The sequence below is a fragment of the Devosia sp. CN2-171 genome (assembly GCF_049354815.1).
In the GTDB taxonomy this organism is placed as follows: Bacteria; Pseudomonadota; Alphaproteobacteria; order Rhizobiales; family Devosiaceae; genus Devosia_A.
This window is the reverse complement of record NZ_CP186479.1, coordinates 4512731-4568326: the sequence shown is the minus strand read 5'-3', so window position 1 is coordinate 4568326 and position 55596 is coordinate 4512731. Positions and strand designations below refer to the sequence as shown.

The window sequence follows — 55596 nt, the reverse complement described above, 5'->3', positions numbered from 1 at the left end:
ACTGGAACACCCTGACAGCCAATGGCGGCGAGGAATCGATGTGCGGCTGGCTCAAGGACAAATACGGGCTCAGCTGGCAGATCGTGCCCAAGCAGTTGCCGGAGCTGTTGCGCTCCTCCGACCGCGCCGGTGCCGGCCGCGCTATGCAGGCGATGCTGCAGATGCGAAAGATCATCGTCGCCGACCTCGAGAAGGCCTTCGCCGCCAAATGAGCGAACTGACCGCCGACGCCGTCCTCGCCCGACTGCACGCACTGCAGTCGGACGAGGAATTGCAGAAATACCAGCGCTACTTCAAGTTCGGCAAAGGCGAGTACGCTCATGGCGACCGCTTCATCGGCGTTCGCATGGGCCATGTCTTCAACCTCGCCAAGGAAATGATCGCGCTTCCCCCGGCCGAGATCGAACGGCTGATGGAATCGGACATCCACGAAGCCCGCGCCGCCGCCATGAGCATCATGGCCAAGCAATATGCGGCAAAGAAAACCACGCCCGAACGGCGCCAGGAGCTGTACGACCTCTACCTGCGCCGCCACGACCGCATCAACAACTGGGACCTGGTCGATCTCGCCGCCTACTACGTGATCGGCCCGCACCTGGTGGATCGTCCGCGCGACATCCTCCATCGCCTCGCCAGGTCCGATAGCATGTGGGAGCGTCGCACCGCGATCCTCGGCACCTTCGCCTTCATTCGGCGCGGCGAGTACGGCGACACGTTCGCGATCGCCGAAGAGCTGATGAACGATCCCGAAGACCTGATCCACAAGGCGGCCGGCTGGATGCTGCGCTCGATCCCGGATCGCGCCGCACTCTCGGCCTTTCTCGACGCCCACGCCGCCCGGATGCCGCGCGTCATGCTGCGCAACGCCATCGAGCACTACAACCCGGAAGATCGGACGCGCTACCTTGCGATGGGCAAGAAGTCCGCTTAGTCGCCGCCGCCGTCGCCACCTCCACCATCGCCGTCGTCGTTGAACAGGCTGTCGGTGCTGGAACTGCCGCGCGCCCGGGTGAGCGCCCCGGCGTACCAACCTGCACCGATCAGGATCATCGTGGCGATGACCGGCCAATACGTGCCGAGGAACGCAAACACCGGCTCCCGGAATGACTTCTGAAAGTCCAGGAGCCAGTTCATGCTCAGCGCCTTGGCGGGGTCAGGTCCGGACGATCCGCCTTCGGTTCACCGTCTTCCCAGGCGATCGAGGTGTCGCCCTTGGGCTCGGCGTGGTCGAAGAGGCGATCCAGCCACAGTCGAAACATGCGGCCTGCCTCCTCGAACTGGTGGGGATCGAGCAGCGGACGATGCGGCGCAGGGTGCATGTGCGTAGCCATGCCCCTGAATCTGCGCTCCAATTCTAAACTTTTCCTGACGCTGGAGCCTCGCCTTAGCCCCTAACCGATTATCGCCTGCTTAAGTGCGCAATCGCACCGAGCGCGCCTTACTTGTAGAAGCCCTGCCGCAGATTGATGCCGTACTCCAGCCAGACTTTCATGGCGCAGAGCATGCCGGTCCAGCCCTCGGTATTGCCGATGCAGGACTTGAGGCCGGCCTCGGTCTCACGCCAGCCCTCTTCCGTGATGGTCACGAGCGTCCGTCCATCCTCGAGCGCTTCGAACGTCATCGTTACCGTCGTCTCGTACGCCCCCGCCCCGTCGCCGCCGTCGGCGGCGCCCCACTTGAGGACGATCCTGCTGTCGGCGACGACTTCGACGACATGGACGGGGAAAGCCCCGGGGAAATCGGCGAAATCCCAGGTCACCGTCGCGCCGGTCTCGAGGCGTCCCCGGGCGCCGGCGGTGGTGAAGTAGCCAGAGAGCTTCGCTGGGTCCGCAACCGCCTCGAACACCTCATGGATCGGCTTCGTGATCCGTCCCGATACGTTGAGCTTGAGTTCCATCACCGGTTCCTCCTTGCCTTTCCCTCGATTATGTTATAAAAATATAACATGTCAAGCGACGACGAAGAAGACAGGATTTTCAAGGCTTTGGGGAACAGGGTGCGCCGTCGCCTGCTTGATCGGCTGAGGGACAATCCGGCCACCACCGGCATGCTGTGCGACGCCTTTCCCGAGCTCGACCGCTGCACGGTGATGCAGCACCTGAAGGTGCTTGAGGATGCGGGGCTGATCGTCGTCCGGCGCAGCGGCCGCGAGCGCTGGAACCACCTGGACGCGCTGCCCATCCAGTCCCTGCACGAACGCTGGATCGGCAGCTATGCGGCTTACGCGGCACAGGGGCTGCTCAAGCTGAAGCGCGGACTTGAAACCGACCTTACCTAGACCTTGCCCCTGTCGCGGCGGCAGCATCTACGCTAAGACGGCTCGTCATCCTCAGCATCGCGTCACATGCCCACCACCTATGCCAGCCCGATTGCGGGCCTCCCGCCGCAGACCGCCCTCCACACCGGCCGCGCCGTCTTCACCGAGGCCTATGCCCTGATCCCGCGCGGGGTCATGCGGGATATCGTAACCAGCTACCTGCCGCACTGGAAGGATACCCGCGCCTGGGTCATTGCCCGGCCGATGACCGGCTTCTCCGAGACGTTCTCGCAGTACATCGTCGAGGTCTTTCCCGGCGGCGGCAGCGAGCGGCCGGAGCCCGATGCCGGCGCCGAAGGCGTGTTGTTCGTGGTCGAGGGCCTCGCCGCGGTCACCATCGCGGGCAAGGCACATGCGCTGAAGCCCGGCGGCTATGTCTACCTGCCCCCGGGCTGCAAATGGACGCTCGCCAACAAGTCTGACGCGCCTGTCCGCTTGCACTGGGTGCGCAAGCGCTACGAGGCTGTGGACGGCATCGACATCCCAGCCCCGTTCGTCGCCAACGAGCAGGACGAGCCGATCATCTGGATGCCCGACACCAAGAACACCTGGGGCACCACCCGCTTCGTCGATCCCACCGACGTGCGCCATGACATGCACGTCAACATCGTCACGCTCGAGCCCGGCGCCGTCATCCCGTTCGAGGAAACGCACGTCATGGAGCACGGCCTCTATGTGCTCGAGGGCAAGGCCGTCTACCGGCTCAACCGCGACTGGGTCGAGGTCGAGGCCGGCGACTTCATGTGGCTGCGCGCCTTCTGCCCGCAGGCCTGCTATGCCGGTCCGGACCGCTTCCGCTACCTGCTCTACAAGGACGTCAACCGGCACATGAAGCTGGGGCTGTAGCGGGCCGAGCCCGATCAAATAATCCAACAACAGTCTTGGCCTAGCGTCCATGCCGCGGAGATCTTCTCCGGGGAGTTGGACGCATGGCTGATCAACCTCTACCCGAGCCGCCGCAGCGGCGCCCCGGCATAGGAACCGGACCTGCTGTGGTCGCGCTGCTCACCCTCACAGCCTGCGGAGCGCAGGGCGCCGCCCCCAGGGTCGACATCGCCCACCCCAGGGCCCCGGTTGTCGTAGTCGTCGGCCCTATTCCGCCGGCTCAAGGATCGCCCTGATATGCGGCGGCACCACATCCGGCCCGTAGAGCCGGACCAGATGGTGCGCAAAGCCCCGCAGCACGTTGCCCTGAAGCACCCGATCCTCGTACTGCCGGGCCGAGGTCATGTGGATATATTCGAGGCTGCGGCGCGCCCGCTCCTCGCCCATACCCGACAATATTGCGTGGTTCTGCGGCGAGAGCGGCTCGTGCGCCAGCACGCAGAACGGAGCCACATTCACCCGCGTGATCGGCGAGACTTCGTGCAGGTGCGTCAGCAGCGCCGTCAGCCCGACAAAATCCCGGGCCGCAAGCTTGCCGCCGCACAGCAGCACCATGATGTAAACGGAGAATTCCGTCCCCGGCTCCGCTATCTCGAGGCCCCGCTCCAAAAGGTCCATCCCCTCGGCGAGCCGCCCACGCATCAGCCGCGCCTGCCCCAAGATGGCGAATGACGCCGCGAAGGCCGTGCTGCTCTCGAAGGCTTCGTCAGCCAGCCGCTCGGCCAGCTCGGCATGGTCCCGGGCGAGGAACAGCAAGAGCTTCGCCGCCGACAGCTTCAGCATCGCGTTGTCGGCGATGCCGGGCAGTGCACCCAGCGCAGCCGCCTCGATCTCGTCCTCGATGGGCAGCCGCTGATCGTCCGGCAGGATTTGACCGCCGGTTCCCATGATCACCTGCACGTAAAGGCTGAGACCCCACATGAGGCGCGTCTGCGGATCGTTCGGATTGGCCTCGAGCGCCGCTCGGACCTGGTCGGCGCTCTCAATCCAGCTGCGGGTATCAGCCGTCAGCAACCGCCCCGCATCGTGCATGGCGACGTAGATCGGCGGCGCTGCCGGCACCGGCGCATCGACCATGCTCAGGACGTGTTGGTGCCAGATGAGCGAGCGGAACTCCTGTACGGCGCCGGCGATGGCGTGCGCGACTTGCCCACGGTCGGAAACAACCAACCGCGACGAACCGATGACCTCGCCCTGCGCCCGACGCAGCACCAGCGCGCAATGCAGTTGCCCACCGCCGGGGAAGAGGCTGACCTCGACGCTGAATTGCGACTTCGCCCCGGGGCCCGCTGTCGGCGAATAGCGCTCGTCGAGCCTGATCCGCTGTCCCGGTGAGGTGGCCGCATCGAGCTGCTCCAGCAACGCGCCGACAAAGGCCTTCGCGACAGATTCCAGCGCACCGGCCCGGGCAAGTCCATGCACCGGCCCGACCACCACCAGCGCCTCGGCCGGCTGTGAGGGCTCGGCCACCCACACATAGCCTTCGCCGTAGCGCGTAGCGATGAAGCGCGGCGACCTGGCTGGGTCGCCCAGCTTGAGGCGCAGCCGGTTGATGACGAAATCGACGTTGCGATCCGAGGTATCCGAACCGATGCCCGACATCGAATCGAGAAGCGCGCTGCGGGACAACACCCGCCGCGGATGTGCCATCAACGCCGACAACACCGCCCGCTCGGCGCGGGTGAAAGTGAGTTCACCACCGCCGGCAATATCTCGCGCCGATATCAATGATTCTTCGAAGATCAGATCGCCGAACTGGAGATCCGCCATTACTGCCCCATCACTTTGGATGCAGCAACATAGGTAATGTTACGAGATCGGGCAACCGTGAGATACAGTGCCCGGATAGGTCCGGCGAGCCAGCGCCAGAACTACGCTCCTTGTGTCCCAATAGCGGCCCGCACTGCGATTAGGAACCCGTCGATTTCGTCCAAAGTAGTGTCGACCCGATCGTCGGGCGGCAGCCGGTTTGTCTCGACCACGAGGTATTGCCGACTTGCATCGACCTCGTCCAGCAACTCCAACAGCCGCTTCTCTGCCAGGTCATGCTCGTCGGAGCCAGCGGGGTGCGTCGCGAGCTGCGCCCTGAGATAGCTCATCCGCAGCTGCCACCCCTCGATGTAGCGGAGGTACGGATGGATGATTTCGGTGATTTCGTTTCGGACCAGGTGGTCGGCGAGGCCGGGCGGAACAGGATGAATCTGATTGTGCATTCTCAAACCTAAGTCACGAGCCCCACAACGTTTTCGTCGCCGCATGGTTCGGGCCCGGGCGCAGAAAATTGCTTGCAGCGACCGCCCGCGACGGCCATCGTCGTTCCAGCCTGCGTGACAGGGAGAACGCGATTCAGATGACACGATTGAGAATGCTGGCGGTCCTCGCCATCCTCGCTTCGCCTGCCGCCGCCGAAGACCTGACGCCGCAGACCTACCAAAACCTGCTCACCCCACTGCTTCAGGGCAGCACGGACGTCCTCGGCGCTCCCCTCGCCTACCCCTCAGGCACGCCCAATGTCACGGCCGCCACCGTCACTATCCCGCCCGGCGGTGAGACCGGCTGGCACGAGCACGAGGTGCCGCTCTTCGCCTATGTGCTCGAGGGGGAACTGACCGTCGACTACGGCACCAAGGGCAAGAAGGTCTACCGGGCCGGCGAGGCCGTGCTCGAAGCGGTGGGCTGGGCCCATAACGGCACCAATACCGGGACCGTCCCGATGAAGCTCGTCGCCGTCTACATGGGCGCCGACAGTGCCGCCAATACCGTCAAGGTCGACGCCCCATGATCGAGATCGTCATCGAGCCATTGACGCAGGAGGCCTATGCCCCGTTCGGGCAGGTGATCCAGATCGAGGGCGCACACCACTATCCGATCAACGGCGGCATGACCGAACGGTACCATGATCTCGCCAAGGTCGAACTCGGCGGCGTTCATGCTCGGCCGCTGGTCTCGATCGCGCGCGGCCAGCCCTACGCCTTGCCGCTGGCGTTGAAGATGGTGGAGCGCCACCCACTCGGCAGCCAGGCCTTCCACCCGCTGTCGCAGCGCCCCTTCCTGTCGATCGTCGCGCCCGACAAGGGCGGCACTCCCGGATTGCCCCGCGCCTTCCTCGCCGGACCGGGCCAGGGCATCAACATGGCCATGAACACCTGGCACGCCGTGCTCACGCCCCTGGGTGAAGTCTCAGACTTCCTGATCATCGACCGCGGCGGCGAGGGTAACAATCTCGAGGAATACTACTTCCCCGAGCCCTATCTGGTAGTCGAGCGCGGCTGAGATCTTTACTGCGCCCGTTGCTTTGCGTCGCAGCGTCGTTGCATTTCCTCCATAATCTGGTGCGCAACTATGGCCATCGAGGCTTGGAGGGTCGTCGCCATGCGTATGCTTGTGGCAATCGTGGTCGTGCTGATGTCGCTGGTCGGGCCTGCTTTCGCCGACAAAGTCACACTGAAGGGCGAAGTCACCTACCGCGAACGCATCGCGTTGCCGCCAGGCGGGTCGCTGACCGTGTCGCTGGTCGACCTCGCGACGCCCACCCAGCCGCGCGTTTCCGCCAAGGCGGCAATCTCCAGCCCCGGCCAGGTGCCCCTCACCTTCACGCTCAATTTCGACGAGAGCGTCATCCTGCCCGGTCACAGCTATGCCCTCGACGCCGAGATTACCGGCGACGATGGGGCGCTCTGGTTCCGTACTGCGACGCCCTATGCCGTCGATCCCCTGGCGCCGGCTGCCCCGATCCTGATCATCGTCAACCTTGCCCCCGCACCTGAAGAACCTCCGGCCGTGCCGGCCGATGTTCCAGCACAGCCCACCCCGTCCCCCCTGCTCGACGTTACCTGGCAGGCCCAGACCATTGCCGGCAAGCCGGTCGGCCGCGGCCTCGTTTCGTCGCTGAACATCGCCTCCGACATGCGCGCCGGTGGCCGGGGCGGCTGCAACTCCTGGTTCGCCCAGGCCGAGGTGAACGAGGAGCGCCTGCTGTTCAGCGCCGTGGCGGCGACCCGCATGGCCTGCCTCTCCGAGGACGCGACCGCCCAGGAGGACAGCTTCTTCGCGGCCCTCGCCGCCACCCGCTTCTGGCGGCTCGACGACGGGCACCTGACCCTACTCGACAGCGCCGGCGCGGAACTGGCGCTGCTCGAAAAGTCGCCGTTCTAGCGGTTGACGCGCCCGCCGGCTCCGCTCACCTTCGGTTCTGCCTGAACCGGAGACCCCGATGGATACGCCCGACCTCGTTTCCCGCCTGCTCGATGTGATCGAGGACGACCTGCTGCCGCTGACCCGGCGCGGCGTGGGAGGCGGCAACAAGCTGTTCGGCGCGGCGATCCTCAGGAAATCGGACCTGTCGCTGGTCGTGGGCGAGACCAATAACGAGACCGAGAACCCGCTCTGGCATGGCGAAATGCACGCCATCAAGCGCTTCTACGAGCTGCCGGCCGAGAGCCGCCCTGCCCCGCGCGATTGCCTGTTCCTCGCCACGCACGAGCCGTGTTCGCTCTGCCTCTCCGGCATCACCTGGAGCGGCTTCGATAATTTCTACTACCTGTTCAGCTACGAGGACACGCGGGATAGCTTTGGCATCCCGTACGACATCCGGATCCTGAAGGAAGTCTACGCCGTCCCCGACCCCGATCGCGGCTATGTCCCCGCCGACCGCCCGCTCTACAACCGCAAGAACGCGTTCTTCGAGGCGCACGACCTGCAGCGCATGATCGCGGGTATGGATCGTTCATCCAAGGAACGGCTCGTCGCCCGCGTCGACGACCTCAACGCCGCCTACAACGATCTGTCGGCGACGTACCAGGCGGACAAGGGAAAACGAGGAATACCGCTCAGCTAAAGCTGGACGACGCTCGCAGCGGCGAAGGCCAGCACCGCCAGAGCGGTGGCGAAGACCACGATCAGGAGGACTTGCGTCCCCGTCCCGATCGGCTTGGGCCGGCGGCCGGGTTCGGTGTTCATGGCTCAGCCGAGCCGTGCAGTCTCGGCGACGGGCACCGTTTCGACCGGCAGCGCCGATGCGGCGATGGTCAGCGTGGCCATCGACATTACGAACAGTGCAACGAGAGTGAGTTTGAGCATTTGTCCAGCGCCCCCAAGGCGTCAGTTGCAGCCAATGTGGCCGGTTCATCTTGAAGGCAACAATGCGGCGCGGCGCTTGAACGTTCCCGGAATTGCTCGTTTATCTGCCGTTCAGCTTCGAGGGTTACCGCCGGTCAGTCGAGCGGAGGAACCTCGCGGTTCGCCGGCCGCGGCATCGGCTGCAGCAATGGATCGCTGGAGACGGGAAGGCCGGGAAGCTGGCCCTCGGGCAGCACTTCCACCGGCTGGTCGGTCTCGACGAATTCGGGCTTGTCGCCCGGCTTCTTGTTCTCAGGGCGGAGCGGCTTCTTCCGATCGGTCATCGCGGGCCTCCTGCATCACACGCTGGATCAACGATGCCCCACAGCCTTCGTTCCGTTCCCCGACTGATCAACAGCGTTGAACGACGAGCCGGATGCCACCCGCGAATTAGTTGGCCGTCGTAGAACAATAGGCGTACGGTCACTGGGCGCACAAACGCGCCGCTTAGCGAAAGTAGCCCCTGAAATGCCAGTCGATCACCCCGGTCTTGCACCGGTGGCGGTTCGTCGCGCGCCGCCGCGCCTGCTCGTCCTTGCGCTCAGTTTTCTCGTGACGCTCGCCGTTCTGCTGGTCTTCTCGCCGTTCGTCGATCTGGGCAGGTTCCTGTCCTGACCGCGATCACAAGGGAGCCGACAGATGCTTGAAATGCGCTTCGCGGGCGGCCTTGCTCGTTTTTTCGGCCGAGCCCTCGCCCGGCCGCATCCGGCCAATTCCGACGCCTCGCCTTCGAGTGGGGCCGGCCTCGCCATGCTACCGAAGATGCCGGTGCCCGGCGTGAGCTGGACTCGCCACGTGCGCCCGTGGCGTCCCGTGCCGCCCACAGGGCGGCGATCTCATCTGCGGGTGGTGAAGTGAGAAACGAAACGACCGACGACGTCGAGCCGGCAGCGACCCTGCCGTTCGACTTCGAGACGCCGGCAGACCTCTATTTTCCGCTGTTCGTGGGTCGGCGAAGCGCGCTCGACTACCGGCGCTTCCCGTCGGCTGCGGCGGCGATCCTTTATGCCGCCGAGTCGCTGACGGCGCCGCAGCTTGCCGCCGCGACGCTCGAAATTGACGGCACCCGTTACGATGCCGGCACCATCCGGCAGCTTTACGCCTCGCCGGAGTTTCCGCTGGCGCGGGCTTAGTTAGCCCGCCGCGCGCTCGCTTTCGCGCTTCACCCGGCCGGCGTCCCTCTGCTTCTTATTCCAGCGCGTCTTATCCGCCTTCGGAGGCGTAGCCGGACCCGAGCCCGTGGGCTTCTCCCACCAGCCCGGCGCCGTCGGAGCTGCACCGCCGTTACGCGACACGTTGCTGCCGGCACCGGCACCACCACGTACCTGCTGGGCATTGCCATTGTCGTGACCACGACGGCCATCGACGATCGCCGCCTTCTTGGCGCCGGAGAAATGCCGGCCCGCATTGGCCTGCTTTCGCTGGCCATCGGGGCGCGGCGTCTGCGGGCGCTGGCCGCCGCGCGGCTGCTGCTTGGGGGCACGCTGGATCGGCTGCTTCAACACTTCGGACGCGGGAATGACTTCACCGCCATTGCCCTTGAGCTCGCCGGTGATCGGCAGTGTGCGGCGGATCAGCCGCTCGACATCGCGCAGCTTGCTCCGCTCGGTGCCGTCGCAAAGCGTGATCGCTTCACCCGACGCACCGTTACGGGCGGTACGGCCGATGCGGTGGACGTAGTTCTCGGGATCGTCGGGCAGTTCGTAGTTGATGACGTGCGTAATATTCTGCACGTCGATGCCGCGCGCCGCGATATCGGTGGCGACCAGCAGCCGAACCTGGCCCGAGGAGAAGCCCTTGAGGGCGGCCTGGCGGGCATTGTTAGACTTGTTGCCGTGGATGGCCGCGGCGTTGTGCCCGTCGGCCTCGAGGTTCTTCGTCACGCGGTCGGCACCATGCTTGGTGCGCGAGAAGATGATGACGCGGCTCAGCGCCGGATCCTCGAGCAGCTTGTTGAGCACGCCGCGCTTTTCTTTCGAGCCCGAAAGGATGACGCGCTGCTCGATCGTGCCGACGGTCTGCGCCGGCGGATTGGCTTCGACGCGCACCGGATCGTTCAACAGGCCCTTGGCGAGATCGGCGATCTCAGGCGCCATGGTGGCCGAGAACATCGCGGTCTGGCGACGCGGCCCGATGGCCCGTGCGATTTCCTTCACCGCATTGATGAAGCCCATGTCGAGCATGCGGTCGGCTTCGTCGAGGACCAGCCAGCGCGTCTCGTTGAGCTTGAGCTTGCGATCGTCCACCAGGTCCTTGAGGCGGCCGGGGGTCGCAATCACGACATCGACGCCACGGGCGATCTTCTGGATCTGGCTGCTGCGCGAGGCGCCGCCGAGAACCAGCACGGTCGAGAGCTTGGAGCCCGCGAGCTTGTGCAGCACTTCATCGATCTGCACCGCCAGTTCACGGGTGGGAGCGAGGATCAGCGCGCGGGTGGTCATCGGGTTGGGACGGCCGGTGAGCTCGCTGAGCCCCTGGAGGATCGGCAACCCAAAAGCCGCGGTCTTGCCCGAGCCGGTCTGGGCAATGCCCATGATGTCGCGGCGCTGCAGCTGCGGCGGGATGGCCTTGGCCTGGATCGGCGTCGGCGTATCGAACCCGGCTGCAGTCAGCGCGCTCAGAAGCTGCGCGGAAAGGCCGAGTTCAGAGAATGTATTTGTCAAAGCTATGCTTTCTGTGTCGCGCCCCGGGCCAATCGGTGCGCGTGTGCCGCCGGGGGCCCATGCTTGGGCTCGGCGTGATCAAAAAATGCAATGGCAGCTGGATTGCCGCACGGTTGCGCTGTCTCCCGGTGTGCCGCTATTCGCGGAGACATTCCGGGGCACTTCGCCGCTCACCGTCTTGGCCAGTAAGAAGAGAAGTCCATCGCCCGCTGAGGGGCGAATAGCGTGCATATGGGGGAAAACGACAGGTTTGGCAAGTGCGGGGCTGGTATGCGGAGTGGGTGTGGTGAACGGCGAGTGGGCGAAGGCGTACCCCGTTGCCACGCAATTGAACCAACACTCGGTGTCATCCCTGCGCAGGCAGGGATCCATTTCTCGGCTGGTGACCGGCGGCGAGCTGGGTCCCGGCTTTCGCCGGGATGACGGCCGGTGGGGTGGCGACGATGTGCCATCCATCCACCCAGGCGTGCTGATGCATCCGGCGGCCATTGGCCCCGGAGGATGTCAAAGAACAAGCGACGTGCCGGCGAGGCGTTTGCCCCTCGCGGTTAGTCCGCAATGTAAGTGAGGCTCACGCCTCGCCGGCCGATCGGGGTTTTGGGCGTATGGCACGAAGGCTCGGGCGCATCCCGTGCCGCATCGCGAGGAACCTGCCGGCTGCGAACGCCCGGAATCCACCGCAACGCCCCGCCTCTGCGGCTGCCTCATGCGTGGCAGCCTTGCCCCCTTGAGCCATCCCGCATCGGACGGCTCCCGCGTGCTAGCGGCGTCCCCGGCGAACCGGATCATGCCGTCGTGCTTTCGGCCTGGGCCGGCACGACTGCCAGCCCACCCAACCTCCACTGCACCAACCACTCGTCATGATCTCGCTTCGGTGCAGCGGACGAGCGGGCGAATCGCACGGGTCTGGCGTGAGGGGGATAAGTTTAGCAGCCCCACACGCCCTATCACTACCTACGTGAGCAAGGACCAATTGCCTGGAAACCACGACGCGCTACTATCGACCGCATGCGCAAGGTCACAGTTCACCAGTTCACGTTGCAAGCAGATGGAAGCGTGGTTCATACGCCCACCGGCACGCGCGTTTTCTTCCAAGACAAGCACGGCGGGCCGATTGCTCGCAGGCATATCGATTTTGATCGAACTGGCCACGCGTCTGGGAAGGTTTCCGGCCCTGATCCGACTGGATTTGTTAGAGAGGAAATCGAGCAGATGGCACATCGCTTCATTCGAAGACTTCGCGTCTGGCCACCCGCACCCTAACTATGGGCGTAGGTGCTAGATCCCCCCATACCAGTCATACCCGTGATCTTCCCAGTAGCCGCCCTGCCCCAGGCCGTATTGTGAGAACCCGTCCGTCAGCTCGATCGTGTGGACGTATTTCGGCTGCTTGTAGCCGAGCGCGCGTTCGATGCGGATGCGGACCGGGGCGCCGTTCGCCACCGGTAGCATGCCGCCGTTGAGGCCGAAGGCGGCGATCGTCTGCGGGTGGTAGGCGTCGATGAGGTCGGAGCTCTCGTAGTAAGCCTCCGGCGCCGAGAGGCCGCTGCCCATCTGGTCGTAGCAGTGATAGACGACGAACTTGGCCGCCGGCTTCACCTTGGCCTCGTCGAGCAGCCGCCCGAGCGGCACGCCGGTCCACTTGGCAATGCAGCTCCAGCCCTCGACACAATCGTGCCGCGTGATCTGCGTGCGCGTCGGCATGTTCTGCAACTCGGCGAGCGAATACTCCTGCGGCGTCTCGACGAGGCCGGTGATCTTGAGCTTGTAGGCGGCGAAGCCGGTCGCCTCGAGGTCGCGATATTCGGCGATGTTGCTGCGCGGATCAGTCGAGCCGTTCGGGCGCTGACCCTGCCGGATTTCGCTTTCCGAGAACTCCTTGGCCATCGCCTGCTCACCCACCAGGGCACGCTGCGCGGCATAGGTCAGCGAGTTGGCGCGCTCGAGGAAATCGCGCACCGGATCGTTGCGCTGCCCGAGGAAATCGAACTGGTCGCACCCGGCGAGCACCAGCGAGCCGGCAGAGGCGGCACCGAGCCCGATCAGGCGGCGGCGGTTGAGGATCAGCTTGCTCATTCCTGCTTCTCCCCCTTGCGTGCATCCGGCGTGGTGCCGGGGCTAGTGCGGTAGTACCCGGTGATCATCGACCGCAATTCGTTGATCGGCCCCGCCAGCACCACCATCACGATGTGGACGACGAAGAACAGCACCAGCAACAGCATGACGATGAAGTGGATGGTCCGCGCCGTCTGCCGGCCCCCGAACACTTCGACCAGCCAGGGCCAGCCGGCATTCATTGTCGGCGACATCGCAAGGCCGGTGAGAATGATCAGCGGGAGCAGCACGAAGAACACGCCGAAATAGGCGAGTTTCTGCAGCGGCGTGTAGGTCCGGCCATGATGGAACTTCAGCCGGACGTGATCCCAGATGTCTTTGGGCAGCTCGCGCAGGTCGCGCGGCTTGAGGATGACATCGCGCCACAGATGCCCGTTGAAGAGGCTCGATATCACCCAGATGGCGAGGGCGCCGACCAGCGTCCAGGCGAAAAAGAAATGCACTACGCGCCCGGTGGCGAGATCGCGGAAGGATGGGATGGTGGCCCAGCCCGGGAAGCCGACGAAGTTGGCATTGCCGCGCAGGTCGCTCATGCCAAGCACGCCGGTCGTATCGAACTTCTGGCCCAGCACGGTGGTGAAGCCCCGCGCACCGTCCGGCGTGTTCTCGGCCCCGATCCTGAGAACCGCGTTGTCGTATTCGAAGCCCGACTCCTGTCCGATGTAGAGCGCCGGATGCCCGTTCCATATCTGCAGACCCGAGAGCAGCAGGAAGAACATCGCGATCGCCCACACCCAGTGGGTGACGCGCGTCAGCACGGCTTGCCGGTAGATTAGCGGCCCCCTCTCCTTGGCCGGTTTCTCCAGCTCGGCTCTGTCCATCACGTCGGTCATCGCTTCCCCTGCATCTCGCCCCCGTCACTGCCGAAGCAACGGCAGTTCGGGGGGCGATTGGAGCCTATCACGGATAGTTTATTGCGCCGCCGGCGCCATGGCCCCGCCGGACATGGCATCGGTTCCCATCGGCTCGGACATCATCGCGTCCCCCATCAGCAGCTTTTCGACGGTGTGGCAGGCCTTTGTGCCCTCGTCCTTGGCCATGGCATCGGTGGCCATGGCGGCCTTCTCGAGGCACATCGCCATCATCTGGTCCGGCGTCATCATCATGGCGTCCGGCGCCATGGCGTCGCCCGCCATCGGCGTGGCCATTGCGTCTTCGGCAACGGCGACGGCGATACCGGCGGTCCCGAGGCTGAGCGCGACGGTCAGGGCAAAGAGTACGGATTTCATTTGAAGTTTCTCCCAATTGACCGCCGGATCGGCGGCTACAGGGAGGAATTCGGTCGGAGCGGTAGGATCGTTACCCGATCACGCCAACGTGAGACTTCCACAGCCGGCGCGACGCGGTGTAACGTTCGCCCACCTTCACGCGAACCTAGGCTCAATGAGCGAACCATCGGACATGGAAGCGCAGCTGCGCCCCCTGATGCTGAAGGCGCTCGACGGCGACGCCTTTGCATATCGGTCGCTGCTGGAAGAATTGCGCCGGCACCTGAAGATCTACTTCGCCCGCCGGCTGTCGCCCAGCCTCGCCGCCAATGGCGACGACCTGGTGCAGGAAACGCTGATGGCCATCCATACCCGCAAGGAGACCTACGATCGCAGCCAGCCCTTCACGGCGTGGCTGCACGCCATCGCGCGCTACAAGCTGATCGACCACTTCCGGCGCAGCAAGCTCCGCATGACCCTGCCGCTCGAGGACGACGCCGCGATCTTCGCCAGCGACGACAGCGAGGCGGTGTCGGCGCGCATGGACGTCGACACGGTGCTCGCCACCATCCCCGCCCGCCCGGCCGAACTGATCCGCCAGACCAAACTCGAGGGTGCTTCGGTCGCCGAGGCTGCGGCCCGCGCCGGCATGAGCGAGACCGCCGCCAAGGTCGCCATCCACCGCGGCCTCAAGTCGCTCGCCGCCCGCTTCGGAGGCAAGTCCGATGGCTGACGACTTGATCGACCGGCTCACCGCCGACCTCAAACCGACGCCGCGGACGACCCTGCCCCGGCGCCTGTTCGGCTGGGCCGCGATCGGCGCAATCGGAGCCGCCGCGCTGATGCTGGCCTGGCTCGGGTTGCGCCCCGACCTGATGGACGCGGCCGGAACGATGATGTTCTGGACCAAGTTCGCCTATACCTCGATCTTCGCCGCGCTCGGGGCGCTGGCCGCGCTCAACCTGTCCCGCCCCGGCGGCAGCATGCGGCGCCAGGTGATCGGTATCGCTCTACTTGTCGGGCTTACGGGCATCGCCGGCGTCGTGCAGATGCTCATGATGGGCCCCGAGCACATGCGGACGCTGGTGATGGGCGGCTCGGCCCTACTCTGCCCGTTCTATATCGTGGCCCTGTCGGCCCCGATCTATGCGCTGACGGTGTTCGCCATGCGCCGCGCCGCGCCGACCAATCCGACCCTCGCCGGCTTTGCCGCCGGCCTTTTCGCCGGCGGCACCGCGACCTGGATCTACGCCTTCCACTGCACCGAAAGCGGCATGCCGTTCATCACCATCTGGTACACGATCGGCGTACTGGCGGCCGCAGGGCTGGGTGCGGTAATTGGGCGGTGGGCGCTGCGGTGGCGGTGACCCCCTCTCCATCCTCCCCTGCGCACCGGGGGAGGGGGACCAGCGAAGCTGGTGGAGGGGGCGAAACTGGACTCGGTACTTGTGGCCGCCCCCTCCCCCGTCTTCGACAGGGGAGGATAAGGAGGGCTTACGCCTCGTCGCGTGCCGCCCAGTTGATGCCGCGGCGCAAAATCGTCGCCATGTGCGGGTTCGCGAACTCCTTGGCCTGGTGGCCCAGGGTCGAGTGGAACACCTTGCCGGCGCCGTAGAGCCGCTTCCACACCACCGGCATCACCACACCCTTGGTCCAGGCCGCATGCTGGCCGGAGAACGTCGTCGTCGCCAGCACTTCGACCGAGGGGTCCATGTGCATGTAGTACTGCTCGGACGTGTAGGGGAACGAGGCCGGGATGCCGGCCATGATCGGATCGTCCGGCTTCGTCACATCCACGGTATAGTCGATGATATTGCCCGGATGTGCGACCCACTGGCCGCCGACGACGAACTGGTAGTCCACCGCATCGCGGAACGCATCGCTCATCCCGCCATGGTGCCCGGCGAGGCCGACACCGCCCTCGATCGCCTTGACGAGATTGGCCAGCGGCTCCTTCTCGATCTTGCTCATCGTGTAGACGGGAATGATGAGGCTGAGTTCGTGAATGGCCGGATCGGCCAAGACGGCGAGATCGGTTTCAACGCGCACCGAATAGCCATCCTCATGCAGCCAGCGCCGGTAGATGGACGCGCACTCCTCGGGATCGTGCCCATTCCAGCCACCCCAGACAATCAAAGCACTGCGCATGTTCGACGACTCCCGCTCCCTAAAACGGGGCGGAGATTAGGGAGAAGCGCTCGGGCATGGAAGCCCAAAAGCGTCGCCGTCTACCCTTCCGCTCAGCGCCGATCCATAGTTAACTCTCTGTTCCACAGGAGCTGCGGACGACGGCCAGAGGCGGACAAGGGACCTGTAACACCGGCGTTGCATTCCAGTGCGAGAAGGGTCCGGGCCAACCGGATTCCAAGCAAAGGACAGGGATAATGAAGAAGCTGTTGCTCGGCGCCACCGCGCTCGCGCTCTCCGCCGGATTTGCCGGTGCGGCGCAGGCGGAGTTCTCGCTTACCATCCTCCACATCAACGATTTCCACTCGCGCTTCGAGTCGATTACCGGCACGGATTCGACCTGTAACGCCGAGGGCGAGGCGGCGGGCGAATGCTTCGGCGGCATCGCACGGCTGAAGACCGCGATCGATACCCAACGCGAGAAGGCCACCGCAGCAGGCGAAAATGTCGTGCTGTTCTCGGCCGGCGACGAGTTCCAAGGCTCGCTGTTCTACACCCAGTACAAGTCCGAGATCGTCGCCGAGTTCATGAACGAGATGGGCTTCGATGTGGTCGCCACCGGCAACCACGAGTTCGACGACGGCCCGGCCGAGTTCGCCAAATTCCTCGCCTCCGCCAAATTCCCGATCATCGGCGGCAACTTCGATACGTCCAAGGACGCGGACTTGAAGGGCCTGCCGCCAGGCGTGATCGTGCTCAACATCGGCGGCGAGAAAGTCGGCGTCATCGGCGCTACCACCGAGGACACACCCGAAATCGCCTCGCCCGGCCCCAACGTCGCCTTCGAGAGCGTCACCGAATACGTGAAGGGCGCTGTCGGCGGGCTCGAGTCGGCCGGCATCAACAAGATCATCGTCCTGAGCCACATCGGCTACACGGTCGACCAGGGCCTCGCAAAGGCCGTATCCGGCATCGACCTGATCGTGGGCGGCCACTCGCACACCTTCCTCGGCACCGGCGAAGGGGAGGCCGGCCCCTACCCCACCCTCGTCAAGAACCCGGACGGCGTCGACGTGCCGATCGTCCAGGCCGGCCAGTACGCCAAGGTGCTCGGCGAACTGAAGGTCACCTGGGACGATGCCGGCAAGCTCGTGTCCGCCGCCGGCACACCGATCCTGCTCGACAAGTCCGTGACGCCCGATCAGGGCTTCCTCGATCGCGTCGCCGAGCTGGGCAAGCCGCTCGAGGCGCTGAAGTCCGAGGTGATTGGCACCACCACTGCCGCCATCCAGGGCGACCGCAACGTCTGCCGTGTGATGGAATGCTCGATGGGCAACCTCGTCGCCGATGCGCAGCTCGACCGCGTCGCCGACCAGGGCATCACCATCTCGATTGCCAACTCGGGTGGCCTCCGCGCCTCGATCGACGAGGGCGAGATCACGATGGGCGAAGTGCTCACGGTGCTGCCGTTCTCGAACACGCTCGCGACCTTCCAGATCACCGGCGCCGACCTCGTCGCCTCGCTGGAAAACGGCGTCAGCCAGATCGAGGACGTCGCCGGCCGCTTCCCGCAGGTCGCGGGGCTCAAGTACACGTTCGACAAGTCCAAGCCCGCCGGCGAGCGCATCAGCGACGTGCTGGTCAAGGACGGCGACGCCTGGGTGGCGATCGATCCGACCAAGACCTACGGCGTGGTGACCAACAACTACGTGCGCGGCGGCGGTGACGGCTACGCCCTGTTCGGCTCGAACGCGGTGAACCCCTACGACTTCGGCCCGCCGCTGGAGAAGGTGCTGGCCGACTACATCGCCAAGCAGGGCGGCACCTACACCCCCTACACCGACGGCCGCATCACCGATGCCTCGCCGGTAGAAGCGCCCGCGACCGAGGCCCCGGCGGCGACGCCGGCGGCTCCGGCCACCACCGAGGCACCGGCGCCGCCAGCTACAGCCCCTGCAACGGAGGCGCCGACCACGGCTCCCGCCACTGAGGCCCCGGCTACGGCTCCCGCAACCAACGCGCCGGCCATGGCCCCGGCAACCGACGCACCGGCGATGGCTCCGGCGCAGTAAGCACTGCCCGACCTGGAAACACGAAGGGCGCCTCCGGGCGCCCTTTCATTCGTTGCTATGCGCCGAGTTGTGCAACCCCACCCGGCAGTCATCCCTGTGAAGGCAGGGATCCATTTCGCCGCTAGCGCCAGACTGAGAGTTGTATCCCTGCCTTCGCAGGGATGACACTACAAATTTGGCTTGGCATGGGGCCACCAGATGGGTCAGCGGGACGAGAGGTGCTGCAGCGTCGCGCTTCGGCACTACCGCTCGAACAGCACGACCTTGTCGTCCGCATAGATCGTCCGGGCGAACTCCTTGAACCCCAGCCGCCCGGCGACCCGCATCGAGGCGAGGTTGTCGACATTGATGAGACACGTCATCCGTTGCCCGGGAAAGGCCGAACCGGCCCAGCCGATCGCCGCCTGCATGGCCTCGGTGGCATAGCCCCAGCCCTGGGACGACGGCATCAATGCCCAACCGGCCTCGAGCGTGCCTTCGAGCGAGGGCTCGATGATCCGCCGCGCTTCGTGGAAGCCGGCTTCCCCGACGAGTTGCCCCGAGTCCTTTTCGACCACGGCGAAAAACCCAAAGCCCATGTGCTGCCAACCGCCCGCCCGGGCGAGGAACCGCTGCCACGATTGCTCGCGGGTAAAGCTGCGGCCGCCGATGAAGTGCACCACATCAGGGTCGGCCCACATGTTGGCGAAGGCGTCGAAATCCGGCGGCGCATAGCCGCGCAGGATCAACCGCTCCGTTTCGATTGTCGGAATGTCCATGGCGTCAGCGCGGACGCGCCAGTTGCCGCCAGATCAGCAGCACGATGATGGCCCCGACGATGGCGCCGAAGAAGCCCGCCGGCTGCCCCGACTGATACCAGCCGATAGCCTGGCCGATCCACGTCGCGAGCAGGGCGCCGACGATGCCGAGCACAGTCGTGAGGATGAAGCCGCGCGGCTTGGGATCGCCGGGCGTGATCAGCTTGGCGATGATCCCGACGATGAAGCCAATGATGATGGCGCCTAGAATACCCATGCAACCCTCCTGCCCAGACGCATAAATGGACCCGCGGCCAATGGGTTGCAATGGGGCGGTGGCACTGCCGGAGGCGGTGGAGGGGGCGACCACACGCACCGAGTCTGGTCTCGCCCCCTCCACCAGCTTCGCTGGTCCCCCTCCCCCGCTTCGCAGGGGAGGATCAAGAGATCAGCGCGCCGCCAGTTCCTTGCGCTCCAGCTCTGACACCGTCGCCAGATCCAGCACCCTCTGCAGCTCTGCCGCGTGGCGGAAGCTCGGCTCCTGCATCACGCCGGACTTCACCGCCTCGGCGAAGCGCTGGTAGTTGGTCGGCACCGGCGGCACCTCGACTTCCTTCCAGGTGCCGGTCTCGATATCCTCGCCCATCACCGTCTGCAGCTTGCTCCAGTCGTGACGGTGCTGCACCTCGACGCTGCCTTTGTCGCCGTAGACACGGAGGCGCAGCTCGTTCATGTGGCCGGTGGCCCAGCGGCTGGCATGGATCACACCGAGTGCGCCGTTGTCGAAATCGACCGCCATGGTGAAGCTGTCATTGGCGTCGAGATCGTAGTCGCCGATCTTGTTGCCGGGCGCCTTGTCGAAGGTCTTGAGGCGGGCGAACACGTGGTCGATGTCGAGGCCCGAGCCGTAGGAGGCAAAATCGAGGATGTGGACGCCGATATCGCCGAGCACCCCGTTCGAGCCGTGCTTCTTGCTCAGTCGCCACAGCCACTGCGATTCCGTGCGCCAGTCGCCCCAGGCCTTCGACACCAGCCAGCTCTGCAGGTAGCTCGCCTCGACATGGCGGACGGTGCCGATCTGGCCCGAGAGCACGATCTCGCGCGCCTTCTGCAGCTGAGCCACGTTGCGGTAGGTGAGGTTCACCATGTTGATGAGGCCGGATTTCTCGGCCACGTCGACCATCTCGAAGGCCTTGGTCGCATCAGTCGCCAGCGGCTTCTCGCAGAAGACGTGCTTGCCGCCCTTGAGCGCCGCGATCGAGGTGGCGTGGTGCACCGAGTCCGGCGTCACGTTGGCTACGGCATCGAACTCGCCCCAGGCCAGCGCCGCATCGAGCGAGGCGAAGCCGTTCGGGATGCTGTGGGTGGCGTTGAACTTTTCGAGCCGGATCGGATCGGTATCGACGCCGCCGACCAGCGTCACGCCTTCGATGGCGGCGAAGTGCTTGGCATGCTGGGCGGCCATGCCGCCGGTGCCGAGGATAAGCATACGCATTGTCGTGTTCCTTCAAATGCCCGGGCGGCTCCGCGCCGGTGTTCGTGTGGGCTAGACCCGGTGTTCCTTACGATCGAGATCGGCGACGAGCGCCAGGTCGAGAATGCGTTGCAGGCCGGCGGCGTGGCGGAAGTCGGGGTCCTGCTGCACGCCCGTGCGCACCGCTTCGACGAAGCGTTGGTAGTTGGTCTTGACCGGCTTGGCTTTCACCTCGCGCCAGGTCGAGGTGGCGACATCCTCGCCGGCGCAGACGCGCAGCAGCGAGCCCCAGTGGCCATGGCTGAGCTCCAGCCCGCCCTTGTTGCCGTAGACGCGCAGGCCCTGGTCGTTCGAATGGCCCGAGGCCCAGCGTGAGGAGTGGATCGTGCCGATGGCGCCGTTGGCGAACTCGGCCGAGATGATGAAGCTGTCATTGGCGTCGAGCACATACTCGCCGATCCTGTCGCCCGGCACCTTCTGGAACGTCTGCAGCCGGCTGTTCATAGCGACGATCGGCTGCCCGATGGCGAAGGTGGTGAAATCGAGGATGTGGATGCCGATATCGCCGACCGTGCCGTTGGAGCCGTGCCCCTTGCTCAGCCGCCACAGCCAGGTGCCCGAGAGGTTCGCGGCATCGTTGAAATCGCGCAGCGCCAGCCAGTGCTGGAGATAGCTCGCCTCGATATGCTTGACCTCGCCGATGACGCCGGAGGCGATCAGCTCGCGCGCCTTGTGCAGTTCGGCGACGTTCCGGTAGGTCAGGTTGACCATGTTGATGAGGCCGGCCTGCTCGGCCGCCTCCACCATCTCCATGGCGAGCCCGTAACTGGGCGCCAGCGGCTTTTCGCAGAGAACGTGCTTGCCGGCGGCGATCGCCTTCATCGTCGTCGGGTGGTGGATCGAATCCGGTGTGATGTTGTCCACCGCATCGAAAGCGCCCCAGGCCAGCGCATCGTCGAGCGAGCTGAAGCGGTTTGCGATCCCGTAGGTATCGCAGAAGGTCGCGAGGTTCTCGGGGATGGTATCGACGGCGCCCACCATCTCCACGCCCTCGATGGTCTGGAACGCCTTGGCGTGGCTATTGGCCATGCGGCCGGTACCGAGGATGAGGAGGCGCATGACGCTCAACAGTCCGTGGTTGGGAGAGGCCCGGTGGGTCCCCGGGTCACGCCCGCGGATGACGGGGGACAACTTCTAGTCCAGCGTACCGGATCAGCAACCCCACCACCGTCATCCCCGGGCTTGACCCGGGGACCCATGCGGCGGCGCGGTTCGATCACAGCAAGCGCACCGTTACCCACCTCACTTCGGGTGGTGCGTCAGCTTGGCGCCGCGCTCGACCAGCGGCTCGATCGACTTCTCGACCGGCGTGTTCGGGGCCTTCAGCAGGTGCGCGTGGTTGTCCGCGTTGTAGGCCCAGTTCACCGCGTTGCGGATGACCTTGCCGACGGTCGCGTCGTGATAGGTCGGATAAGTCTCGTGGCCGGGGCGGAAGTAGAAGATGTTGCCGGCGCCGCGGCGATAGGTGAGGCCCGAGCGGAACACTTCTCCGCCCTGGAACCACGAGACGAACACGGTCTCGAGCGGCTCCGGCACCGAGAAGGGCTCGCCATACATCTCTTCGTTCTCGAGCTCGAAATAGGCCGGCAGGCCCTTGGCGATCGGATGGCCCGGGTTCACCACCCAGATGCGCTCGCGTTCGCCGGCCTCGCGCCAATGAAGGTTCGCCGGCGTACCCATCAGGCGCCTGAACACCTTCGAGTGGTGGCCCGAGTGCAGCACGATCAGGCCCATGCCTTCCCAGACGCGCTGCACCACGCGCTCGACGATCTCGTCCTTGACCTCGCCGTGAGCCGCGTGGCCCCACCAGACGAGCACGTCGGTGTTGGCAAGCTTCTCGACAGTCAGGCCGTGCTCGGCATCCTGGAGCGTCACGGTCGTCGGCACGAGGTTCTTGTCCTCGCCGATCAGCGCGGCGATCTGGCCATGCATGCCCTTGGGGTAGTTCTCGGCCACGGCCTTGTTCTTCTGCTCGTGGACATTCTCACCCCAGACGGTGACTCTGATCGGCATGGTCGTCTCCTTATTCGTGGAAAGGGCCGGACAACGGCGCCGGCCCGGTGGTCTTCCAAAGCGGTTTGGATATTGAAGCGATTCACTGCATCGGCGGCCGGAGATTGACAAGCCGAGTGCGGCGAAAATCGGTGCCGTGCGGCAATTTTGCCGCCCGGCGGAACGTCAGTGTTTCAGCGGCTTGCCCGCTTGGTCGAAGCGGTAGACGCGGCCGGGCTGCGGGGCAATCGAGATCACCTCGTCGGGGACGTGCTTGCTTGTCCCGTCTTCGCGAACGATCACCGGTTCATCCGCGCCAATATCGACATAGGTGTAGCTGTCCGAACCGAGGTTCTCCGAGTGGATCACCTTGCCCTTCCAGGCCCCCTCGCGATCGGTGATGTCGATATCCTCCGACCGCACGCCGATCGTGGTCGCCCCGAACTTCGAAGCAATCTCGCCATTGAGGAAGTTCATCTTCGGCGAGCCGATGAAACCGGCGACGAACAGCGATTGCGGATTCTCGTACAGTTCGAGCGGCGTGCCCACCTGCTCGATGATGCCATCGCGCAGGACGCAGATGCGGTCGGCCAGCGTCATCGCCTCGACCTGGTCATGCGTCACGTAGACCATGGTGACGTTGTTCATCGAGTGATGAAGCTTGGCGATCTCGAGGCGGGTGGCAACGCGCAGGGCGGCGTCGAGGTTCGAGAGCGGCTCGTCGAACAGGAACACCTTGGGGTCGCGCACGATGGCGCGGCCGATGGCGACGCGCTGGCGCTGCCCGCCCGACAACTGCTTGGGCAGGCGCCCAAGATAGGGCGTGATCTGCAGCAATTCGGCCGCCGCCTCGACACGCGCCTTGATCGCATCCTTGTCGGACTTCGCCAACTGCATGCCGAAGGCCATGTTCTCGTACACGGTCATGTGCGGGTAGAGCGCATAGCTCTGGAACACCATGGCGATGCCACGGCGGCTCGGCGCCAGTGCATTGACCATCGTGCCGTCGAACTTCATCTCGCCCGAGGTGATGTCCTCGAGGCCGGCGAGCAGGCGCAGCAGGGTGGACTTGCCGCAGCCTGATGGCCCGACAAAGACCATGAACTCGCCCGAGTGGATCTCGAGGTCGACGCCCTTGATCACATCCACGAGGCCAAAGGACTTCTTGATATTCTTGAGTTCGATACGCGCCATGGTTCTTTAGCCCTTTACGCCGCCGGCGGTCAGGCCGGATATGATCTTGCGCTGGAAGATGAGGACGAGGACCACCAGCGGCACGGTAACGATGACCGATGCTGCCATGATGGCGCCCCACGGGATTTCATGCTGCGTGCCGCCCGAGAGCAGCGCGATGGCCACGGGCACCGTGCGCGTCGCGTTCGACGAGGTGAAGGTGAGCGCGAACAGGAACTCGTTCCATGCCCCGATGAAGGCGAGGAGGCCCGTTGTCACCAGCGCCGGCCACATCAGCGGCATGAATACCTTGGTGATGATGATCCACGGGTTGGCGCCATCGACGATCGCCGCTTCTTCGATCTCGATCGGCAGGTCGCGCATGAAGGTGGTGAGCACCCACACGGTGAACGGCAGCGTGAAGATCGTGTAGCTGAAGATCAGCGCCCAAGGCGTGTTGTAGATGCCGAGGAAACGGATCACCTCGAACAGGCCGGCGAGCACCGCGATCTGCGGGAACATCGAGACCGCGAGGATCGTCATCAGGATCAGCCCCCTGCCCCGGAACCGCACGCGGCTCAGCGCGAAGGACGCCGTGATGGCAAGGAACAACGCCAGCAGCACCGTGAGGGACGCAACGAAGATCGAGTTCAGCACGTTGCGCGGGAAATCGCCGACCGCCAGCACCGCTACGTAGTTGTCGAGTGAGAACGACGTCGGCCAGTAGGTGACGCGGAACAGGTCCGTGCCCGATTTGAAGCTCGTGAGGATCGCGTAGTAGAACGGGAAAACCGCCACCACGACGATGAACACGACCAGCGCGTAGAACGCGACGCGCTTGGTGATGGCCCAAAGGTCCATGGTCATCAGCGATCTCCCCCGTCGAACCGAACCTTGCCGAGCCAGATGTAGAGCCCGGTCATCAGCGCGATCATCAGGAACAGCAACGTCGACTGGGCCGAGCCGTAGGCGAACTTGTCGAAATCGAACAGGTTCTCTCTCGAGATGACCGACATGGTCTTGGTTGCCTTGCTGTTCGGCGTCAGCACGTAGATCAGGTCGAAGATGCGCATGGCGTCGAGCAGGCGGAAGATCACCGCCACCATCACCGCCGGTCGCACCAGCGGCAGCGTCACCTTGAAGAACACCTTGACCGGATGCACGCCATCGATCTTGGCCGCTTCGTACACATCCTTGGGCACCATCTGCAGGCCCGCGAGAATGAGCAGCGCCATGAACGGCGTGGTCTTCCAGATGTCGACGATCAGCACCGCGGTCATGGCCGTTTCAGCCGTGGCAGTCCAGGCGACCTTCTGGCTGATGATGCCGAGGTTCATGAACAGGTCGTTGATGATGCCGAACTGGTCGTTCAGCATCCAGCTCCACATCTTGGCGGAGACGATGGTCGGGATGGCCCACGGGATCAGGATGGCTGCGCGCACGAGGCCGCGCCCCTTGAATTCCGCGTTGAGCACCAGCGCCACGATCATGCCGATGACCGTTTCGAGCGTCACCGAGACGACGGCGAAACGGAGCGTATTGCCCACCGCGTTCCACCAGGCCGGATCGACGAGCAGGCCCGAGAACACGGTGCGCCCGCTCTTCAGCGTGGTCCAGCTGAGGTAATTCTTGAAGCCGACGAAGTCGCCGCCGTAGAGATCGTTGAGCGACGTATTGGTCAGCGAGAAATAGATCGTCCTGAGCAGCGGCCAGCCAGCGACGATGGCCAGCGCCACCAGCATGGGCACCAGGAACCACATGGCCGCGGCGACCCGCGACTTCATCAGCTCGGACTGGATTTGTGGCTGCGCGCGAACGACGGTACCGGCTGTGGCTTCAGCGGTCATGGACGCTTCCCCTGCTGCAGAAGGATATAGGCGCGGGCAGCGTGCCGCCCGCGCCGAATAGTCCTAGGATATTACCAGGCGTCGCCCTTGAGCTCGGTCAGCTTAGCTTCGAGAAGCTCAAGATTCTCGGCGCCCGAGCCATTGCCCGACAGGGTGTCATGCACCGCCGACCAGAACAGCGAGGAAACCTCGTTGTACTTGAGGCCGGTTGGGCCCGACGGACGCGGCACGGCGCTCTGGAACACGGCTTTCCAAAGCGGGATGATCGGGGCCTTGGCCGCGACGTCCGCGTCATCATAGGTCGCCGTCAGGGTTGGCAGGTTGGTCTGCTCGATGGCACGCAGCTTCTGCTCCTCTGGCGAGGACAGGAACTTGACGAGACGGATCGAGGCTTCCTGGTCCGGCGAGTACTTCGAAACCGCGAGGTTCCAGCCGCCCAGCGTCGCCGCCGAGGTATCGCCTTCGGCTGCCATCGGCAGCGTGGTCACGTCGAACAAGCCCTTCACGGCCGAGTCGGCACCATTGCCAAGGCCATAGGCATACGGCCAGTTGCGCATGAACACGGCATTGCCGAGCTGCCAGACGCCACGGCTCTCTTCTTCGGTGTACGCGAGCACGCCTTCCGGAGAGATCGTCCCGACCCAGCTGCGGGCGCGGTCGAGGGCCGCTGCGGCCTTCTCATTGTTGATCGAGATCGTGCCATCGGGCTCGACGATCTGGCCGCCACCCGACGACTTCACCCACTCGAGGGCATTGCAGGTCAGGCCTTCATAGGCGTTGCCCTGCCACACGAAGCCCCACATGTCGGCCTTGCCGGCAGCGCGTTCGGCGTCCTGGATTTCCTTGGCTGTAGCAGCCAACTCGTCCCAGGTCTTGGGAACGCTCTTGCCGTACTTCTCGAGCAGGTCCTTCCGGTAGTAGAGCGCCGGAGCGTCGGTGAACGAGGGGAGCGCCACCAGCTTGCCGTTGGCGGTCTGCGACTCGACGATCGCGGGGAAGTACCCGCCGATGATGTCCTTGGTCGCCTCGGTCAGGTCGGTGAGGTGATCGGCGAGCTGCGGGGCCCAGATCACGTCGGTGGTGTAGATGTCGATGTCGGCATTGCCGGCCGCGAGCCACAGCTTGTACTGGCCGAACTGGTCGGTAGTGGACGACGGCATCGGCACGATCGTCACTTTGTCTTCGGGATTGGCGGCCATATAGCGATCAACCTGCGTCTGCAGGAATGCCAGGCCCGTACCGGTATCGCCGAGCACGATCTGCAGGTCGGCAGCCTGGACCGTCGCAACGGCCGACACGCCCAACAGCAGACCGAGCATCAAGGACTTCATTTTCATTAGGTTCCTCCCAAGGGACAGTCATGAACAGGAGGCAGCCCAAGCCGATCGGTCGCCCTAAGGCGCTGATCGAAAACGGTTCCTCCCACCAAAGCGCTTAGGCTTGAAGAGCTTGGCTCCTCGATTAGGCTTTCAAAGCGCTTTGAACGGAAAGTAGCCAGAGCCCCCAAATTCTGTCAAGCGAGATTCGGGTGACATTCGTTAACATCGCCTGATCGACGCCAAGACATTGTTGCTTTTCAGTGAGTTACGCCGTGCCGTCTGTTAACGGCGAGGATACACACCGTCAAAGCCGTGAGGTACGAACCTCAGGAAATGGTTCCCGTACCGACCACTTGCCTTTACGATTCAAATCGCTTTGAATAAGCTTCTTGGTGAGGAGGACGTCCAGCGATAAGCTCCTGACGGGGCTTGGTGCGCGAGCGGAAAACCGCCGTGTCGCCTGTTTGGGCGTATGCAAATTTGGTGATGAAACTCAAGGACTTGGCCGCGGAGCTGGGCCTTTCGCAGACGACGGTGAGTCGCGCGCTGAATGGCTATCCCGAGGTGAACGAAGCGACCCGGCAGCGCGTCAGCGAGGCCGCGCATCGCGTTGGCTATCGCGCCAATGTCAGCGCCCGCCGCCTCGCCACCGGCCGCTCCGGCGCCATCGGCGTCACCCTGCCCCTCCAGCGGTCGCTGCATTTCGGCCCGCACACGTCGGAGTTCCTCTCCGGCATCAGCGAGCGCCTCGCCCAATACGAGATCGACATCGTCGTCACCCCGATCGATGCCGACGACGAAATCCCCGTATTCCGCCGCCTCGTCGCTTCGAAGCGCGTCGATGCGCTGGTGCTCTCCGCCCCCACGCCCGACGACAAGCGCATCGCCGCCCTGACCGATCTCGGCATGCCTTTCCTGCTGCACGGCCGCGCCGACAACGTGAAGATCCCGCACGCCTGGCTCGACATCGACAACGAGGGCGGTTTCCACCGCGCCACCAGTCACCTGATCGACCTCGGCCACACGCGCATCGCCATGATCAACGGCCCCGAGGATCAGACCTTCGCCATCCATCGCGCCCGCGGCTTTCGCACCGCCATGACCTCGCGCGGCCTCGTGCCCGACCCGCAGCTGATCGGCGGCGGCCGCTTCACCGACGAGAATGGCTTCCGCCTGGCGCAGGCATTCCTAGAGCGCACGCCCCGCCCCACCGCCTTCCTCGCCGGCTCGATGATGACCGCGCTGGGCGTCTTCCGCGCCATCCGCGCCGCCGGCCTCGAACTGGGCAAGGACGTCTCGATGATCGCCCACGACGACGTCTTCCCTTATCTCAACGCCGACAACATGGTCCCCTCCATGTCGACCACGCGCTCCTCGATCCGCGCCGCCGGCGCCCGCATCGCCGAACTGCTGCTCCAGATGCAGGACGGCAAGCCCGTCACTTCGATCCACGAACTCTGGCCGGTGGAGCTGGTGCTGCGCGAAAGCACGGGGCCCGCGCCGAAGTAGCGCGGGAGATATCCCCTCACGGGGCCGGTACCGAAGCAGCGGCCATACTCTCTGCTGATGGTGGGGTGCGTGGGGAGAACAGCACCACAACGCCTGCCCAAAGCAGCGCGCAGAACACAACCCCCACAATGACAGCCCAGCCCCGCAGTGACATGGTGGCTGTTGTCGTACGTTGCGAACGGAAATTGAACCAGTAGTGCTACCTATTCGTCATAGATTTGCCGAAACAGGTTCAGCCCGGCGGAAAAACGTCGGCCGCGAGTTATCGACCTCCCAGGCGATCATCGTAGCGCTGTCCGTGCCGCCCAGCTGATGTACCTAGGACAGCATTCCGGCGACCGAAGGCCACCCACACCTCGGATTGAGCGCGGCCGTCGCCAACGGCACGAAGGTTGTCCAGACGTTTTGCGCGGGGACAGCAGCCGGCACGGCCATGTGAGCATCGTCATAGGGCTCTTGAGGCCATAGCCCAAGCGCCCACGCCCTACTTGCTGGCGGGAGGAGCAGCCACTAGCTCGCCCTCCCGCTCAAACCGCCTTCAACAACCGCAAGTGGTTGTCGACGTTCAGCTCGAAGATCGTCAACCTCGCCGCTAGCCAGCGGCAAGGAACCAGCGGCAGTTGGTCACGTCGACCGAGAACGCATGGCTCCCGCGGCACTCTGGGCACTATGCTCGGCGCTCTGATTCAGGAGAGCCGATGGAGACTCGGGGTTGGCGTCCCTCGCGAAGGGGGATCGTGATCGGAACGGCTGTGCTGGGTGCCGGACTTGTCGTTGGCACCATCCTGGACAAGTTGATAGGCCAGCCGGACGCAGCTTTCGTGCTCGATGCCATCGGCTGGGACGCGACCCGGTTCCCCGTCGGGGTTCGTCGGACCGATGCCGGCTGGAGCACCGACTTCAATCGTAACGCCTATCTGCCCGACGATGCGTTTCCGCTGACGTTCTATGTCGACATAGCTCGGCCCAACAATGACGGCGACGGGACCACTCCGGCAACGGCGAAGCGGTCCATCCACACCGCCATTGCCGCCGCCAACCGAGCGGGGCGGCCGGCGCGTATCCTGATCGAAACCGAACACGGCCCCTACAACAGAGGCGACGGATTCTCGAACTCCGGTGCCGTCATCCCGATGCAGGACATCGCCATCATTCCCGCACATAACGGCCTGCCCGGCGAGGGCCGGATCGTGAGCGGGCCCTTCGATCGCCTCGGATGGTCGGGCGCCACGGACCCCGTCTACACCAATTGCTGCACAACCACGCGCCGGGACGTGGCGCGGGTGTTCGACGTTACGCAGGTGGACGGATTTGGAAACTATCGGGAGATAGGCGAAGAGAACAGCGCCGAAGCCGTCAATGATGGCGGCGGATGGTTTGTCGATGCCGCCGGAACGCTCTATGTCCGCCGGCACGACGACGCCGTGGTGACAAACGAGAACACCCGCGTCTTCCTCAACGCCGCCAACTTCAAGCTGACCGCTCAAAGCGGCAAACTGTATCTCCGCAACGTCGACTTCGAGGGTGGATCGGCCGGCGATCAGAACCCGTTCGCCGTTAGCGGCTGCCTCGACACCATCGTGATCGCCGAGAACTGCTCCTTCAAGTATGGCGGCTCCAGTGCTCGACTGCGCGATGGCGCGCTGATCTCGGGCAGCTCGGGCCTCTTTGCCTTCATTGGATGCGTCTCGGCTGCCAATACCAAGGACGGGCTCAACGCCGCCTGGTCCGTCGATCCCGAGCGTCGCCTCTTCATGCTGACCGAGAACTGCGAGTGTTTCGACAATGGCCGGTTCGGCAGCGCCTCGAGCAACGGCCTGACTGGTCATGGCTCGTCGGTCCACCTCGACGTCAACGGCAACTATCACGACGACCACGGCGGCGAGGTTCGCTTCATCGACACCTGCCGATCGGCCCATTTCGGGACCCGGGCCGCGTTCGATCAGGGGGACGGCGACCAGACGATGACCGTGGGTTTCAATACATCGAACGCCGCCCGGATGTGGCTGTGGGACTGCACCGGAGAGATGCTCTCCCCCGACGACTACTCTCTCTACGCGTCGAGCACGAACAGTCCCATCCGTGTCAGGAACTACCGCGACATCACGGGAAAAGTCGGCACGAAGGGCGTCTCGTCGTTCTGAGCTAGACCGCTCGCAACAACCGCAAGTGGTTGTCGAAGTTCAGCTCGAACGTCGTGAGCGGGGCGGGAGAGCCGGCGAAGCCGCCGAGTTCGCCTTCGCCGCTAGAGATCAGCAGACCCTCACCGTCGGGTGCGATGCCGCAGACGTTGCGCATGTTGTGCGCGGCGACCACGCTCGCCTCGTCGGGATCGATGGCGAGGATGGTGTTGCCCTCCGGCGATGACACGCCGATCAGCGCGCCATCGGCGGAAGCGGCCACCGAGCCGATGTAGTTGCGCATATCGAGCAGCATGTCGTCGGGCAGCTCGATCAGCCGAATCTCGCCGTCATGTGTGGCGTAGCCGACCAGTTGGGGTCGGTCCTCCGTCGGCCCGCGGAACTGGCAGCCGAACCAGACGCGGCCGCGATGGTCGAAAGCCATGTGGCGGATCGAAAGCTGGTGCAGGCCGGCATCCAGCCGCAGCTGGCCGATCAGCGTGCCGGTGCGGCGATCGATGAAGGCGATGGAGGGGTCCATCGTCTCGAGGTTGAGCTCGGCCCGGCCGTAGTCCGGGTGCGTTTCGATCCCGCCATTGGCGACGACGAAGGTTGCGCCATCCGGCATCAGCAGCATCTCGTGCGGGCCGGTGCCAAAAGTGTCGAACTCACCGATGCGCTTGAAGCCGCCCACGACGTCATAGATGCCGATCACCCCGCGGGCATTCTCGAAGTCGTTCTCGGTCGCATAGAGCAGCTTGCCGTCGGGCGAGAAAGCGCCGTGGCCGAAGAAGTGGCGGCCCTCGACGCTCGGCAGCGTCTGCGGCCCGGCATGGCCGCTGGGATCGAAGATCACTGCGAAAGTGCCGGGCTGGCGGGCGAAGACCACACCCTGCCCCGTGGTCGGCGAGAAGGTGATGTCGTGCCCGCGATCGGGCAGGTCGACACTCGAAATCAGCGTGCCGGCCTCGTTGACCAGCGCTGCAGCGTACCCGCCGGCGCGCTTCTGGATCGATGAGGCGAAGACCAGTTCGGACCGCTCCAGCGCCAGCGCGGCGCGCGGCAGCAGCGATGCCGCGAAGCCGGCGCCGGCAGCCTTGAGGAATGCCCGGCGCTGCCACATGCTCAATCTCCGTCCAGTGACGAAAAGCCCACGGAAAGCCCGAGCGCCGCGGGCAGGTCCTCGCCCGTCAGCTTGCCGATGGTCTGGCTGGCGGTGACCAGCTCGGTCAGCGCCCGCACCTTGGCCGGATCGGCCACCGCCTCCTCGACTGAGCCGGTGACCGTGGCCCCGGCCGCAGCCGCCTGCCTGAATGCGGCAATGGCACCCTCGCCGATCGAGAACTGCTCGGTCGGCGCATATTCCCAGATGTCGGACCCGACCAGCAGCGCCTCGAGCCCGGCAAAGTTGGCGAGGATCGACGGCGCGGTCTGGTTCGAACGCCAGAACAGCGCCGATTTCGGCTTGGGCGCCGCGCCGTCCCGACCAAGGAAGGGCAGAATGCGCTGGTCGCGGATAGCCTCGACGCCATGCGCCATCACCCCCACCAGCTCTTCGAGCACCTCGTCGTTGCTGCGATAGGTGGCGTCCGTCTCGCTGGGGCGGATCATGCGGGCGGAAATGCCCTCCGGATCGTTCCACTCGGCGCTCATCTGCGCCGCCGTCCCGGACATCAATTCGGCGATGGCACTGGCATAGTCGCAACGGAAGAAGCCGTCGGCTGTCGCCAGGGCGTCGGAGCCGGTGCCGAACAGCACGAATTCCAGCGCGCCGAGCCCCTGCACCGCCACACTCTTGCCCGCCAGCCTTTCGGGCGTGACCGCAGTCTCCTCGGCCTCGGCGAGAATGCCCTGCACCTGTTTCAGCGCGATGCCCTTGCGATCGGGCCAGAACAGGATGCGGTCGCTGCGGTTGTCGGTCATCAGGGGACCGAAGCGAAACAGCTCGATGCGCGACCACGCACTGACCACCGGCCCGAACTGCTCGCGCGCGGCGGCAAGGTTCGCCTCGGACGCCGTGGCGCAAAGCGCCGCCAGCCGCGACTTCATCTCCCCCGTCTGTGCCGCGAACTCGGCAAAGCCGGGGCGGATCACCTTCTCGATCGCATCCGCTACCACCGCGCGCCCGGTCGGATGCAGTTGCGCCAGCGCCGGCGTCGCCAGCAGCCCGAGCAGCAGGGCGATCATGAGCCGCATCAGAGAGACTCCACGAACTTTACGAGGTCGTCGCGCTCGGCCGCGCTCATCGCCGCGAAGCTATCACGCGACGCCTGCGCCTCACCGCCATGCCAGAGGATGGCCTCGGCGAGGTTGCGCGCCCGGCCATCGTGGAGGAATTCGGTATGCCCCGAAACCGTCTTGGTCAGCCCGATGCCCCAAAGCGGCGGCGTCCGCCACTCGTAGCCGTCCGCATCGCCCTCCGGCCGGTGGTCGGCGAGACCATCGCCCATGTCGTGCAGCAGCAGGTCGGTATAAGGCCAGATCAGCTGGAACCGATGTTCTGGAATCTCCGCCGCCCGGGACGTCACATATTTCGGCGTGTGGCACGAAGCGCAGCCGGCGCCATAGAAGGCTGCCTTGCCGCGCAGCACCCGGGGATCGCCGACATCGCGCCGCTGCGGCACGCCGAGATTCTGCGAGTAGAATGTCACCAGATCGAGCACCGGATCGGGCGCTTCTGAGGCTCCCAGCCGCTTCTGCTCGCCGGTGGGCGGGTCAAAGCACGCCGCCTGCGCCTCCGTACAATCACCGAAAGGCCGGTTCACCAGCGGCGTCGAAATACCGATGTCGCCGGCGAAGGCATCCGCCGACTGTGCCCGGATCGAAGCCGCTCCCGCCTTCCAGCCAAACCGCCCGAGCATCTGCTGCCCGCTCACCTCGTCCAGCACCATGTTCGGCTTACCCGAAATGCCGTCGCCGTCGCTATCATCCGGATCGGCCCTGGCAACGATGTCCTCAGCGGGAACCGCCTCCAGCAGCCCAAGCCCGATCATCTGCGGCGCGACACGCGGGCTGAGCATCACGTCTTGCGCCATCGGCCCATAGGCCAGATCGGAAACCGAATAGCTCGGCTTGCGCAGGGTGATAACCGTACCATCGCCCAGCGTCACCGGCTCGTCGGTATAGCTGATCGCCATCCGGCCCTCGGCCTTGACACCCGGCACGGCAAAATCCTGCAGCTGCCCGCCATAGGCTGGCTCGGGGATGACCTTGGCCCCCGCTGCCAGCGCCGCCTCATCGGCCTCGCCATGCGGCGGCACCGAGAGACGCAGGAACATCGACACCGCGTCATCCCCCGCCCCGGATGGCGTATGCCCGCGCCCATCCTTCAAATGGCAGTTCTGGCAGCCGCGCGCGTTGAACAGCGGCCCCAGCCCGTCCGATGCTTGGGTGGAGCTCGGCGACGACACCCAGAGCTTGCGGAACAGCGCGTTGCCGAGCTTGAACTGCTCTTCCTGCTCGAAGCTGAGATTGGCCGACGAGAACGAAAAAATGTCGCCGTTGACTCGCTTCTTCACCGTCGCCGCTCCCGCCGGGAGCTGCTCGAAATTCTCGGGCTTCGAAAAATCCGTGGTCGGCGCGGTGACGCGCTGCACCCGCGCCAGATCCTTCGGCGACAAATCGGAACGGGTCCCGCCATCGGCTGCGATGGCGAGACCCGCGATGAGAAACATGACCAGGAAAACGGTCAAGCGCTTGTGCATGTCTCGCACTCTAGGCTTCCCGGCCATGGACCGGGATAAAAGGCAGCGCCGCAGATTCTGTCCACCCGCGGCGCCGATAAATCCTTGGAAAACGTCGGCTTACTGGAACACCGCGTCCGGGTTGGTCAAGCTGTCCGACTGCTCGATCGTCACCGCATCGCCCAGATTCAGCAGGGCTACCGCACGTTCGACCCCGCGCGTCTGGGCGATCAGCGCATCGATCGCGGCCTGCACCGCCGCATTGCCCTCGGTGTTGCCCTCGCCGATCTGCTGGTCGTACGCCTCGCCGGCGGCAGCGCGGTCCGCGATGGCCTGGAGCTTGGCGACGGAATCGTCGAGCTGCGCCCTGATCTCGGTATCGAGCGCCGCGTCCTTGGCCGCGATCAGCTCCGAGATCGACGGGCCTTCGACCACCGAACCGTCAACGCGGGTGTATTTGCCGAGGTAGACGTTGCGGATACCGATGCCGTCGTTGAGGTGCGAGACATGCGTGTTGTCCGAGAAGCAGTCGTGCTCCTCTTCCGGATCGTGCAGCAGCAGGCCGAGCTTCATGCGCTCGCCCGCCAGTTCGCCGAACGAGAGCGAGCCCATGCCGGTGAGGATAGTCGCAAGGCCGGTCTCGGCCAGCGCCGTGCGAGCCGCCCCGCCTTCCTGCCAGTTGGCGACCATCTCCTCGAGGTCGGTGACCAGCAGGTCCGTAGACGCGTCGAGATACTGCGCGCGCCGCTTGGCGTTCGCATCGGTCGAGTAGTCGGTGAACGGCCGCTCGCCGGCACCGGCTTCGGTGCCGTGCAGGTCCTGGCCCCAGAGCAGGAACTCGACGGCGTGATAGCCGGTCGCGACATTCGATTCGATACCACCCGCTTCCTGCAGCGTATCCTGCAGGAACGCCGGGGTGATCGCGGCCGCGTCGACCTCGGTGCCGTCGATGGTGATCTTGGGGTTGGCGATGACGTTGGCGGTATAGAGCCCGTTCTCGTCACTCTCGGCGCCGTAGCTCGCATCCACATAGTCGATCAGGCCTTCGTCGAGCGGCCAGGCATTCACCTTGCCCTCCCACTCGTCGACGATGGCGTTGCCGAAACGGAAGGCCTCGGTCTGCTGGTAGCTCGGACGCGACGCGCGCCAGGCCTCGCGGGCGGCGGTCAGCGTCTCTTCGCTCGGGTTGGCGATCAGCGCGTCCGTGGCGGCATCAAGCGCCTTGGCCGCGGTCAGCGCGTCCTCGTAGCCGGCGAGCGCGATGTCGGCATAGGTCTTGAGAATGGCATCGGCGGTCGGCTCGGCAGCCCCGGCGAAACCGGCGCCCATCGCCGCCATGCCGATGGAAAGGGCAAGCGTGCTGATCGTCTTCATCCAAAATCTCCGGGGGACAGATCGTCCGTACGCCGCGCACTAGCAATGTGGACTGCAGCAATCAAGAAATATCGACCCAGTTTGGAACGGCTCTAAGAACAGCTCCTCGCCGCTGCTTTGGCGCCATCTCGACTCGTTCCGGTAAAACGGGCACTGTCACAAATGTCACAAATGACTTCGGAGGGGGTCCGACAGTCGCAAAGCCCCCTAGGGCGGGGGTTTCGCACCGGCGGCACCAGTACAGTCGACGCGTTCGCTTGGGGCGAATGTCATGCGGCTGTCATACGGCCAAAATACGTGAGACGCGGCTTTTGGGGCTCCTCCCGAGTCAGGACAACAAGCCAAGAATTCCAGGGAGACTGAGAATGATCTTCAAGAACGCGCTCGTCGCTTCGGTTTCGGTCGCGGCCCTCGCCGCATCGACCTTTTCCGCTGTGGCGCAGACCGACCTTACTGCCCTCTACGAAGCCGCCAAGGCCGAGGGTCAGCTCACCACTATCGCTCTGCCCCATGACTGGTGCGGCTACGGTGCCGTGATCGAGGCCTTCAAGGCCAAGTATCCGGGCATCACCGTCAACGAGCTGAACCCCGATGCCGGTTCGGCCGACGAAATCGAGGCCATCAAGGCCAACAAGGGCAACACCGGCCCGCAGGCCCCCGACGTGATCGACGTCGGCCTGTCGTTCGGCCCCTCGGCCAAGGCCGAAGGCCTGATCCAGCCGTACAAGGTCTCGACCTGGGACACGATCCCGGACTCGGCCAAGGACGCTGAAGGTTACTGGTACGGTGACTATTACGGCGTGCTGTCGTTCCTCGTGAACACCGACCTCGTGACCAAGGTCCCGACCTCGTGGGCCGACCTCAAGGCCGCCGACTACGCCAACTCGGTCGCCCTCGCCGGTGATCCGCGCGCTGCCAACCAGGCCATCCAGGGCGTCTACGGTGCTGGCCTTTCCACCGGTGCCACCGATGCCAAGGCCGCTGCCGAAGCTGGCCTCGCCTACTTCGCCGAGCTGAACAAGTCGGGCAACTTCGTCCCGGTCATCGGCAAGGCCGCTTCGGTTGCCCAGGGCACCACCCCGATCGTCGTCGCCTGGGACTATAATGCCCTCGCCTGGCGCGATGGCTTTGCCGGCAACCCGAAGGCCGAAGTCGTCGTCCCGTCGGACAGCGTCGTCGCCGGCGTTTACATCCAGGCCATCTCGGCTTTCGCTCCGCATCCGAACGCAGCCAAGCTGTGGATGGAATACCTCTACTCGGATGAAGGTCAGCTCGGCTGGCTCGCTGGCTACTGCCACCCGATCCGCTTCAACGACCTCGCCGCCAAGGGTGCCGTTCCCCAGGCTCTGCTCGACAAGCTGCCGCCGGCCGAGAACTACGCTAAGGCCGTGTTCCCGACCCTCGACGACCAGGCTGCCGCCAAGGAAGCCATCACCACGCAGTGGGACAGCCTCGTCGGCGCGAACGTTCAGTAAATGGCGAATGTCAGCTCTGTAGCTGACACCGCGGCCGGCCCGGTTTCGACCGGGCCGGTGGCGCGGGTCGGCGGGAATCCGTTCCGCTTCCTGACGACTCTCAGGCTTGGCGACATCCTCGCCATCGCCCCCTTCATCCTGTTCGCCCTGCTGTTCCTCGTCATCCCGACGCTCGGCCTCGTCGTCGGCGCCTTCCAGGATCCGAACGGGACCTTCACCTTCGACAACATCCTGCAACTGAGCGACTCGCAGATCGTCGCCTCGTTCTGGATCTCGATCCGCGTCTCCGCTGCCTCTGCCATCATTGGCGCGCTGATCGGATTGGCAATGGCCATGGCGGTCATCCGCGGCAAGCTACCCGGCTTCATCCGCTCCTCGGTAATGACCTTTTCCGGCGTCGCCTCGCAGTTTGCCGGCATCCCGCTGGCCTTCGCCTTCCTCGCCACGCTCGGCCGTCTCGGGCTCGTGACAGTGCTGTTCAAGACGCTGTTCGGTTTCGACCTGACGCGGTCCTTCAACATCCTCAGCTTCTGGGGCCTGACGGTTACCTACCTCTATTTCCAGATCCCGCTGATGATCCTGATCATCGCGCCCGCTATCGACGGGCTGAAGAAGGAGTGGGGCGAGGCGGCCGCGACGCTTGGCGCTACCAAAGGCCAGTTCTGGCGCTATGTCGGCTTCCCGGTCCTCTGGCCGAACCTGCTCGGCACGCTGTCGCTGCTCTTCGCCAATGCCTTCGGCGCCATCGCCACCGCCTATGCACTGACCGGTTCGTCGCTCAACATCGTGCCGATCCTCCTCTACGCCCAAATCCGCGGCGACGTGCTGCACAATCCAGGCCTCGGCGCTGCACTGGCGCTTGGCATGATCGTCATCACCGCGCTCGCCAACGTCATCTATCTGGTGGTGCGCACCCGCGCCGAACGGTGGCTCAAATGAAGCAGGGCAAGATCTGGAGCTGGGTGATCTTCACGCTCGGCGCGCTCTACTTCCTCGTGCCGCTCTACGCCACGTTCGATTTCTCGCTGCACATCCGGCGCGACTACCTGTCGTTCGATGCCTACGCCAACGTGCTGAACGACCCGCGCTTCCAGGCCGCGTTCAGCTACTCGCTGATCATCGGCGCGGCTGCCATCGTCGTCGGCCTGCTGCTGGTCGTTCCGGCGGCTTACTACGTCCGGCTTCGTGCCCCCCAGCTGCGGCCGATCATCGAGTTCATCACGCTGCTGCCGCTGGTCATCCCCGCCATCATTTTGGTGTTCGGGTATATCCGGATGTACAACACGAGCTCGGTCATCCCGCTGCTGGGCACCAATTTCGGCACCGACGTCCTGCTGACGCTGGCCTATGTCGCCCTCGCCCTGCCCTACATGTACCGGGCGGTCGATACGGGCCTCCGCACCATCGACGTGCAGACGCTGACCGAGGCCGCCAACATCCTCGGGGCCAACCAGGCGACGATTATCGCCCGGGTGATCTTCCCCAACATCATCGTTGCTGTGCTGTCCGGCGCCTTCCTGACGCTCGCCATCGTCATTGGCGAGTTCACCATCGCCAGCCTGCTCAACCGGCAGGTGTTCGGCGTCTACATGCAGAATGTCGGCGCCAATCGCGCCTATGAGCCGTCCGCGCTTGCCGTCATCTCGTTCGTCATCACCTGGGGCGCCATGGGCATGATCCAGTTGCTCGCCCGCTTCGCCCCCAAAACTGCCCGCAAGGACTGAGCCATGACCGAAGGATTTCTCCGCATCGAGAAGCTGGTGAAGACCTTCGGCGGCAACGCCGTCGTCAAGGGCGTGGACCTGAGTTTCAACCAGGGCGAGTTTGTCTCCCTGCTCGGCCCCTCCGGCTGTGGCAAGACGACGATCCTCAGGATGATCGCCGGCTTCGAGCGCCCCGACTCCGGCCGCATCGTCGTCGAAGGCAACGACATCGCTCACCTCCAGCCCAACCAGCGCAAGATCGGCATGGTGTTCCAGGCCTACGCGCTGTTCCCCAACATGAACGTCGCCGACAATGTCGGCTTCGGCCTCAAGATCGCCGGCATGCCCAAGCCGCAACGCGAGGCGCGGGGCGAGGAAATGCTGAAGCTGATTGGCCTCAGCGGCTACGACAAGCGCTTCCCGTTCGAACTCTCCGGCGGCCAGCAGCAGCGCGTCGCGCTCGCCCGCGCGCTTGCGCCGAGCCCGCGCATGCTCCTCCTCGATGAGCCGCTGTCGGCGCTCGACGCCAAGATCCGTGTCTCTCTGCGAGAGCAGATCCGCGAGATCCAGCGCGAACTCGGCATTACCACCGTGTTCGTCACCCACGACCAGGAAGAGGCGCTGTCGATCTCGGACCGCATCGTCGTGCTCAACGCCGGCAAGGTCGAGCAGTTCGGCGAGCCCTTCGAGATCTACAACCGCCCGCAGACGAAGTTCGTCGCGACCTTCGTCGGCCAGCTCAATACGCTCAACGCCACCGTCACCGATGCCGGCCAGAAGTCGGTCCGGATAGGCAACACCACTGTCACCATCCCCGCCCTGCCAGCGACGGCGCAGAACGGCGAGGCCGTTGCGCTGACCATGCGGCCCGAAGCGGTGGCGCTCGCCAACGGCGCGGCGCGCGATATCGTGCTCGACGGCAAGGTGGCCGAAGTCGCCTTCCTCGGCTCGGTCATCCGCCTGAAAGTCGATCTCGGCGACAACGCCATCAGCCTCGACACCTTCAACGACCAGCGCACCCCACCCCCGCCCCACGGCGCCCCGGTCCAGGTCGGCATCTCCTCGAGTGATGTGCTGGTTCTCGGCAACTGACGGCTACTCGCCATGAACATCCTCTTCATCACCGCTGACCAATGGCGCGGCGATTGCACTGGCTATGCCGGCCATCCCTTAGTGAAGACGCCAAACCTCGACGAACTCGCCTCGCAGGGCGTCGCCTTCCTCAACCACTATGCCCAGGCCGCCCCCTGCTCCCCGGCGCGCGCGTCGCTCTATACCGGCCTCTACCAGATGAACAACCGGGTCTGCCGCAACGGCAGCCCGCTCGCCGATCGCTTCGACAACATCGCCAAGGCCGCCCGCCGCGCCGGCTATGACCCGACCCTGTTCGGCTACACCGACGTGTCTCCCGACCCTACGGTGCACCACGAGAACGACCCCGATCTCACCACCTATGAAGGCGATCTCCCCGGCTTCACCACCCGGGTAAAGCTGCCTGAGCACGAAAAAGCCTGGCTTTCCTGGCTGCGCCAGCAGGGCCTCGAACTCGGCGGCAAGCCGGAGGCCGATTTTCCTGTCGGCGTCGAGCCGGGCACGGTCAGCAACGCGCCGCCTGCATATTCAGCCGAGCAGACGCAGACAGCATTCATCGCCAATGAGTTCGTCCGCTGGCTTGGCGAGCAGGACGGTGACCGCTACTGGTTCGCTCATCTCTCATTCATCCGGCCCCATCCGCCGTTCATCGTCCCGGCGCCCTACAACACGATGTTCTCGTCGGACGAGGTCGGAGACTTCGTCCGCGCCGGCAACGTCACGGCCGAGGGCGCGCGCCATCCGCTGATGGAATACGCACTGCAGGTCACCACGCAGGACTCCTTCGTTCCCGGAGCCAGTGGGCGCGTCGCCGACTGGACCACCGCCGAGTTCAAGCAGATCAAAGCCACCTATTTCGGCATGATCGCTGAGGTCGACGCGCAGCTCGGTCGCGTGTTCCAGGCCATTCGCGATCGCGGCGAATGGGAGCAGACGATCATCGTCTTCACCTCCGACCACGCCGAGATGATGGGTGACCACTATACGCTCGGCAAAGGCGGCTATTTCGACCAGAGCCAGCACATCCCGCTGATCGTCCGCCGGCCGGGCGAGCCCGAGGGCGCAACGATCGAGGTTTTCACCGAGTCCGTCGATGTCTTCCCGACGCTGCTGGAGCTCCTTGAGGCCCAGCCGCTGCATCACCCCGATGGCCGGTCGCTGGTCCCGCTGCTCTGGGGCGATCCGCCGGATGACTGGCGCGACGAGGTGCACTGGGAGTTCGATTTCCGCGATGTCGTCGATGGCCATGCCGAAGGCTGGTTCGGCCTCAAGTCGAATGAGCTGAACCTCGCTGTCATCCGCACCGACCGCTGGAAGTACGTACACTTCCCCAAGCTGCCGCCGCTGCTGTTCGACCTGCAGGCCGATCCCGGCTGCCTGCAAAATCTGGCCGACGATCCGCGGCACGTTGCCGAGCGGATCGAGATGGCCGAGCGCCTGCTCGCCTGGCGGGCCCGGCATCTCGACCAGACGCTGGCGCTCAAGATGCTGACGCCGGATGGGGTGGTGACGGGACGCGTCTGAGACCTTAGGTTGGCCCCGCAAAGAGGACCTCATGACCGACCCGTTCGTCTCCACCCCCTGGCTCGCCGACCATCTCACCGACCCCAACGTCGTCGTCGTCGATGGCAGCTGGTATCTCCCCGCCGCCAATCGCGACCCGCGCGCCGAGTATCTGGCCGCGCACATCCCAGGCGCGATCTGGTTCGACGTGGACAAATACGCCGACCTCTCCACCGGCCTGCCGCACATGCTGATGCAGCCGGAGGCATTCGGCGAACTGGCGGGCAAGCTCGGCATTGGCGATGGCATGACCATCGTCATCTACGACGGCATGGGCCTGTTCTCGGCGCCCCGCGTACGCTGGACGTTCGTAACGATGGGCGCGCGCGACGTGCGCATCCTCGCAGGCGGACTGCCGAAATGGGTGGCCGAAGGCCGCGCGGTCGAGGCCGGCGTGGCAATGCGTCCGGCTACGACGTTCAATGTGCGGTTCGATGCCGATGCAGTCGCGGATATCGAGCAGATGCGCGACTTCTCAAGCGCCGGCACTCGCCAGATCGCCGATGCCCGCCCTGCCGGCCGCTTCCGTGGCGAGGTCGCGGAACCACGCCCGGGCCTCAAGTCGGGCCACATGCCGAACGCCTTCAGCGCCCCAGCGGATACGCTGGTCGAAAGCGGCCAGTTGAAGCCGGCCGAAACGCTACGGACCCAGTTCGAAGCCGCCGGCCTCGACCTGACCAAGCCAATCGCCACGACCTGCGGGTCCGGCGTCACGGCTGCAACGCTGAAGCTGGCGCTCGAGCAGGCCGGGGCGACGGATGTCGTGCTCTACGACGGAGCGTGGGCCGAGTGGGGCGGGCGGGACGATGTTGAGGTGGTGAAGGGCTGACCGGCCCCTCACCCAGTCTGGCTCTTGCCTACCCCTTCGCCAATCTCCAGCTCCGCACCTCGAACGGACGCAACTCGGCGCCCTCGCCGCGCTCCATCGGCTCCTCGAGGATGCTCAGCGCGGCCGATACGGCCCAACCTTCCGGAGCCTTCACGGCGAAATCGCCGCGCCGCCCCGACGGCTCGTACACCCTGAGGATCAGCCCGTTGCCGTCCTCGGCCGGCTTGAGGCCGGAAAGCGCAGCCGGGATACCGTCGATGCCGATCGGCTCGTAGTGGACCGAGGCGACGCCGCTGGCGGTGGCGGCCAGCATAGGCTGGTTGAGGTCCTCGGCTTCCTCGCGTACCCGGCCTTCGTGCCAGTCGCCGGCATGCGGATAGAGCGCGTAGGTGAAGCGCTGCCCGCCTTCATCCGCCAGCGGATCGGGATAGACCGGCGAACGCACGAGGCTCAGGCCCAGCACGTTGCCCTTGGCGCTGTGGCCATACTTGGCGTCGTTGAGCAGCGCAACGCCGAAACCGGGCTCGCTCATGTCGAGGAAGCGGTGGCCCGGCACTTCGAACTGCGCCTGGTCCCACGACGTGTTTTCGTGCGTGGTGCGTCGGACGACTCCGTTCGCATGCTCGAAGGTGGCGTGCGTGGTGCGCACTGAAACCGGCGTGATCGTGCGCAGCAGGCAGTGGCGGTCGTGCCAGTCGATTTCGGTCGCGATGTCGAGCCGCACGCCATTGGCTTCGAGCAGATAGGTCTGCGTGACCGTCGAGGCGCGGAAGCGGCGAACGACCCGCACGGCGACGAGTGTCGGCGTGTTCTCGACCACCTTGATGCTCTCGGGCTGGGTCAGCTCTACGCCCTTCCTGGCGTAGTCTTCCTCGATATCCCAGGCGTCCCAATCGCGGGGCTTGTCCGATGGATAGACCCAGAGCTGGTTGCCGCGCCCGTCCAGCGCCTCGCGGCCGGTAGCCTTGTGAATAAGGCTGGTGACCGTACCGTCGGCATCAATCGTCGCGCGAATATGCGCGTTCTCGAGATGGCTCTCACTGACCGAGAGACCATCGAGTGGCGCCAGTTCTGAGCGCAGGAACACCTTGATGCCGAGCGGCGCCATCACATCCGGGCTCGAGAAATGCGTGCCATCCGACAGCGTGACGCGCACCGGCCGACGGCTGAGCGAGGGGTTCACCACGATCACCGCATCGGACACGTCGCCATCCGGGATCAGGTTGACGATAGACGACAGGGCCATCTGCTGGCGTGCCACGGCGCGGCCTACGGCGTCGTTCAGCTCGCGCTCCGCATCGTCGTAGACTTCAGCGATCGACGAGCCCGGCAGGATGTCGTGGAACTCGTTCTTCAGCACCATGCGCCAGATATGCTCGAGGCTCTCCGGCTGCTCACCGCCGAGCAGTGCCGCGAGAGAACCCAGCGTTTCGGCCGTGATCAGGGCCCGCTCCGCCTGCCGGTGCGCCTTCTTGGTTGCGCTCTGCGTGGTGAGCGTAGCGCGGTGAAGCTCGAGATAGATGTCGCCCTGCCAGACCGGGAGCTTTTTGGCCTTGCCGGTATCGTGCGCACCAGCGAAGAAATCCTCGACGCGACTCCAGCGTGCCTTAGGCAGCACCGGGAAATCGCGCAGCGCCATTTCGCGCTCGACATATTCCGGCGTCACGCCGCCACCACCATCGCCATAGCCCACGGCGAGCAGCGAGGTAGGATGGACCGCCTTCTGCTTGAAGTTGAGCCAGGTCTTGTAGATCGACAGCGGGTTCACCGCGCCGTTATAGCCGTGCCACGGGTTGTTGAACGTGTGGGTGAGGACGCGCGAGCCATCGATCCCCTCCCACCAGAACAGGTCCGCCGGGATGGTGTTGGTGTCGTTCCAATTCACCTTGATGGTGAAGAACGAGTCGATGCCGCCCTGCTTCAGCAGCTGCGGCAGGCCGCCGGAGAAACCAAAGCAGTCGGGCAGCCAGCACACCCGGTGACGCACGCCGAACTTCTGCTCGAAATAGCGTTGGCCGTAGAGGATCTGGCGCGTGAGGCTTTCGCCCGTCGGCATGTTGGTGTCGGGCTCGACCCACATGCCGCCCACCGTCTCCCACCCGCCGGCCGCGACCTTGGCCTTGATGCGCTCGAACAAGGCCGGATCGTCCTCTTCGATCTGGCTGTAGTACTGCGCCGTCGACTGGTTGAAGCGGAAGCCGGATTGGGCGATGTACTCGTTGCTGCCCTCCATCAGCGACAGCGCGGTCGAGAATGTGCGCCGCGTCTTGCGCTTGGTCTCGGAGTACGGCCAGAGCCAGGCGAGGTCGATATGGGCGTGGCCGGTGAGCGCGATCTCGCCCTGCTGCGGGAAGCGGCGCTGCAGGTCCTGCAGGCGGCCGACCAGCTTCTCGTCGGCTGCGACGACACTGGCGCGCTGCTCCTCGGTGAGCGCCGCCGGATTGTCCTTGAGCGGGGGCAGCTGCCAGATGCGCTGCTGCCCTCCCTGGGCGGCGAAGCGCGCGACATAGTCCTGTGTGCCTGATGGCCAGTCGAGAGCATAGAACGCCTGCTCGGCCGCTTCGATCAGGTGAGGCGTGACCTCGTGGCTGCGCAGCTGGTCGCAGAGCTCGTACACCAGCGCCAGCCGCATGCGCAGCCTGTGGACGGCCGTATCGAGCCAGTAGAGCCGCGCGCCCTTGAGATGCGGATCGCGCACCGGCTCGCCGAACGGCAGGCGCGGTACGGCCTCCGCCTCGATGCGGAACTCATGCGCGCGAACCGGGAAATCCTTGTGATAGGGGTCGTTGCCGAAAGGCTCGCTGCGATCGGCATAGACCAGCGTCGCCAGCGCCTCACCGCCAAGATCGAGGAACAGCCGCGCCTCTGCAATCGGCCAGTGCGACGGCACGGAGACCGAGGCCTCGAACTTCTGCACACCGTCGCGGCTTGGCCACGCTGCACCGAGCCCAATGGGGGCCCCGTTGAGCAGCCAGCCATCGACCTGCGCCGTCTCGCGCGCCAGCCAGAAGGTCAATTCGTCGAGCCGGACTTTCACCCGGTCCAGCCGCTGCGCGATCGACAGAGCCATCCGAAATCCCTTCATTGCAACGTTACAAAAGCGGCCGGACAAAATCACAACTGGCCGTTCGCCGCTAGGGGAGACCCGTAACGAAAAGCCCGGCTTCCACACCGCGGAAGCCGGGCCCGTGCAAGGTTCACGCTGACGGGGCCGCTAGGCCTTGTTCTTGTTGTAGAGATCGAAGAACACCGCGGCGAGCAGCACCACGCCCTTGATCATCTGCTGCAGGTCGATGTTGATGCCCATGATCGACATGCCGTTGTTCAGCACGCCCATGATGAACGCACCGATCACCGCACCGGCGACCTGGCCGACACCGCCCAGCGCGGAGGCGCCGCCGATGAACACGGCGGCGATCACGTCGAGCTCGAGACCCTGCCCCGCCTTCGGCGTCGCCGAATTGAGGCGGGCGGCATAGATCATGCCGGCCAGTGCAGCCAGCGCGCCCATGATGGCGAAGATGTAGAACGTCAGCCGCTCGGTCTTGATGCCTGAAAGCGCCGCAGCCTTGGGATTGCCGCCGATGGCGTAGATGCGACGGCCGAAGGTCAGCCGCTTGGTAAGGAACACGAACCCGGCAATGAGCACACCCATCACCACCAGCACGTTCGGCAGACCCTTGTAGGACGCCAGCATGTAGGTGAAGAACAGCACGAGCGCGGCGATCACGATGTTCTTGGCGGCAAAGAGCGCAAACGGCTCCGATTCATAGCCGCGCGACGTGCGGCGGGCTCGACCGCGGATAGAGAACAGCACCATCGCGACGACGGCGACGATGCCGATTGCGAGAGTCGCCCCGTGCAAGACCAACTGCTGCACGCCGTCGCCAGCCGGAATGAGAGTAATCGGGCCGACGAAATCCGGAATGAAACCTGCGGAAAGCAGCTGGAACTCTGCCGGGAATGGACCGACCGACTGGCCGGCGAGAATGCTGAGCGACAGGCCCTTGAAGATCAGCATGCCGGCGAGCGTCACGATGAAGCTCGGGATGCGGTAATAGGCGATCAGGTAGCCCTGAGCCGCCCCGATCGCGGCGCCGACAAGCAGGCAGATGAGGCCCGCGACGAACGGATTGGCGAGGAATGCCAGCTCGGGCGGCAGGACGGCTTTCCAGCCGATCATCAGCATGGCCGCCAGCGCGCCGATGAAGCCCGACACCGACCCGACACTGAGGTCGATATGGCCGGCAACGATCACCAGCAGCATGCCGAGCGCCATCACGATGATGTAGCTGTTCTGAAGAATGATGTTGGTGAGGTTCAGCGGCTTGAACAGCACGCCGCCCGTCGTCCACTGGAAGAACAGCATGATGAGGATGAGGACGAGCAGCAGGCCGTATTCGCGGAGGTTGGCCTGCAATGCGCCCCAGATGGACAGGCGCTGCGGAGCGCCGGCTTCTGCCGTGCCTGCGGCCTGCGGAGCGATATCGGTCGTCATGATGCTACTTTCCCTTCGGCGCGCACGATGGCGCGCATGATCTTTTCCTGGCTCGCTTCGGCGGTCGGCATTTCTCCGACGAGCCGGCCCTCGTTCATCACGTAGACGCGGTCGGTGATGCCGAGCAGCTCCGGCATCTCCGAGGAGATGACGAGGATGGCTTTGCCCTGTGCGGCGAGCTGGTTGATGATGCTGTAGATTTCGTATTTGGCGCCGACGTCGATGCCGCGCGTCGGCTCATCGAGGATGAGAACCTCGGGGTTGGCGAACAGCCACTTGGACAGCACGACCTTCTGCTGGTTGCCGCCCGACAGGTTGCCCACCGTCTGATAGACGCTCGAAGACCGGATGTTGGTCTTCTTGCGATAATCGTTGGCGACGTCGAGTTCCTTGAGGTCATCGATCACGCCCCAGCGCGACACGCCGACGAGGTTGGCGAGCGTGGTGTTGTGCTTGATATGGTCGATGAGGTTCAGCCCGAAGGTCTTGCGGTCCTCGGTGGCATAGGCGATGCCGTGAGACACCGCCTTCTCGACGGTCGAGGTGTCGACCTTCTTGCCGTGCAGCAGCACGTCACCGGTGACCTTGACGCCGTAGGACTTGCCGAACAGGCTCATCGCGAACTCGGTGCGGCCCGACCCCATGAGGCCGGCGATGCCGACGACTTCGCCCTTCCGGATGTTGAGGTCGATGCCTCTGATCACCTGCCGGTCGCGGTGCTGCGGGTGGTAGACCGACCAGTTCTTCACCTCGAACACGACCTCGCCGATGTTGGGCGTGCGCGCCGGATAGCGATCCTCGAGGGCACGGCCGACCATCGAGGTGATGATCCGGTCCTCGCTGATCTGGTCCTTGTTCAGCGTTTCGATCGTGTGGCCGTCGCGGATGACGGTGATCCGATCCGAGACCTTCGAGACTTCGTTGAGCTTGTGCGAGATCAGGATGCAGGAAATGCCCTGCGCCTTGAAGCCGAGCAGCAGGTTGAGCAGCGCCTCGCTGTCCTTTTCGGACAGGCTGGCGGTGGGCTCGTCGAGAATGAGGAGCTTCACTTCCTTGGACAGCGCCTTGGCGATCTCGACCAGCTGCTGCTTGCCCGTACCGATGTTGGTGACGAGCGTGTCCGGATCCTCCTTCAGCCCGACCTTCCGGAGCACGGCACGGGCGCCCTCGCGCGTCTCGTCCCAGTCGACGATCCCGGCATTGGCGCGCTCGTTGCCCAGGTAGATGTTCTCGGCGATCGACAGGAGCGGCACCAACGCCAGCTCCTGATGGATGATGACGATGCCCTTGTGCTCGCTGTCGCGGATCGAGCGAAAGTGGCATTCCTCGCCGTTGTAGATGATCTGGCCCTCGTAGGAGCCGTGCGGGTAGACGCCGGAAAGAACCTTCATCAGCGTCGACTTGCCGGCACCGTTCTCGCCGACAATGGCGTGAATCTCACCGGCCCTTACGTCCAGGTTGACGTTCTGGAGCGCCTTCACACCAGGAAAGGTCTTGGTGATGTCGCGCATCTGCAAGATTACGTCGCGCATCTCCAGGATGGTGTCTGTCATGGGCGGCCTTCTGGTTGGACCGGTCGCCGTTCGGCGCCTCGGACCGGATTTTACTTGAGGGGATAGAACGCGGAAAGGGCCTCGCTGGTGAGCGAGGCCCCTCCTAAGGCATCGACCTTACTGGAGGTCGGATTCCTTGATGTAGCCCGAGTCGACGACGAGGGCCTTGTAGTTGGTGGCATCGACGTCATGCGGGACGAGCAGGATCGACGGCACGACCTTCACACCGTTGTTGTAGGTGGTGGTGTCGAGGCCTTCCGGCGTGCCACCGCTGATGACGGTGTCAACGAGGGCGGCAGTGGTTGCGGCCAGTTCACGGGTGTCCTTGAACACGGTCGAGTACTGCTCGCCGGCGATGATCGCCTTGACCGACGGGGTCTCGGCGTCCTGGCCAGTGACGATCGGCCACGGCTGGTCGGCCGAGCCATAGCCCACGCCGCGCAGCGACGAGATGATGCCGCGGCTGAGGCCGTCGTACGGAGCCAGCACGCCGTCAACACGGCTGCCGTCCGAGTAGTTGGCCGACAGGATGTTGTCCATGCGGGCCTGCGCCACGGCGCCGTCCCAACGGAGCGTACCGACCTTGTCCATGCCGGTCTGGCCGGACTTGATCACGATGTCGCCCGAGTCGATGAGCGGCTGGAGGACGCTGAGCGCGCCGTCGTAGAAGAAGAAGGCGTTGTTGTCGTCCGGCGAACCGCCGAACAGCTCGACATTCCACGGCTTCGTGTTCGGGAAGCGCTCCTTGAGGCCCTTCACGAGCGAGTTGGCCTGGAGAACACCGACCTGGAAGTTGTCGAAGGTGGTGTAGTAGTCGACGTTGGCGCTGTCGCGGATCAGGCGGTCATAAGCGATGACCTTGATACCTGCGTCCGCTGCCTGCTGCAGCACGGCCGACAGGGTCGTGCCGTCGATCGAGGCGATGACGAGGGCCTTCACGCCCTTGGTCACCATGTTCTCGATCTGGGCGAGCTGGTTCGGGATATCGTCTTCCGCGTACTGCAGGTCGACGGTGTAGCCCTTGCCCTCGAGGGCGGCCTTCAGCGAGTCACCGTCCGAGATCCAACGGAGCGACGACTTGGTCGGCATCGCGATGCCGATGGCACCCTTGTCCTGGGCAAATGCCTGGCCGGCGAGCGCGATGGCGCCAACCGTAACGGCAGTCATAAGAAGCTTGAAAGCTTTCACTGGGTTTCCTCCCGGGTAAACCGTTGTGTTGCCGCGTCCGGCTTGACGGGCCGGCACGTGGGGAGGATGTCGATGGAAGGACGACGGTACGGGTGGGGCGCGTTAGCGCTCGCCGGGCCAGTTCTGCCTCCCTGCCCGCTTCTTGCTGGAGCGGGCCGCTCGTCCTCCAACGAGCGGCGCGGAACCTAGAGCAATCAGATATCTCTGTAAAGATCGCCGATCTTCTGGTCCCATCGGAATGCTTCCAGCTACATTCACGCTTGCCGCAATGCCTACCATACGAGTAGTTTCCGCCGCCAGGACGCACGGCACACGAGGGTCAACTCGGGGTCGAGGTGTAAGAAACGTGTCTGATATGTTGGGAGGGGCTATGACCATAACCGAAGGTGGGGTCGACCGATCGGGTTCGTCGACCGCGGCGGAAAGCGTCGCCAATCAACTCGCCGATTCCATCCTGCGTGACCTTACCCCCGGCCAGAGCATCCCCAGCGAAGCCGAGCTGGCCGCGAGCTACGAAGTCAGCCGCCTCACCATCCGCGAGGCCGTGAAAATGCTCGTCGGCCGCGGGCTGTTGCATATCGGCCGCGGCCGCCGCGCCGTGGTACGGGAGCCCGACAGTTCGGTGTTCGCCGGCATGCTGGTCTCGATCGTCCGCAACGACCCAAAGGGCCTCTTCGACCTGATCGAGCTGCGCATGGCGATCGAAACGCTGTCGGCCGGACTTGCCGCCAAGCGCGCCAGCCGCGCCGGCCTGCAGGCGATCGACGGCGCCATGGACAGCATGCGCCGCACCGCAGCAGAAGCAACCGGCGAGGATGCGGAGGCCGAGGCGCATTTCCACGAGGCCGACCTGCAGTTCCACGAGGCCGTCGCTATGGCGACCGGCAACCGGGTCATCGCCTTTATCTTCGAAGCCATGGCGCAGCCGTTGCGCGAGAGCTTCGTGATGAGCCGTCGCGGCCAGACGCTGCGCAACGCCGGTCGCGACGAGACCCTCTCGGCGCATCAGGCCATACTCGACGCCATCAAGGCCGGCGACCAGCGCGCGGCCGTGGACGCTATGCGCGCCCACCTCAAGAGCACGGAACTGGACATCCGCTCGCACGTGGCGAGCGGCAACGCCTCGACCTAGATCCAGCCAAGCTGCTTGTAGAAGCCCAGCGCGTCGTAATAGTCGGCCTGGTGCACGATCAGGCCGTCGCGGATCTCGAACACCGAGGCGCCAGGGAACCTGAAGCGCTTGTTGCTGGCCGCGGTGCCGTCGACCCAGGCTCCGGTGTTGGTGCCGGCAAACTCCCACTCGAACGCTACCCGTTCGCCCATGACGATCGGCGCACCGCGGATGCCCCAGGTCAGATCGGGTACCGCATTGATGAAGTTGGCGACGACATCGCTGGTCGCCGCCTCCTTGCCGACAACCGGCTCACCTACCGAGGCATCGAAATAGACGACATCGTCCGAAAAGTAGCGGGCGGCACGCTCGACACTGTGGAAGTTCCACGCCGCCAGGTAGCTGTAGACGATTGTGGCTCCGCCCTGCCCTTCGGCAGCGGATAGTTTGGCGATCGGCAACAGGGAAACACCAAGACCGGCTGTACCCAGGCCGGCCAGCAGCGAACGACGATCCATGACACCCTCCTCGTGTTGAGGCTGGCGGGCCTTTCGTAACGCTTCCCTCGTCCGTCAGCCGTGGTTGATCATGATGTGCCGCACCGCAGTATAGTCCTCCAGCGCGTAAACGCTCATATCTTTGCCGTAACCCGATTGCTTCAGGCCGCCATGCGGCATCTCGTTGACCAGCATGAAGTGCGTGTTGATCCAGGTGCAGCCGTATTGCAGCCGCGCCGCCGTCTGCATGGCCTTGTCGATGTCCTTGGTCCACACCGATGACGCGAGGCCGTAGTCGCTGTCATTGGCCCAGGCGATCGCATCTTCGGGCTCACTGAACCGGGTGACGGAGACCACCGGTCCGAAGACCTCGCGCCGCACGATCTCGTCGGTCTGCAGCGCCCCCGCGATCACCGTGGGCTCGTAGTAGAAGCCCTTGTCACCGGACGTGTGCCCGCCCGTCGCGATCTTGATGTGCGGTAGCTCGGATGCGCGCTCGACGAAGCTCGCCACTCGGTCGCGCTGGCGCTTCGAGATCAGCGGCCCGATCTCGTTCAGCGTATCGTCCTGCTGATTGTACTGGATCGAGGCTACGGCCGAGCTGAGGTCCGCCACCAGCTTGTCGTGGATTTTCGGCCCCGCGTACACGCGGCAGGCCGCGGTGCAGTCCTGTCCGGCATTGTAGTAGCCGAAAGCCTTGACGCCGTTGACCACGGCTTCGAGGTCGGCGTCGTCGTAGACGATCACCGGCGCCTTGCCGCCGAGCTCGAGATGCGTGCGCTTCACCGATTTGGCAGCTGCCTGCAGCACCTTCTTGCCGGTCGCCACGTCACCCGTGATCGAGATCATGTTGACCTTGGGGTGGTTGATCAGCGCGTTGCCGACACTGTCGCCGCGACCGAGCACGACATTGACCACGCCCTCGGGCAGGATGTCGGCCATGACCTTGGCCAGCTTCAGCGCCGTGAGCGGCGTCTGCTCGGATGGCTTGAACACCACCGTGTTGCCGCCCGCAATGGCCGGGGCGAGCTTCCACGCCATCATCATCAGCGGGTAGTTCCACGGTGCGATCGAGGCGACGATGCCGATTGGATCGCGACGGACCATCGACGTGTGGCCCGGCAGATATTCGCCCGCGATTGCGCCATGCATGTTGCGGACGGCGCCCGCGAAGAAGCGGTAGCAGTCAACGATCGCCGGGATCTCGTCGTTCTTCACCGCATTAATGGGCTTGCCGCAGTTCAGCGCTTCGAGCGCCGCGAAGGCATCGGCATCGTCCTCGATCGCCTGCGCGATACGGAGCAGGTAGTTCGAGCGCTGGCCGGGCGTGGTGCGCGACCACGTGGCGAACGCCTTCGAAGCCGCGTTGACGGCTGCATCGATCTGCTGCTCCGACGCTTCCGGGATCGCCTTGATCAGCGCACCCGTCCGGGGGTCAAGCACCTGCTCTTCGGTTTCCGTACCCGCTTCGAAGCGCGAGCCGATCAGCATTTCGGTGTTCATAGTCTCTCTCCCGAACGAGTTACTTGCCCATGCCGGCGACGCTCTGTTCGCCGCCGCGGCTGAAATAGAAGGCTGCGAGGATTGGCAGCAGGGTTACGATCACCACCACCATGGCGACGACATTGGTCACCGGGCGCTGGCGCGGCCGCACCAGTTCCTCGAGCATCCAGATCGGCAGCGTCTGCTGCTGGCCGGCAGTGAAGGTGGTGACGATGACTTCGTCGAAGCTGAGCGCGAAGGCCAGCATGCCGCCTGCCAGCAGCGCCGTGCCGAGGTTGGGCAGGATGATGTGGCGGAAGGTCTGGAACTTGTCGGCGCCGAGGTCCATCGCCGCCTCGATCATCGAGCCGGAGGTCCGCCGGAAGCGGGCGACGGCGTTGTTGTAGACGACGACGATGCAGAAGGTCGCGTGGCCGAGGACGATCGTCCAGAACGAGAACGGGATATCCATCAGGCTGAACGCCGACCGCAGCGAGATACCGGTGATGATACCCGGCAGCGCGATCGGCAGGATCACCAGCAACGAGATGGTCTCCCGACCGAAGAACTTCGAGCCTGAGACGGCTGCCGCGCAAAGCGTCCCCAGCACCAGCGCTATTGCTGTGGAGATGGCCGCGACCTGCACCGAAAGCGTCAGCGCCTGCCACACGTCCGCGCGGTTCCAGGTGACCTCGAACCACTTGAGCGTCAGCCCCGGCGGCGGCCACTGGTAGGTCCGCTCTTCCGACGAGAAGGCGTAGAGGAAGATCAGCGCGATCGGCGCGAGCAGGAAGAACAGGCCTGCCCCGGCGGCGAACTTCAGGCCCCATGGTGCGCGGTTGGCATCAGAGCGCATCGAATGCCCCCATGCGCCGGGCCAGCCACAGATAGATGCCCATGATCACGATCGGCACCACGGTAAAGGCCGCGGCAAGCGGGATGTTGCCTGCTGTGCCCTGATGCGAGTAGACCGCCTGGCCGATAAAAAACGCTGACGTGCCAATGATCTGCGGGATGATGTAATCACCCAGCGTGAGCGAGAAGGTGAAGATCGAGCCCGCGACGATACCCGGCAGCGCCAGCGGGAATATCACCTTCCAGAACGTCTGCATCGGCGTTGCACCGAGGTCGGCTGAGGCGTCGGTGAGATTGGTCGGGACGCGTTCGATCGCCGCCTGGATCGGCAGGATCATGTAAGGCATCCAGACATACAGAAAGACGAGAAAAGTGCCGGTGTAGCTGATCGACAGCGAGTTACCGCCGATCACCGGCAAGCTCAGCCACGCATCGAGCAGCCAGGTCAGGTGCAGCTGTTCGAACACCCAGTTGAGGATGCCTTCCTTGGCGAGGATCAGCTTCCACGCATAGACCTTGACCAGATAGCTGGCCCAAAGCGGCAGCATGATCCCCAGGTAGAACACGGCTTTCCACCCGCCCTTGGCGTACCGGGCGGCCATGTAGGCGATCGGGAACGCGACGATGGCGGACGCGACTGTCACCGCCGCGGCCATGGTCACGGTGCGCAGGATCACATCGAGGTTCTGCGGCCGGAACAGCTCGGCATAGGTCTTGAGTGTGAACTCGTAGTTGATGAGCCCGGAGAACTCGTCGATCGAGAAGAAGCTCTGCAACAGCAGTGCGAACAGCGAGCCGATATAGACGATGCCGAGCCAGAGCAGCGCCGGCGTCAGCAGCAGGAAGACGAACAGCTTCGGCTGGCGCCAGAACGCGTCGCTCAGCGCGCCGAGCAGGCCGCGCCGGTTGGGCAGGATCGCGCCGGAAGCGGTCGCGGCCACCGCGCTCATCCCTCGGACTCCATAAGATGCAGTGCATCCTTGGCGAAGCCGAGGGTGACGGTTTCGCCTTCCACCGGATTGTCGTCGGCGGATGGGACTACGGCGTGCAGCAACGTGCCCCTGAGGTCGATGCCGAGGCGCGTGGTCGCGCCGAGATAAGAGCGCGACGTGACCTTGCCGCTGAGCGTCGACAACCCGCTGCCGGCGCGAATGACGTGGATGGCCTCCGGCCGCAGGGAGGCCCACCGGCGCTCGCCGACGATATTGTGGACGAAGTCCGGTGCCAGGATATTGGACGAGCCGACGAAGTCGGCGACGAAGCGTGTGTTGGGGCGCCGGTAGATTTCCTCGGGCGTCCCGACCTGCATCAGGCGGCCGAAGTTGAAAACCGCCACCCGGTCGGCCATCGACAGGGCCTCGCCCTGGTCGTGCGTGACGAGGATGAAGGTGATGCCGAGGGTCCTCTGCAGGGCCTTGAGCTCTTCCTGCATCTGTTCGCGCAGCTTGAGATCGAGGGCGCCGAGCGGCTCGTCGAGCAACAGCACCTTGGGCTTGTTGACGATGGCGCGCGCCAGCGCCACGCGTTGTCGCTGCCCGCCGGAGAGCTGTCCCGGCTTGCGGTCGCCGTAGCCACCGAGCTTGACCAGCTCGAGCGCCGCGTCCGCCTCGCGGGCGCGGCTGGCCTTGTCGACCTTGCGCAGCATCAGCGAGAACTCAACGTTCTCCCGCACGTTCATGTGCGGGAACAGTGCGTAGTCCTGGAACACGGTGTTCACGTTGCGCCTGTAAGGCGGCACGCCCTCGACCGCATCACCGAAGATGTGAATGCGCCCGATGGTTGGCTGCTCGAAGCCGGCAATCAGCCGGAGGCAAGTGGTCTTGCCCGAGCCCGATGGGCCGAGCATGGCGAAGAACTCGCCTTCCCCCACTTCGAGGTCGACCTGATCGAGGGCCTTCACCGCGCCGAAATGGCGCGAGACCTGCTGGAGAGATACGGCTGCGGTCATTTCTTCACT

General features: G+C 64.8%; 56 protein-coding genes (1 of these 56 running past the window's edge). 22 read left to right on the top strand and 34 right to left on the bottom strand.

Annotated elements, in window-relative coordinates:
- Together ACOYW5_RS22535 and ACOYW5_RS22530 are read left to right on the top strand one after the other, a co-directional pair.
- Window positions 1-212: the 3' end of a VOC family protein gene (locus tag ACOYW5_RS22535; protein ID WP_423067115.1), read on the top strand. It extends 253 nt beyond the left edge of the window; only the last 212 of its 465 coding nucleotides appear in the window; the start codon falls outside the window, past its left edge; the stop codon is at window positions 210-212.
- Window positions 209-931 (top strand): DNA alkylation repair protein, encoded by a 723-nt coding sequence (locus ACOYW5_RS22530; RefSeq protein WP_423067114.1) that lies wholly within the window; start codon window positions 209-211, stop codon window positions 929-931. The genes ACOYW5_RS22535 and ACOYW5_RS22530 overlap by 4 nt, the downstream gene beginning before the upstream one ends.
- On the opposite strand, the gene ACOYW5_RS22525 is transcribed toward ACOYW5_RS22530, so the two are convergent.
- The 3 genes from ACOYW5_RS22525 to ACOYW5_RS22515 form a co-directional block, all read right to left on the bottom strand.
- Window positions 928-1134, bottom strand: a complete 207-nt coding sequence (locus ACOYW5_RS22525) for a hypothetical protein (RefSeq protein ID WP_423067113.1) — start codon at window positions 1132-1134, stop codon at window positions 928-930. The genes ACOYW5_RS22530 and ACOYW5_RS22525 overlap by 4 nt on opposite strands.
- 2 nt (window positions 1135-1136) lie before the next feature.
- Complete coding sequence (locus tag ACOYW5_RS22520) at window positions 1137-1331, bottom strand: hypothetical protein (protein WP_423067112.1); 195 nt, start codon at window positions 1329-1331, stop codon at window positions 1137-1139.
- Between the two features lie 107 nt (window positions 1332-1438).
- Window positions 1439-1897, bottom strand: a complete 459-nt coding sequence (locus tag ACOYW5_RS22515; protein WP_423067111.1) for an SRPBCC family protein — start codon at window positions 1895-1897, stop codon at window positions 1439-1441.
- Window positions 1898-1945: 48 nt separating this feature from the next.
- Between ACOYW5_RS22515 and ACOYW5_RS22510 the strand changes: the two genes are divergently transcribed.
- Window positions 1946-2278, top strand: a complete 333-nt coding sequence (locus ACOYW5_RS22510) for an ArsR/SmtB family transcription factor (protein ID WP_423067110.1) — start codon at window positions 1946-1948, stop codon at window positions 2276-2278.
- 66 nt (window positions 2279-2344) lie between these two features.
- Window positions 2345-3163 carry a bifunctional allantoicase/(S)-ureidoglycine aminohydrolase gene (locus tag ACOYW5_RS22505; RefSeq protein ID WP_423067109.1) on the top strand — a complete coding sequence of 273 codons (819 nt, stop codon included), beginning with the start codon at window positions 2345-2347 and terminating at the stop codon, window positions 3161-3163.
- A gap of 246 nt (window positions 3164-3409) precedes the next feature.
- On the opposite strand, the gene ACOYW5_RS22500 is transcribed toward ACOYW5_RS22505, so the two are convergent.
- Both ACOYW5_RS22500 and ACOYW5_RS22495 read right to left on the bottom strand, forming a co-directional pair.
- Window positions 3410-4972 (bottom strand): winged helix-turn-helix domain-containing protein, encoded by a 1563-nt coding sequence (locus ACOYW5_RS22500; protein WP_423067108.1) that lies wholly within the window; start codon window positions 4970-4972, stop codon window positions 3410-3412.
- 101 nt (window positions 4973-5073) lie between these two features.
- Window positions 5074-5415 (bottom strand): hypothetical protein, encoded by a 342-nt coding sequence (locus ACOYW5_RS22495; RefSeq protein WP_423067107.1) that lies wholly within the window; start codon window positions 5413-5415, stop codon window positions 5074-5076.
- Window positions 5416-5552: 137 nt separating this feature from the next.
- Here ACOYW5_RS22495 and ACOYW5_RS22490 point away from each other — a divergent pair, with 137 nt between their 5' ends.
- From ACOYW5_RS22490 to ACOYW5_RS22475, 4 genes are all read left to right on the top strand, one after another.
- On the top strand, window positions 5553-5984 hold the full coding sequence (locus tag ACOYW5_RS22490) for a cupin domain-containing protein (protein WP_423067106.1): 432 nt from the start codon (window positions 5553-5555) through the stop codon (window positions 5982-5984).
- Window positions 5981-6475, top strand: a complete 495-nt coding sequence (locus tag ACOYW5_RS22485) for an ureidoglycolate lyase (protein ID WP_423067105.1) — start codon at window positions 5981-5983, stop codon at window positions 6473-6475. Before ACOYW5_RS22490 ends, ACOYW5_RS22485 begins: the two co-directional genes overlap by 4 nt.
- Before the next feature lie 99 nt (window positions 6476-6574).
- The gene (locus tag ACOYW5_RS22480) at window positions 6575-7357 is read left to right on the top strand and encodes an META domain-containing protein (protein WP_423067104.1); all 783 of its coding nucleotides are present in this window, start codon (window positions 6575-6577) and stop codon (window positions 7355-7357) included.
- 58 nt (window positions 7358-7415) lie between these two features.
- On the top strand, window positions 7416-8039 hold the full coding sequence (locus ACOYW5_RS22475; protein WP_423067103.1) for a nucleoside deaminase: 624 nt from the start codon (window positions 7416-7418) through the stop codon (window positions 8037-8039).
- On the opposite strand, the gene ACOYW5_RS22470 is transcribed toward ACOYW5_RS22475, so the two are convergent.
- On the bottom strand, window positions 8036-8161 hold the full coding sequence (locus tag ACOYW5_RS22470; protein ID WP_423067102.1) for a hypothetical protein: 126 nt from the start codon (window positions 8159-8161) through the stop codon (window positions 8036-8038). The two genes, ACOYW5_RS22475 and ACOYW5_RS22470, sit on opposite strands and share 4 nt — an antisense overlap.
- Before the next feature lie 254 nt (window positions 8162-8415).
- A complete protein-coding gene (locus ACOYW5_RS22465) occupies window positions 8416-8604 on the bottom strand; it encodes a hypothetical protein (protein ID WP_423067101.1) in 189 nt (62 codons plus the stop codon).
- Window positions 8605-8788: 184 nt separating this feature from the next.
- Between ACOYW5_RS22465 and ACOYW5_RS22460 the strand changes: the two genes are divergently transcribed.
- On the top strand, window positions 8789-8935 hold the full coding sequence (locus tag ACOYW5_RS22460; protein ID WP_423067100.1) for a hypothetical protein: 147 nt from the start codon (window positions 8789-8791) through the stop codon (window positions 8933-8935).
- Between the two features lie 239 nt (window positions 8936-9174).
- A complete protein-coding gene (locus tag ACOYW5_RS22455) occupies window positions 9175-9453 on the top strand; it encodes a hypothetical protein (RefSeq protein WP_423067099.1) in 279 nt (92 codons plus the stop codon).
- On the opposite strand, the gene ACOYW5_RS22450 is transcribed toward ACOYW5_RS22455, so the two are convergent.
- The 4 genes from ACOYW5_RS22450 to ACOYW5_RS22435 form a co-directional block, all read right to left on the bottom strand.
- Complete coding sequence (locus ACOYW5_RS22450; protein WP_423067098.1) at window positions 9454-10983, bottom strand: DEAD/DEAH box helicase; 1530 nt, start codon at window positions 10981-10983, stop codon at window positions 9454-9456.
- A gap of 1278 nt (window positions 10984-12261) precedes the next feature.
- Window positions 12262-13059 (bottom strand): molybdopterin-dependent oxidoreductase, encoded by a 798-nt coding sequence (locus tag ACOYW5_RS22445; protein WP_423067097.1) that lies wholly within the window; start codon window positions 13057-13059, stop codon window positions 12262-12264.
- Complete coding sequence (locus ACOYW5_RS22440; protein WP_423067096.1) at window positions 13056-13931, bottom strand: cytochrome b/b6 domain-containing protein; 876 nt, start codon at window positions 13929-13931, stop codon at window positions 13056-13058. The genes ACOYW5_RS22445 and ACOYW5_RS22440 overlap by 4 nt, the downstream gene beginning before the upstream one ends.
- Before the next feature lie 78 nt (window positions 13932-14009).
- The gene (locus tag ACOYW5_RS22435) at window positions 14010-14327 is read right to left on the bottom strand and encodes a hypothetical protein (RefSeq protein WP_423067095.1); all 318 of its coding nucleotides are present in this window, start codon (window positions 14325-14327) and stop codon (window positions 14010-14012) included.
- 154 nt (window positions 14328-14481) lie between these two features.
- Here ACOYW5_RS22435 and ACOYW5_RS22430 point away from each other — a divergent pair, with 154 nt between their 5' ends.
- Together ACOYW5_RS22430 and ACOYW5_RS22425 are read left to right on the top strand one after the other, a co-directional pair.
- The gene (locus tag ACOYW5_RS22430; RefSeq protein ID WP_423067094.1) at window positions 14482-15039 is read left to right on the top strand and encodes a sigma-70 family RNA polymerase sigma factor; all 558 of its coding nucleotides are present in this window, start codon (window positions 14482-14484) and stop codon (window positions 15037-15039) included.
- Window positions 15032-15673 (top strand): NrsF family protein, encoded by a 642-nt coding sequence (locus ACOYW5_RS22425; protein WP_423067093.1) that lies wholly within the window; start codon window positions 15032-15034, stop codon window positions 15671-15673. The genes ACOYW5_RS22430 and ACOYW5_RS22425 overlap by 8 nt, the downstream gene beginning before the upstream one ends.
- Window positions 15674-15800: 127 nt before the next feature.
- Here the strand turns inward: ACOYW5_RS22425 and ACOYW5_RS22420 are convergent, their stop codons facing one another.
- Window positions 15801-16454 (bottom strand): ThuA domain-containing protein, encoded by a 654-nt coding sequence (locus tag ACOYW5_RS22420; RefSeq protein ID WP_423067092.1) that lies wholly within the window; start codon window positions 16452-16454, stop codon window positions 15801-15803.
- A 236-nt stretch (window positions 16455-16690) separates the two neighbouring features.
- On the opposite strand from ACOYW5_RS22420, the gene ACOYW5_RS22415 reads away from it, so the two are divergent.
- Window positions 16691-18505, top strand: a complete 1815-nt coding sequence (locus tag ACOYW5_RS22415) for a bifunctional metallophosphatase/5'-nucleotidase (RefSeq protein ID WP_423067091.1) — start codon at window positions 16691-16693, stop codon at window positions 18503-18505.
- Between the two features lie 242 nt (window positions 18506-18747).
- On the opposite strand, the gene ACOYW5_RS22410 is transcribed toward ACOYW5_RS22415, so the two are convergent.
- From ACOYW5_RS22410 to ACOYW5_RS22370, 9 genes are all read right to left on the bottom strand, one after another.
- The gene (locus ACOYW5_RS22410; RefSeq protein WP_423067090.1) at window positions 18748-19263 is read right to left on the bottom strand and encodes a GNAT family N-acetyltransferase; all 516 of its coding nucleotides are present in this window, start codon (window positions 19261-19263) and stop codon (window positions 18748-18750) included.
- 4 nt (window positions 19264-19267) lie between these two features.
- Window positions 19268-19519 (bottom strand): GlsB/YeaQ/YmgE family stress response membrane protein, encoded by a 252-nt coding sequence (locus ACOYW5_RS22405; RefSeq protein WP_423067089.1) that lies wholly within the window; start codon window positions 19517-19519, stop codon window positions 19268-19270.
- Between the two features lie 171 nt (window positions 19520-19690).
- Window positions 19691-20737: a Gfo/Idh/MocA family protein gene (locus ACOYW5_RS22400; protein WP_423067088.1), complete on the bottom strand. Its 1047-nt coding sequence runs from the start codon at window positions 20735-20737 to the stop codon at window positions 19691-19693.
- A gap of 51 nt (window positions 20738-20788) precedes the next feature.
- Window positions 20789-21835 (bottom strand): Gfo/Idh/MocA family protein, encoded by a 1047-nt coding sequence (locus ACOYW5_RS22395; RefSeq protein WP_423067087.1) that lies wholly within the window; start codon window positions 21833-21835, stop codon window positions 20789-20791.
- A gap of 183 nt (window positions 21836-22018) precedes the next feature.
- Window positions 22019-22789, bottom strand: a complete 771-nt coding sequence (locus ACOYW5_RS22390; RefSeq protein WP_423067086.1) for a ThuA domain-containing protein — start codon at window positions 22787-22789, stop codon at window positions 22019-22021.
- Between the two features lie 165 nt (window positions 22790-22954).
- Window positions 22955-23962, bottom strand: coding sequence for an ABC transporter ATP-binding protein (locus ACOYW5_RS22385; RefSeq protein ID WP_423067085.1), 1008 nt, complete (start codon window positions 23960-23962; stop codon window positions 22955-22957).
- A gap of 6 nt (window positions 23963-23968) precedes the next feature.
- Window positions 23969-24802 carry a carbohydrate ABC transporter permease gene (locus ACOYW5_RS22380; protein WP_423069534.1) on the bottom strand — a complete coding sequence of 278 codons (834 nt, stop codon included), beginning with the start codon at window positions 24800-24802 and terminating at the stop codon, window positions 23969-23971.
- 5 nt (window positions 24803-24807) lie between these two features.
- Window positions 24808-25725, bottom strand: coding sequence for a carbohydrate ABC transporter permease (locus ACOYW5_RS22375; protein WP_423069533.1), 918 nt, complete (start codon window positions 25723-25725; stop codon window positions 24808-24810).
- A 134-nt stretch (window positions 25726-25859) separates the two neighbouring features.
- Window positions 25860-27119, bottom strand: coding sequence for an ABC transporter substrate-binding protein (locus ACOYW5_RS22370; RefSeq protein ID WP_423069532.1), 1260 nt, complete (start codon window positions 27117-27119; stop codon window positions 25860-25862).
- 474 nt (window positions 27120-27593) lie between these two features.
- Between ACOYW5_RS22370 and ACOYW5_RS22365 the strand changes: the two genes are divergently transcribed.
- Together ACOYW5_RS22365 and ACOYW5_RS22360 are read left to right on the top strand one after the other, a co-directional pair.
- The gene (locus ACOYW5_RS22365; protein WP_423067084.1) at window positions 27594-28616 is read left to right on the top strand and encodes a substrate-binding domain-containing protein; all 1023 of its coding nucleotides are present in this window, start codon (window positions 27594-27596) and stop codon (window positions 28614-28616) included.
- 737 nt (window positions 28617-29353) lie between these two features.
- Entirely contained in the window at window positions 29354-30760 is a 1407-nt protein-coding gene (locus ACOYW5_RS22360) for a hypothetical protein (RefSeq protein WP_423067083.1), read from the top strand.
- 1 nt (window position 30761) lies between these two features.
- On the opposite strand, the gene ACOYW5_RS22355 is transcribed toward ACOYW5_RS22360, so the two are convergent.
- From ACOYW5_RS22355 to ACOYW5_RS22340, 4 genes are all read right to left on the bottom strand, one after another.
- On the bottom strand, window positions 30762-31859 hold the full coding sequence (locus tag ACOYW5_RS22355) for a DUF1513 domain-containing protein (RefSeq protein ID WP_423067082.1): 1098 nt from the start codon (window positions 31857-31859) through the stop codon (window positions 30762-30764).
- 2 nt (window positions 31860-31861) lie between these two features.
- Window positions 31862-32932: an imelysin family protein gene (locus tag ACOYW5_RS22350; protein ID WP_423067081.1), complete on the bottom strand. Its 1071-nt coding sequence runs from the start codon at window positions 32930-32932 to the stop codon at window positions 31862-31864.
- Entirely contained in the window at window positions 32932-34440 is a 1509-nt protein-coding gene (locus ACOYW5_RS22345; RefSeq protein WP_423067080.1) for a di-heme oxidoredictase family protein, read from the bottom strand. Before ACOYW5_RS22345 ends, ACOYW5_RS22350 begins: the two co-directional genes overlap by 1 nt.
- A 99-nt stretch (window positions 34441-34539) precedes the next feature.
- Window positions 34540-35793, bottom strand: coding sequence for an imelysin family protein (locus ACOYW5_RS22340; protein ID WP_423067079.1), 1254 nt, complete (start codon window positions 35791-35793; stop codon window positions 34540-34542).
- A 365-nt stretch (window positions 35794-36158) separates the two neighbouring features.
- Here ACOYW5_RS22340 and ACOYW5_RS22335 point away from each other — a divergent pair, with 365 nt between their 5' ends.
- Genes ACOYW5_RS22335 through sseA form a run of 6 tightly spaced genes read left to right on the top strand, consistent with a single transcriptional unit; the run spans window position 36159 to window position 42455 of the window.
- Window positions 36159-37268 carry an ABC transporter substrate-binding protein gene (locus ACOYW5_RS22335; RefSeq protein WP_423067078.1) on the top strand — a complete coding sequence of 370 codons (1110 nt, stop codon included), beginning with the start codon at window positions 36159-36161 and terminating at the stop codon, window positions 37266-37268.
- Window positions 37269-38207: an ABC transporter permease gene (locus ACOYW5_RS22330; protein ID WP_423067077.1), complete on the top strand. Its 939-nt coding sequence runs from the start codon at window positions 37269-37271 to the stop codon at window positions 38205-38207.
- Window positions 38204-38992 (top strand): ABC transporter permease, encoded by a 789-nt coding sequence (locus ACOYW5_RS22325; RefSeq protein ID WP_423067076.1) that lies wholly within the window; start codon window positions 38204-38206, stop codon window positions 38990-38992. The genes ACOYW5_RS22330 and ACOYW5_RS22325 overlap by 4 nt, the downstream gene beginning before the upstream one ends.
- Before the next feature lie 3 nt (window positions 38993-38995).
- Window positions 38996-40063 (top strand): ABC transporter ATP-binding protein, encoded by a 1068-nt coding sequence (locus ACOYW5_RS22320; protein WP_423067075.1) that lies wholly within the window; start codon window positions 38996-38998, stop codon window positions 40061-40063.
- 12 nt (window positions 40064-40075) lie between these two features.
- On the top strand, window positions 40076-41587 hold the full coding sequence (locus ACOYW5_RS22315) for an alkaline phosphatase family protein (protein WP_423067074.1): 1512 nt from the start codon (window positions 40076-40078) through the stop codon (window positions 41585-41587).
- A gap of 31 nt (window positions 41588-41618) precedes the next feature.
- The gene (gene sseA / locus ACOYW5_RS22310) at window positions 41619-42455 is read left to right on the top strand and encodes a 3-mercaptopyruvate sulfurtransferase (RefSeq protein WP_423067073.1); all 837 of its coding nucleotides are present in this window, start codon (window positions 41619-41621) and stop codon (window positions 42453-42455) included.
- Between the two features lie 28 nt (window positions 42456-42483).
- Here the strand turns inward: sseA and ACOYW5_RS22305 are convergent, their stop codons facing one another.
- From ACOYW5_RS22305 to chvE, 4 genes are all read right to left on the bottom strand, one after another.
- Window positions 42484-45525 (bottom strand): alpha-mannosidase, encoded by a 3042-nt coding sequence (locus ACOYW5_RS22305; RefSeq protein ID WP_423067072.1) that lies wholly within the window; start codon window positions 45523-45525, stop codon window positions 42484-42486.
- A 144-nt stretch (window positions 45526-45669) separates the two neighbouring features.
- Window positions 45670-46953, bottom strand: coding sequence for a multiple monosaccharide ABC transporter permease (gene mmsB / locus ACOYW5_RS22300; RefSeq protein WP_423067071.1), 1284 nt, complete (start codon window positions 46951-46953; stop codon window positions 45670-45672).
- Window positions 46950-48485 carry a multiple monosaccharide ABC transporter ATP-binding protein gene (gene mmsA, locus ACOYW5_RS22295; RefSeq protein ID WP_423069531.1) on the bottom strand — a complete coding sequence of 512 codons (1536 nt, stop codon included), beginning with the start codon at window positions 48483-48485 and terminating at the stop codon, window positions 46950-46952. Before mmsA ends, mmsB begins: the two co-directional genes overlap by 4 nt.
- Before the next feature lie 138 nt (window positions 48486-48623).
- Window positions 48624-49694 carry a multiple monosaccharide ABC transporter substrate-binding protein gene (chvE, locus tag ACOYW5_RS22290; RefSeq protein WP_423067070.1) on the bottom strand — a complete coding sequence of 357 codons (1071 nt, stop codon included), beginning with the start codon at window positions 49692-49694 and terminating at the stop codon, window positions 48624-48626.
- A gap of 370 nt (window positions 49695-50064) precedes the next feature.
- Between chvE and ACOYW5_RS22285 the strand changes: the two genes are divergently transcribed.
- Window positions 50065-50826: a FadR/GntR family transcriptional regulator gene (locus ACOYW5_RS22285; RefSeq protein WP_423067069.1), complete on the top strand. Its 762-nt coding sequence runs from the start codon at window positions 50065-50067 to the stop codon at window positions 50824-50826.
- Here the strand turns inward: ACOYW5_RS22285 and ACOYW5_RS22280 are convergent.
- The 5 genes from ACOYW5_RS22280 to ACOYW5_RS22260 are packed head-to-tail and all read right to left on the bottom strand — an operon-like array spanning window position 50823 to window position 55587.
- Window positions 50823-51323 (bottom strand): ester cyclase, encoded by a 501-nt coding sequence (locus ACOYW5_RS22280; RefSeq protein ID WP_423067068.1) that lies wholly within the window; start codon window positions 51321-51323, stop codon window positions 50823-50825. The genes ACOYW5_RS22285 and ACOYW5_RS22280 overlap by 4 nt on opposite strands.
- A 54-nt stretch (window positions 51324-51377) precedes the next feature.
- Complete coding sequence (locus tag ACOYW5_RS22275; RefSeq protein WP_423067067.1) at window positions 51378-52805, bottom strand: gamma-aminobutyraldehyde dehydrogenase; 1428 nt, start codon at window positions 52803-52805, stop codon at window positions 51378-51380.
- A gap of 19 nt (window positions 52806-52824) precedes the next feature.
- Window positions 52825-53640, bottom strand: a complete 816-nt coding sequence (locus ACOYW5_RS22270) for an ABC transporter permease (protein ID WP_423067066.1) — start codon at window positions 53638-53640, stop codon at window positions 52825-52827.
- On the bottom strand, window positions 53630-54589 hold the full coding sequence (locus ACOYW5_RS22265) for an ABC transporter permease (protein WP_423067065.1): 960 nt from the start codon (window positions 54587-54589) through the stop codon (window positions 53630-53632). Before ACOYW5_RS22265 ends, ACOYW5_RS22270 begins: the two co-directional genes overlap by 11 nt.
- Window positions 54586-55587: an ABC transporter ATP-binding protein gene (locus ACOYW5_RS22260; RefSeq protein ID WP_423067064.1), complete on the bottom strand. Its 1002-nt coding sequence runs from the start codon at window positions 55585-55587 to the stop codon at window positions 54586-54588. The genes ACOYW5_RS22265 and ACOYW5_RS22260 overlap by 4 nt, the downstream gene beginning before the upstream one ends.
- Between the last annotated feature and the right edge of the window lie 9 nt (window positions 55588-55596).

Bases quoted from the DNA above. Each gene is read 5' to 3' on its own strand.
- ACOYW5_RS22530 (WP_423067114.1), top strand. From the start codon at position 209: ATGAGCGAACTGACCGCCGACGCCGTCCTCGCCCGACTGCACGCACTG.
- ACOYW5_RS22525 (WP_423067113.1), bottom strand. From the start codon at position 1,134: ATGAACTGGCTCCTGGACTTTCAGAAGTCATTCCGGGAGCCGGTGTTT.
- ACOYW5_RS22520 (WP_423067112.1), bottom strand. From the start codon at position 1,331: ATGGCTACGCACATGCACCCTGCGCCGCATCGTCCGCTGCTCGATCCC.
- ACOYW5_RS22515 (WP_423067111.1), bottom strand. From the start codon at position 1,897: ATGGAACTCAAGCTCAACGTATCGGGACGGATCACGAAGCCGATCCAT.
- ACOYW5_RS22510 (WP_423067110.1), top strand. From the start codon at position 1,946: ATGTCAAGCGACGACGAAGAAGACAGGATTTTCAAGGCTTTGGGGAAC.
- ACOYW5_RS22505 (WP_423067109.1), top strand. From the start codon at position 2,345: ATGCCCACCACCTATGCCAGCCCGATTGCGGGCCTCCCGCCGCAGACC.
- ACOYW5_RS22500 (WP_423067108.1), bottom strand. From the start codon at position 4,972: ATGGCGGATCTCCAGTTCGGCGATCTGATCTTCGAAGAATCATTGATA.
- ACOYW5_RS22495 (WP_423067107.1), bottom strand. From the start codon at position 5,415: ATGCACAATCAGATTCATCCTGTTCCGCCCGGCCTCGCCGACCACCTG.
- ACOYW5_RS22490 (WP_423067106.1), top strand. From the start codon at position 5,553: ATGACACGATTGAGAATGCTGGCGGTCCTCGCCATCCTCGCTTCGCCT.
- ACOYW5_RS22485 (WP_423067105.1), top strand. From the start codon at position 5,981: ATGATCGAGATCGTCATCGAGCCATTGACGCAGGAGGCCTATGCCCCG.
- ACOYW5_RS22480 (WP_423067104.1), top strand. From the start codon at position 6,575: ATGCGTATGCTTGTGGCAATCGTGGTCGTGCTGATGTCGCTGGTCGGG.
- ACOYW5_RS22475 (WP_423067103.1), top strand. From the start codon at position 7,416: ATGGATACGCCCGACCTCGTTTCCCGCCTGCTCGATGTGATCGAGGAC.
- ACOYW5_RS22470 (WP_423067102.1), bottom strand. From the start codon at position 8,161: ATGAACACCGAACCCGGCCGCCGGCCCAAGCCGATCGGGACGGGGACG.
- ACOYW5_RS22465 (WP_423067101.1), bottom strand. From the start codon at position 8,604: ATGACCGATCGGAAGAAGCCGCTCCGCCCTGAGAACAAGAAGCCGGGC.
- ACOYW5_RS22460 (WP_423067100.1), top strand. From the start codon at position 8,789: ATGCCAGTCGATCACCCCGGTCTTGCACCGGTGGCGGTTCGTCGCGCG.
- ACOYW5_RS22445 (WP_423067097.1), bottom strand. From the start codon at position 13,059: ATGAGCAAGCTGATCCTCAACCGCCGCCGCCTGATCGGGCTCGGTGCC.
- ACOYW5_RS22440 (WP_423067096.1), bottom strand. From the start codon at position 13,931: ATGACCGACGTGATGGACAGAGCCGAGCTGGAGAAACCGGCCAAGGAG.
- ACOYW5_RS22435 (WP_423067095.1), bottom strand. From the start codon at position 14,327: ATGAAATCCGTACTCTTTGCCCTGACCGTCGCGCTCAGCCTCGGGACC.
- ACOYW5_RS22430 (WP_423067094.1), top strand. From the start codon at position 14,482: ATGAGCGAACCATCGGACATGGAAGCGCAGCTGCGCCCCCTGATGCTG.
- ACOYW5_RS22425 (WP_423067093.1), top strand. From the start codon at position 15,032: ATGGCTGACGACTTGATCGACCGGCTCACCGCCGACCTCAAACCGACG.
- ACOYW5_RS22420 (WP_423067092.1), bottom strand. From the start codon at position 16,454: ATGCGCAGTGCTTTGATTGTCTGGGGTGGCTGGAATGGGCACGATCCC.
- ACOYW5_RS22415 (WP_423067091.1), top strand. From the start codon at position 16,691: ATGAAGAAGCTGTTGCTCGGCGCCACCGCGCTCGCGCTCTCCGCCGGA.
- ACOYW5_RS22410 (WP_423067090.1), bottom strand. From the start codon at position 19,263: ATGGACATTCCGACAATCGAAACGGAGCGGTTGATCCTGCGCGGCTAT.
- ACOYW5_RS22405 (WP_423067089.1), bottom strand. From the start codon at position 19,519: ATGGGTATTCTAGGCGCCATCATCATTGGCTTCATCGTCGGGATCATC.
- ACOYW5_RS22400 (WP_423067088.1), bottom strand. From the start codon at position 20,737: ATGCGTATGCTTATCCTCGGCACCGGCGGCATGGCCGCCCAGCATGCC.
- ACOYW5_RS22395 (WP_423067087.1), bottom strand. From the start codon at position 21,835: ATGCGCCTCCTCATCCTCGGTACCGGCCGCATGGCCAATAGCCACGCC.
- ACOYW5_RS22390 (WP_423067086.1), bottom strand. From the start codon at position 22,789: ATGCCGATCAGAGTCACCGTCTGGGGTGAGAATGTCCACGAGCAGAAG.
- ACOYW5_RS22385 (WP_423067085.1), bottom strand. From the start codon at position 23,962: ATGGCGCGTATCGAACTCAAGAATATCAAGAAGTCCTTTGGCCTCGTG.
- ACOYW5_RS22380 (WP_423069534.1), bottom strand. From the start codon at position 24,802: ATGGACCTTTGGGCCATCACCAAGCGCGTCGCGTTCTACGCGCTGGTC.
- ACOYW5_RS22375 (WP_423069533.1), bottom strand. From the start codon at position 25,725: ATGAAGTCGCGGGTCGCCGCGGCCATGTGGTTCCTGGTGCCCATGCTG.
- ACOYW5_RS22370 (WP_423069532.1), bottom strand. From the start codon at position 27,119: ATGAAGTCCTTGATGCTCGGTCTGCTGTTGGGCGTGTCGGCCGTTGCG.
- ACOYW5_RS22365 (WP_423067084.1), top strand. From the start codon at position 27,594: ATGAAACTCAAGGACTTGGCCGCGGAGCTGGGCCTTTCGCAGACGACG.
- ACOYW5_RS22355 (WP_423067082.1), bottom strand. From the start codon at position 31,859: ATGTGGCAGCGCCGGGCATTCCTCAAGGCTGCCGGCGCCGGCTTCGCG.
- ACOYW5_RS22350 (WP_423067081.1), bottom strand. From the start codon at position 32,932: ATGCGGCTCATGATCGCCCTGCTGCTCGGGCTGCTGGCGACGCCGGCG.
- ACOYW5_RS22345 (WP_423067080.1), bottom strand. From the start codon at position 34,440: ATGCACAAGCGCTTGACCGTTTTCCTGGTCATGTTTCTCATCGCGGGT.
- ACOYW5_RS22340 (WP_423067079.1), bottom strand. From the start codon at position 35,793: ATGAAGACGATCAGCACGCTTGCCCTTTCCATCGGCATGGCGGCGATG.
- ACOYW5_RS22335 (WP_423067078.1), top strand. From the start codon at position 36,159: ATGATCTTCAAGAACGCGCTCGTCGCTTCGGTTTCGGTCGCGGCCCTC.
- ACOYW5_RS22330 (WP_423067077.1), top strand. From the start codon at position 37,269: ATGGCGAATGTCAGCTCTGTAGCTGACACCGCGGCCGGCCCGGTTTCG.
- ACOYW5_RS22325 (WP_423067076.1), top strand. From the start codon at position 38,204: ATGAAGCAGGGCAAGATCTGGAGCTGGGTGATCTTCACGCTCGGCGCG.
- ACOYW5_RS22320 (WP_423067075.1), top strand. From the start codon at position 38,996: ATGACCGAAGGATTTCTCCGCATCGAGAAGCTGGTGAAGACCTTCGGC.
- ACOYW5_RS22315 (WP_423067074.1), top strand. From the start codon at position 40,076: ATGAACATCCTCTTCATCACCGCTGACCAATGGCGCGGCGATTGCACT.
- sseA (WP_423067073.1), top strand. From the start codon at position 41,619: ATGACCGACCCGTTCGTCTCCACCCCCTGGCTCGCCGACCATCTCACC.
- ACOYW5_RS22305 (WP_423067072.1), bottom strand. From the start codon at position 45,525: ATGGCTCTGTCGATCGCGCAGCGGCTGGACCGGGTGAAAGTCCGGCTC.
- mmsB (WP_423067071.1), bottom strand. From the start codon at position 46,953: ATGACGACCGATATCGCTCCGCAGGCCGCAGGCACGGCAGAAGCCGGC.
- mmsA (WP_423069531.1), bottom strand. From the start codon at position 48,485: ATGCGCGACGTAATCTTGCAGATGCGCGACATCACCAAGACCTTTCCT.
- ACOYW5_RS22285 (WP_423067069.1), top strand. From the start codon at position 50,065: ATGACCATAACCGAAGGTGGGGTCGACCGATCGGGTTCGTCGACCGCG.
- ACOYW5_RS22280 (WP_423067068.1), bottom strand. From the start codon at position 51,323: ATGGATCGTCGTTCGCTGCTGGCCGGCCTGGGTACAGCCGGTCTTGGT.
- ACOYW5_RS22275 (WP_423067067.1), bottom strand. From the start codon at position 52,805: ATGAACACCGAAATGCTGATCGGCTCGCGCTTCGAAGCGGGTACGGAA.
- ACOYW5_RS22270 (WP_423067066.1), bottom strand. From the start codon at position 53,640: ATGCGCTCTGATGCCAACCGCGCACCATGGGGCCTGAAGTTCGCCGCC.
- ACOYW5_RS22265 (WP_423067065.1), bottom strand. From the start codon at position 54,589: ATGAGCGCGGTGGCCGCGACCGCTTCCGGCGCGATCCTGCCCAACCGG.
- ACOYW5_RS22260 (WP_423067064.1), bottom strand. From the start codon at position 55,587: ATGACCGCAGCCGTATCTCTCCAGCAGGTCTCGCGCCATTTCGGCGCG.